Source organism: Bacillus sp. J14TS2 (assembly GCF_018333015.1).
GTDB lineage: Bacteria > Bacillota > Bacilli > Bacillales > Bacillaceae_C > Lederbergia.
Genome location: NZ_BORE01000006.1, coordinates 172,573 through 230,243 on the forward strand (window position 1 = coordinate 172,573; position 57,671 = coordinate 230,243).

The 57,671-nt window shown below is 39.0% G+C and carries 50 protein-coding genes (2 of these 50 only partly in view); 13 read left to right on the plus strand and 37 right to left on the minus strand.

All coding sequences use genetic code 11. From position 1 onward, the window contains the following. Positions 1 to 894, minus strand: the beginning of a protein-coding gene (locus tag KI375_RS10995; protein WP_212973544.1) for a catalase. It extends 1,155 nt beyond the left edge of the window; the window shows 894 of its 2,049 coding nt (coding positions 1–894); the start codon lies at positions 892 to 894; its stop codon lies beyond the left edge, outside the window. 200 nt (positions 895 to 1,094) lie between these two features. On the opposite strand from KI375_RS10995, the gene KI375_RS11000 reads away from it, so the two are divergent. After that, positions 1,095 to 1,202, plus strand: coding sequence for a YjcZ family sporulation protein (locus tag KI375_RS11000; RefSeq protein WP_082881265.1), 108 nt, complete (start codon positions 1,095 to 1,097; stop codon positions 1,200 to 1,202). A gap of 93 nt (positions 1,203 to 1,295) precedes the next feature. Here KI375_RS11000 and KI375_RS11005 read toward each other — a convergent pair whose 3' ends face one another. Then, the gene (locus KI375_RS11005) at positions 1,296 to 1,511 is read right to left on the minus strand and encodes a hypothetical protein (RefSeq protein WP_212973674.1); all 216 of its coding nucleotides are present in this window, start codon (positions 1,509 to 1,511) and stop codon (positions 1,296 to 1,298) included. 190 nt (positions 1,512 to 1,701) lie between these two features. Here KI375_RS11005 and KI375_RS11010 point away from each other — a divergent pair, with 190 nt between their 5' ends. From KI375_RS11010 to KI375_RS11020, 3 genes are all read left to right on the plus strand, one after another. After that, entirely contained in the window at positions 1,702 to 2,547 is an 846-nt protein-coding gene (locus KI375_RS11010) for an MBL fold metallo-hydrolase (protein WP_212973545.1), read from the plus strand. A 364-nt stretch (positions 2,548 to 2,911) separates the two neighbouring features. After that, positions 2,912 to 4,870, plus strand: coding sequence for an aconitate hydratase (locus KI375_RS11015; RefSeq protein ID WP_212973546.1), 1,959 nt, complete (start codon positions 2,912 to 2,914; stop codon positions 4,868 to 4,870). 17 nt (positions 4,871 to 4,887) lie between these two features. Next, positions 4,888 to 5,064, plus strand: coding sequence for a hypothetical protein (locus KI375_RS11020; protein ID WP_212973547.1), 177 nt, complete (start codon positions 4,888 to 4,890; stop codon positions 5,062 to 5,064). 191 nt (positions 5,065 to 5,255) lie between these two features. Here KI375_RS11020 and KI375_RS11025 read toward each other — a convergent pair whose 3' ends face one another. From KI375_RS11025 to KI375_RS11060, 8 genes are all read right to left on the minus strand, one after another. Next, complete coding sequence (locus KI375_RS11025; protein WP_212973548.1) at positions 5,256 to 6,776, minus strand: ATP-binding protein; 1,521 nt, start codon at positions 6,774 to 6,776, stop codon at positions 5,256 to 5,258. A 110-nt stretch (positions 6,777 to 6,886) separates the two neighbouring features. Next, positions 6,887 to 7,831, minus strand: coding sequence for an alpha/beta hydrolase (locus KI375_RS11030; protein ID WP_212973549.1), 945 nt, complete (start codon positions 7,829 to 7,831; stop codon positions 6,887 to 6,889). A gap of 45 nt (positions 7,832 to 7,876) precedes the next feature. Continuing rightward, entirely contained in the window at positions 7,877 to 8,695 is an 819-nt protein-coding gene (locus KI375_RS11035) for a histidinol-phosphatase (protein WP_212973550.1), read from the minus strand. Positions 8,696 to 8,810: 115 nt separating this feature from the next. After that, positions 8,811 to 9,581: a DeoR/GlpR family DNA-binding transcription regulator gene (locus tag KI375_RS11040; RefSeq protein WP_212973551.1), complete on the minus strand. Its 771-nt coding sequence runs from the start codon at positions 9,579 to 9,581 to the stop codon at positions 8,811 to 8,813. Positions 9,582 to 10,023: 442 nt separating this feature from the next. Next, a complete protein-coding gene (gene rhaA, locus KI375_RS11045; protein ID WP_212973552.1) occupies positions 10,024 to 11,277 on the minus strand; it encodes an L-rhamnose isomerase in 1,254 nt (417 codons plus the stop codon). Further along, a complete protein-coding gene (gene rhaB / locus KI375_RS11050) occupies positions 11,267 to 12,694 on the minus strand; it encodes a rhamnulokinase (RefSeq protein WP_212973553.1) in 1,428 nt (475 codons plus the stop codon). The genes rhaA and rhaB overlap by 11 nt, the downstream gene beginning before the upstream one ends. A gap of 157 nt (positions 12,695 to 12,851) precedes the next feature. After that, entirely contained in the window at positions 12,852 to 14,918 is a 2,067-nt protein-coding gene (locus KI375_RS11055; RefSeq protein WP_212973554.1) for a bifunctional aldolase/short-chain dehydrogenase, read from the minus strand. A gap of 483 nt (positions 14,919 to 15,401) precedes the next feature. Further along, entirely contained in the window at positions 15,402 to 16,829 is a 1,428-nt protein-coding gene (locus KI375_RS11060) for a phosphohexomutase domain-containing protein (protein WP_212973555.1), read from the minus strand. Positions 16,830 to 17,172: 343 nt separating this feature from the next. On the opposite strand from KI375_RS11060, the gene KI375_RS11065 reads away from it, so the two are divergent. From KI375_RS11065 to KI375_RS11075, 3 genes are all read left to right on the plus strand, one after another. Next, complete coding sequence (locus tag KI375_RS11065; protein WP_212973556.1) at positions 17,173 to 17,313, plus strand: hypothetical protein; 141 nt, start codon at positions 17,173 to 17,175, stop codon at positions 17,311 to 17,313. 259 nt (positions 17,314 to 17,572) lie between these two features. Next, positions 17,573 to 18,127 (plus strand): DUF420 domain-containing protein, encoded by a 555-nt coding sequence (locus tag KI375_RS11070; protein ID WP_212973557.1) that lies wholly within the window; start codon positions 17,573 to 17,575, stop codon positions 18,125 to 18,127. Positions 18,128 to 18,425: 298 nt separating this feature from the next. Continuing rightward, complete coding sequence (locus tag KI375_RS11075; RefSeq protein ID WP_244852539.1) at positions 18,426 to 18,920, plus strand: flavin reductase family protein; 495 nt, start codon at positions 18,426 to 18,428, stop codon at positions 18,918 to 18,920. 128 nt (positions 18,921 to 19,048) lie between these two features. Here the strand turns inward: KI375_RS11075 and KI375_RS11080 are convergent, their stop codons facing one another. Together KI375_RS11080 and KI375_RS11085 are read right to left on the minus strand one after the other, a co-directional pair. After that, complete coding sequence (locus tag KI375_RS11080; RefSeq protein WP_212973558.1) at positions 19,049 to 20,005, minus strand: NAD-dependent epimerase/dehydratase family protein; 957 nt, start codon at positions 20,003 to 20,005, stop codon at positions 19,049 to 19,051. 179 nt (positions 20,006 to 20,184) lie between these two features. Further along, positions 20,185 to 20,694 carry a TetR/AcrR family transcriptional regulator gene (locus tag KI375_RS11085; RefSeq protein ID WP_212973559.1) on the minus strand — a complete coding sequence of 170 codons (510 nt, stop codon included), beginning with the start codon at positions 20,692 to 20,694 and terminating at the stop codon, positions 20,185 to 20,187. Between the two features lie 228 nt (positions 20,695 to 20,922). Here KI375_RS11085 and KI375_RS11090 point away from each other — a divergent pair, with 228 nt between their 5' ends. Together KI375_RS11090 and KI375_RS11095 are read left to right on the plus strand one after the other, a co-directional pair. Continuing rightward, positions 20,923 to 22,626, plus strand: coding sequence for a molecular chaperone HscC (locus KI375_RS11090; protein ID WP_212973560.1), 1,704 nt, complete (start codon positions 20,923 to 20,925; stop codon positions 22,624 to 22,626). Further along, complete coding sequence (locus KI375_RS11095; protein ID WP_212973561.1) at positions 22,623 to 24,578, plus strand: DUF1266 domain-containing protein; 1,956 nt, start codon at positions 22,623 to 22,625, stop codon at positions 24,576 to 24,578. Before KI375_RS11090 ends, KI375_RS11095 begins: the two co-directional genes overlap by 4 nt. A 279-nt stretch (positions 24,579 to 24,857) precedes the next feature. Here the strand turns inward: KI375_RS11095 and KI375_RS11100 are convergent, their stop codons facing one another. Further along, the gene (locus KI375_RS11100) at positions 24,858 to 28,631 is read right to left on the minus strand and encodes a lamin tail domain-containing metallophosphoesterase family protein (protein WP_212973562.1); all 3,774 of its coding nucleotides are present in this window, start codon (positions 28,629 to 28,631) and stop codon (positions 24,858 to 24,860) included. A 283-nt stretch (positions 28,632 to 28,914) separates the two neighbouring features. Here KI375_RS11100 and KI375_RS11105 point away from each other — a divergent pair, with 283 nt between their 5' ends. Next, positions 28,915 to 29,949 (plus strand): hypothetical protein, encoded by a 1,035-nt coding sequence (locus tag KI375_RS11105; protein WP_212973563.1) that lies wholly within the window; start codon positions 28,915 to 28,917, stop codon positions 29,947 to 29,949. 305 nt (positions 29,950 to 30,254) lie between these two features. Here KI375_RS11105 and KI375_RS11110 read toward each other — a convergent pair whose 3' ends face one another. The 6 genes from KI375_RS11110 to KI375_RS11135 all read right to left on the minus strand — a co-directional run bounded on the left by KI375_RS11110 (position 30,255) and on the right by KI375_RS11135 (position 34,352). Continuing rightward, positions 30,255 to 31,436, minus strand: coding sequence for an LCP family glycopolymer transferase (locus tag KI375_RS11110; protein ID WP_212973564.1), 1,182 nt, complete (start codon positions 31,434 to 31,436; stop codon positions 30,255 to 30,257). A 147-nt stretch (positions 31,437 to 31,583) separates the two neighbouring features. Then, positions 31,584 to 31,784 carry a hypothetical protein gene (locus tag KI375_RS11115; protein WP_212973565.1) on the minus strand — a complete coding sequence of 67 codons (201 nt, stop codon included), beginning with the start codon at positions 31,782 to 31,784 and terminating at the stop codon, positions 31,584 to 31,586. Positions 31,785 to 31,806: 22 nt separating this feature from the next. After that, positions 31,807 to 32,052 carry a hypothetical protein gene (locus KI375_RS11120; RefSeq protein WP_212973566.1) on the minus strand — a complete coding sequence of 82 codons (246 nt, stop codon included), beginning with the start codon at positions 32,050 to 32,052 and terminating at the stop codon, positions 31,807 to 31,809. Continuing rightward, positions 32,042 to 32,617 (minus strand): sigma-70 family RNA polymerase sigma factor, encoded by a 576-nt coding sequence (locus KI375_RS11125; RefSeq protein ID WP_212973567.1) that lies wholly within the window; start codon positions 32,615 to 32,617, stop codon positions 32,042 to 32,044. Before KI375_RS11125 ends, KI375_RS11120 begins: the two co-directional genes overlap by 11 nt. Before the next feature lie 398 nt (positions 32,618 to 33,015). Continuing rightward, the gene (locus KI375_RS11130; RefSeq protein ID WP_212973568.1) at positions 33,016 to 33,759 is read right to left on the minus strand and encodes a FixH family protein; all 744 of its coding nucleotides are present in this window, start codon (positions 33,757 to 33,759) and stop codon (positions 33,016 to 33,018) included. 20 nt (positions 33,760 to 33,779) lie between these two features. Further along, positions 33,780 to 34,352, minus strand: a complete 573-nt coding sequence (locus tag KI375_RS11135) for a DeoR family transcriptional regulator (protein WP_212973569.1) — start codon at positions 34,350 to 34,352, stop codon at positions 33,780 to 33,782. A 652-nt stretch (positions 34,353 to 35,004) separates the two neighbouring features. Here KI375_RS11135 and KI375_RS11140 point away from each other — a divergent pair. Continuing rightward, a complete protein-coding gene (locus tag KI375_RS11140; RefSeq protein WP_212973570.1) occupies positions 35,005 to 36,132 on the plus strand; it encodes a 5-methyltetrahydropteroyltriglutamate--homocysteine S-methyltransferase in 1,128 nt (375 codons plus the stop codon). A 233-nt stretch (positions 36,133 to 36,365) separates the two neighbouring features. Here KI375_RS11140 and cysC read toward each other — a convergent pair whose 3' ends face one another. From cysC to KI375_RS11180, 8 genes are all read right to left on the minus strand, one after another. After that, positions 36,366 to 36,965, minus strand: coding sequence for an adenylyl-sulfate kinase (cysC, locus tag KI375_RS11145; protein ID WP_212973571.1), 600 nt, complete (start codon positions 36,963 to 36,965; stop codon positions 36,366 to 36,368). Between the two features lie 15 nt (positions 36,966 to 36,980). Next, entirely contained in the window at positions 36,981 to 38,162 is a 1,182-nt protein-coding gene (gene sat, locus KI375_RS11150) for a sulfate adenylyltransferase (protein ID WP_212973572.1), read from the minus strand. Between the two features lie 37 nt (positions 38,163 to 38,199). Continuing rightward, positions 38,200 to 39,126: an AraC family transcriptional regulator gene (locus KI375_RS11155; RefSeq protein ID WP_212973573.1), complete on the minus strand. Its 927-nt coding sequence runs from the start codon at positions 39,124 to 39,126 to the stop codon at positions 38,200 to 38,202. Positions 39,127 to 39,282: 156 nt separating this feature from the next. After that, positions 39,283 to 40,296, minus strand: a complete 1,014-nt coding sequence (locus tag KI375_RS11160) for a Gfo/Idh/MocA family protein (RefSeq protein WP_212973574.1) — start codon at positions 40,294 to 40,296, stop codon at positions 39,283 to 39,285. Positions 40,297 to 40,598: 302 nt separating this feature from the next. After that, positions 40,599 to 42,014 (minus strand): sulfatase family protein, encoded by a 1,416-nt coding sequence (locus tag KI375_RS11165; RefSeq protein ID WP_212973575.1) that lies wholly within the window; start codon positions 42,012 to 42,014, stop codon positions 40,599 to 40,601. A gap of 254 nt (positions 42,015 to 42,268) precedes the next feature. Next, on the minus strand, positions 42,269 to 43,087 hold the full coding sequence (locus KI375_RS11170) for a sugar phosphate isomerase/epimerase family protein (protein ID WP_244852541.1): 819 nt from the start codon (positions 43,085 to 43,087) through the stop codon (positions 42,269 to 42,271). Then, positions 43,087 to 44,109, minus strand: a complete 1,023-nt coding sequence (locus KI375_RS11175; RefSeq protein WP_212973576.1) for a Gfo/Idh/MocA family protein — start codon at positions 44,107 to 44,109, stop codon at positions 43,087 to 43,089. Before KI375_RS11175 ends, KI375_RS11170 begins: the two co-directional genes overlap by 1 nt. A 202-nt stretch (positions 44,110 to 44,311) precedes the next feature. Next, positions 44,312 to 45,193, minus strand: coding sequence for a helix-turn-helix domain-containing protein (locus KI375_RS11180; protein ID WP_212973577.1), 882 nt, complete (start codon positions 45,191 to 45,193; stop codon positions 44,312 to 44,314). A 145-nt stretch (positions 45,194 to 45,338) separates the two neighbouring features. Between KI375_RS11180 and KI375_RS11185 the strand changes: the two genes are divergently transcribed. Next, positions 45,339 to 46,172, plus strand: a complete 834-nt coding sequence (locus KI375_RS11185; RefSeq protein WP_212973578.1) for a phytanoyl-CoA dioxygenase family protein — start codon at positions 45,339 to 45,341, stop codon at positions 46,170 to 46,172. A gap of 267 nt (positions 46,173 to 46,439) precedes the next feature. Here KI375_RS11185 and KI375_RS11190 read toward each other — a convergent pair whose 3' ends face one another. From KI375_RS11190 to KI375_RS11235, 10 genes are all read right to left on the minus strand, one after another. Beyond that, the gene (locus tag KI375_RS11190) at positions 46,440 to 47,273 is read right to left on the minus strand and encodes a sugar phosphate isomerase/epimerase family protein (protein ID WP_212973579.1); all 834 of its coding nucleotides are present in this window, start codon (positions 47,271 to 47,273) and stop codon (positions 46,440 to 46,442) included. Positions 47,274 to 47,286: 13 nt separating this feature from the next. Then, positions 47,287 to 47,751, minus strand: a complete 465-nt coding sequence (locus KI375_RS11195; RefSeq protein ID WP_212973580.1) for a hypothetical protein — start codon at positions 47,749 to 47,751, stop codon at positions 47,287 to 47,289. Then, complete coding sequence (locus tag KI375_RS11200) at positions 47,741 to 48,055, minus strand: hypothetical protein (RefSeq protein WP_212973581.1); 315 nt, start codon at positions 48,053 to 48,055, stop codon at positions 47,741 to 47,743. Before KI375_RS11200 ends, KI375_RS11195 begins: the two co-directional genes overlap by 11 nt. Before the next feature lie 65 nt (positions 48,056 to 48,120). Then, positions 48,121 to 49,134: an ABC transporter ATP-binding protein gene (locus KI375_RS11205; protein ID WP_212973582.1), complete on the minus strand. Its 1,014-nt coding sequence runs from the start codon at positions 49,132 to 49,134 to the stop codon at positions 48,121 to 48,123. Further along, positions 49,124 to 50,215: an ABC transporter ATP-binding protein gene (locus KI375_RS11210; protein WP_244852543.1), complete on the minus strand. Its 1,092-nt coding sequence runs from the start codon at positions 50,213 to 50,215 to the stop codon at positions 49,124 to 49,126. Before KI375_RS11210 ends, KI375_RS11205 begins: the two co-directional genes overlap by 11 nt. Positions 50,216 to 50,230: 15 nt before the next feature. Then, the gene (locus KI375_RS11215) at positions 50,231 to 51,379 is read right to left on the minus strand and encodes an ABC transporter permease (protein ID WP_244852545.1); all 1,149 of its coding nucleotides are present in this window, start codon (positions 51,377 to 51,379) and stop codon (positions 50,231 to 50,233) included. Continuing rightward, complete coding sequence (locus tag KI375_RS11220) at positions 51,376 to 52,374, minus strand: ABC transporter permease (protein WP_207451043.1); 999 nt, start codon at positions 52,372 to 52,374, stop codon at positions 51,376 to 51,378. The genes KI375_RS11215 and KI375_RS11220 overlap by 4 nt, the downstream gene beginning before the upstream one ends. 72 nt (positions 52,375 to 52,446) lie before the next feature. Beyond that, the gene (locus KI375_RS11225) at positions 52,447 to 54,390 is read right to left on the minus strand and encodes an ABC transporter substrate-binding protein (RefSeq protein WP_212973583.1); all 1,944 of its coding nucleotides are present in this window, start codon (positions 54,388 to 54,390) and stop codon (positions 52,447 to 52,449) included. Positions 54,391 to 54,550: 160 nt separating this feature from the next. Beyond that, on the minus strand, positions 54,551 to 55,930 hold the full coding sequence (locus KI375_RS11230) for a sulfatase family protein (protein WP_212973584.1): 1,380 nt from the start codon (positions 55,928 to 55,930) through the stop codon (positions 54,551 to 54,553). 570 nt (positions 55,931 to 56,500) lie between these two features. Beyond that, the gene (locus KI375_RS11235; protein ID WP_212973585.1) at positions 56,501 to 57,280 is read right to left on the minus strand and encodes a phytanoyl-CoA dioxygenase family protein; all 780 of its coding nucleotides are present in this window, start codon (positions 57,278 to 57,280) and stop codon (positions 56,501 to 56,503) included. 181 nt (positions 57,281 to 57,461) lie between these two features. On the opposite strand from KI375_RS11235, the gene KI375_RS11240 reads away from it, so the two are divergent. Continuing rightward, a protein-coding gene (locus KI375_RS11240) for an AraC family transcriptional regulator (protein ID WP_212973586.1) crosses the window boundary here: on the plus strand, positions 57,462 to 57,671 show its start. It continues 696 nt past the right edge of the window; the window shows 210 of its 906 coding nt (coding positions 1–210); the start codon lies at positions 57,462 to 57,464; its stop codon lies off the right edge, out of view.

The window sequence follows — 57,671 nt, forward strand, 5'->3', positions numbered from 1 at the left end:
TTCATCTTCCATCGAAATCAACTGAACACCTAATTCATATTCAGGATAAGCACCGTGATCAATCGCCTCTCTGAGATCACGCCGATGAAAGTCAGGATCAAGTCCACCAATTTTCAGTGCCTCATCCTGAAGCAGGGAATGGACACCTAGAATTGGCTTCCAAACATACCTCATAAATGTGGCTACACCTTGCTCATTCACAAATAAATACGTATTAATGGACCATGATTCCATCATTCGGTAACTTCTTAGAATGCCTCGATCAGACATGATCCACAGGACCATATGAAGTGCTTCATCGTTATTGGCTACATAATCCCAAAACCTGTCGTGGGCTCCGCTTGCCGTTGGGATATCATCAGCTTGCTTAGCTTGATATGCATGCATCGCGTCCGGAAATTTCATCGCGTCTTGGTTAATTAATACAGGCATGGCTATCGTTGTCAGATCGACATTTCCTTCTTCTGTATAAAGCTTAACACCCTGGCATCGTAAATCTCTTGCCGTATCATAAGACCCTTTAGCACCTTGTACAGTAGAAAAACGGATCGTTAATGGTGTCTTTTTCCCCGCTTCCTGTAAGAAGCCCGCTTTTGTCACATGTCTCATGGACTGATAACATTCAAACTCTCCATGTGCGCTGTAACCTCTTGCATGAACCACTCTTTCTGGTATTTCTTCATGAACAAAATGGGACATCTTTTCAAAGAACTCATAATCCTGACGTAAACTAGGACCACGTATACCGGCCTTTAATTGATCCTGATCCTGTGATCTTTTTTTCCCTTCCTGGGTCGTCATTGGCTTTCCCGCGTCATGTATACGATATTGATCTAATTGCTTCTGTTTAGCATCCGTTTTGGGCTTTTGGTTTCTAGATGGCTTATCATCCATGTTGTTATCACCCCTTAGTATTAAGGTTTTGCCAACTACATAATACATATGAAAATCTTTTAAATCTAGAACAAATGGCTTAAATTATTAACACCAGAGATATTTTTTATTAGAAAAAACAATTATCTAGGCATTTATCCTTCCAGCTTCATTTTATTTACATATGGTAATACTGAAAGATTTTTAGGAGGTGGAGTTGTATGTCTGAGGGATTTGGATTCGGAGGCGGATTTGCGTTAATTGTTGTCCTGTTTATCCTCTTGATTATTGTAGGGGCCGGTGGTTTTGTCGGTGGTTATGGATATTAATAAGCCAAAAATATAATAAAGAAAACTCGGATTGGAGAGAACTCCTGAATCCGAGTTTTTGTTTTAAGCCGCATTTCATGTAGTATTTTAACCTTATTGCATTTGAGAAGATGTGTTTTCAGAGCTTTGCTGACTGCCACTTTGTTGACTCATTCCAGATTGCTGCTGACTGCCACCTTGTTGACTCATTCCTGATAACTGGGGAATCATGTTTTGCAGTTGCCCTGCTTTTCCAGTCATCATACTATAAGCTACAGCTCCAACTCCAATTGAAGCAATAATCGGTAAAACCTGAACATTGCTTTTCATCACAAACAACATCCTTTCTATAGTGGATCATGCATAAGACTTAGAATCAACTACATCTTTATATTGACCCTTTTACGTAAAGTTTTACATAGAAGAATTAGCCAATCTTTTGTCAGTAACAGATTGAATGATTTTCAGTTAAAAGCTACACACTAAACAAGATTCACTTTATTTAAAGGAGGTTCTTTTATTGGACAAGGAACTGTCCTATGGAGCTGATTATAAATATATTCCTGCTACTTCTATTGGAAGTGGTGTCGGTCAAGAAGTATTATCGGATCTATATTGTTATACGGTACAAATCGTGAATATCGTCCTGGCAGGGCAACCGAATGATTCATCTTTTGTCTTAGTCGATGCTGGTATGCCTTATTCTGCTCCAGCCATCATCAAAGAGACGGAAAAACGATTTGGGGAGAATTGCCGTCCTGAAGCCATCCTATTGACACATGGGCATTTCGACCATATTGGCGCTGTGATTGAGTTAATCGAGCACTGGGACATTCCAGTATATGCTCATCAGCTGGAACTCCCTTTTTTAACAGGAGAAAGGGATTATCCAGAGCCTGATGCGACTGTTGAAGGAGGGATGGTGGCGAAACTATCGCCATATTTCCCAAATGATGCAATTCAATTAGGGAATCATGTTCAAGCATTGCCTGAAGATGGAAGTGTTCCGTATATGCCAGGGTTTCGTTGGCTGCACACACCGGGGCATTCACCAGGACATGTCTCCTTTTTTAGGGATGAAGATCGAGCACTAATCGCAGGTGATGCCTTTATTACCGTTAAGCAGGATGCTCTTTATAAAGTATTTACCCAGGAGCAAGAAATTAATGGCCCACCAAGATATCTAACAACGGATTGGAACGCCGCCCGTGAATCTGTTCAAAAACTCGCAGCTTTAAAACCAGATACAGCCATTGTAGGGCATGGTTTACCTTTACAAGGTGAAGCACTGACTAAAAGTCTAGAAAAACTAGTCAATGATTTTAATCAAATTGCCATTCCCGATTATGGAAAGTATGTAAATTAATACTCATTTAGGAGCTGTCAAAAAGAGTATTCGGCAACGAAAAAAGGGGCTGGGCCAAAAGGTATTTTCACCAAGAATGAGCCGAACTACCAAGGTGCATATACCCTCGCCCAGGAAATATACTTCGCTAAGGTATCGTCTTTGGAGCTTAATTCTTTTGTTATGTCCCAGTCCCATCTTTTTCAAATTCTAAGAAAATCGGCAAAAATGGCTACATGCCTGCGGGAATAGCACCAGCGGCAAGGGAGCCTCTTTGACGATTTTCAATTTTTGGGACGCCCCCTTCTTTATGTATATTAATTTTAAATATCCTCAAAATATAAACAATATAAGAACAAGAACGGATCAGGAGGAAAGACAAATCATGGCACTTACTATCACGCAAAAATTAATTCAATCACATTTGGTTTCAGGTGAAATGACGACCGGAAGCGAGATCGGTTTAAAAATCGATCAAACATTAACCCAGGATGCCACGGGAACGATGGTCATGTTGGAATTAGAGGCAATGGGCATTGAACGAGCAAAGACAGAAGCCTCTGCCCAATATGTCGATCACAATTTAATTCAGGTAGATAATAAAAATGCAGACGATCATTTATTTTTACAAAGTGCCACAAAACGCTTTGGCATTTACTATAGTAGACCTGGCAATGGTGTGAGCCATCCAGTCCATATGCAAAGACTAGCTAAACCTGGAAAAACACTTTTGGGTTCTGATAGTCATACTTGTGCAAATGGCTGTATGGGCATGCTAGCGATGGGAGCTGGAGGAATGGATGTGGCTTTAGCCATCGCTGGAGAACCCTTTTATGTCAAAATGCCACAAGTGTGGGGCATAAAACTAACCGGGAAACTTCCTGATTGGGTCAGCGCCAAGGATGTGATCCTTGAATTGCTTCGTCGTTATGATGTAAAAGGCGGAGTGGGAAAGGTCATAGAATATTACGGTCCTGGCGTTCAAACGTTATCTGCTATGGATCGTCATGTAATTGCAAATATGGGGGCAGAATTAGGAGCAACGGGGTCAGTCTTCCCTTCTGACTCTGAAATAAGACGTTTCTTGCAGGAACAAGGAAGGGAAGCTGACTGGATAGAATTACAAGCAGATGAAGAGGCAACATATGATTTACAAGAAGAAATCAATTTGTCTGACCTTGAACCGTTAATCGCAAAACCGTCAAGTCCTGGAAACGTGGTATCTGTTACAGATGTGGCTGGAACACCTATCTATCAATCCTATATTGGCTCTTCCGCAAACCCGGGTTACCGTGATTTCGCGATAGCTGCTGAAATCGTAAAAGATAAGCCAGTAGCCAAAGGTATTTCATTTGATATTAATCCAACCTCAAGACAAATGCTGACAGACCTAGTAAAAGAAAGTCATATCGCTAGTCTATTACAGTCAGGTGCGAGATTACATCAGGCAGGATGTAATGGTTGTATCGGGATGGGACAAGCACCTGCAACAGGAAGGAATAGCCTGCGGACAACACCGCGAAATTTCCCAGGCCGCTCCGGAACGAGAGAGGATAGTGTTTTTTTATGTAGTCCTGAAACAGCTGCTGCCTCAGCCTTAACAGGGGTCATTACTGACCCACGAACATTGGATTTCCCTTTTCCTAAAGTGAAAGAACCTAAAAAGCCTGCCATTGATGTCTCGCTATTGGATCCCCCCTTGCCACCCGATGACGCCAAACAAGTGGAATTACACAAAGGCCCCAATATCGCGTCGATCCCTGCTATGGATACACTTCCAGACCAAATGGAACTTCCTGTTCTTTTAAAAATGGGGGATAATATTTCAACAGATGAAATTCTTGCTGGTGGAGCCAGAGTACTGCCTTATCGAAGCAATCTGCCAGAGATCAGTAAATTCGCTTTTGAAATTATTGATCAAAGTTATTACACACGTGCAAAAGAATTAGTAGACCAAAGCGGGCATGCCATTATAGGTGGGTTTAATTATGGACAAGGTTCTAGTCGTGAACACGCAGCTCTAGCCCCTCGCTATCTAGGCATGCGCGTCGCTTTAGTTAAAGACTTTGCCCGTATCCATTGGCAAAACTTAGTAAACTTTGGCATATTGCCGTTAACTTTTTCACAACCAAATGACTATGATCTGCTCCAACAGGGAGATATCCTTGAGCTGAATGGATTACATGAAAAACTGCAAAATGGCAATGAGTTTACAATCGGAATTAAGGACAGACAAGAAAAAATCCTTGTACAACACTCCCTTTCTGTTCGGCAAATGGAAATCATGCTCCATGGAGGGATTATTAACTGGATCAAGAAAAAGCAGAACCAAACACTCATTTAATAGAGGAGGGGATCTTCATGACAGATCGAGAATTAACCTGTAAAGCCTGTGAAGGAAGAGGCATGTTAGCAGATGATGAAGGCTGGCAGTATAATTGCAGTGTTTGTCGTGGCAAAGGGATCTTGCCCGCTAATGAAGCGCGCCAATCAGCTGAAATCATGACCGTCGATGATAACAACCGATTATTGGACTAAGAAGAGCAAACGGCAAAAGAGGTTGGGATTTAAGTCTTTTCACCAAAGAAAAAACGAACTATTAGGAGTATATACCACGCTCTGGAAATATACTTCGCCAAGGTAATACATTGTTCGTTTTTGGAGTCTAACGCTTAATTATGTCCCAGCCTCTTCCAACTTTATGTCCTTAAACAGCGCTTGCGCTTTTTTTAATGCTCAACTGGAAATTTGATATGCACACATGTCCCTTTTCCTTCTTCACTTGTAAAGTGAATTGTTCCATGATGGTCTTCAATAAGTTTATAACAGATCATTAGTCCTAAGCCTGTTCCTTTTTCTTTATCTGTGTAAAAAGGTTCCTTTAATTTCTCTAACCGCTCTTGAGAAATGCCTTTTCCCGTATCCAAAATATCCATCCGAATAAAGCCATCGGAATAATATGTTTTAATTCGAATACTTCCTCCATCTGGCATTGCCTCGATCGCATTTTTTATAATATTGATAAGAACTTGTTTAATTTGTTTCTCTTCACAAGAAACCGCAGGTATAGGGGCTAGATTCCTTTTTAAAACAACATCATGAATCGTGGCCTCCGGCTTCATAAAGGTAATAACCTCTTGAATAATTTGGTTTAAATTTTCCTTTTTAAAACTTATGTTTGTTTGCGGCTTCGCCAACAACAAAATTTCACTCATGATAAATTCAATTCGTTCTAGTTCAGACAAAATAATATCACTATACTCACCTTTTGTCTTTTCCGATAACAATTGTACAAATCCTTTAATCGTCGTGAGCGGATTTTTAATTTCATGGGCAATCCCAGCCGCCATTTGTCCAATCGCGCCTAACTGATCCAGGTGTTTAATTTGATTATTCTTTTCTTTTAACTCCGTAATATCTCGCAATATACTAATATGCCTTTTGACGGTACCATCCAATTCTAGTATTGGCGTAATCTCAAATAAAAACCAGCTAATTTTACTTGTTGTACGATCAGTTATTTTAAGTTCCATCGTTCTATGACCGCGATTAGTACATGTGAAAAAATGTGATAATTGTTCCAATTTATCAATTTCAAACCGCTCACGCAATAATGTAGGATGATGGCATAGGGTAATAAGATCCGTCCCAAATTTCCTCTCAAAAGCAGGACTTGTATAAATGACCTTATTCTTTTCTAAATCAAATAGAATGATTAATTCATCAATATGTTTTGTAATATCAAGAAGCATTGTTTCTTCTGTTTCCAATGTTTCATTTTGTAATTCTACTAATGTTTTATATTCGTCAATTTCCGTTTGATCCTTAATAATCACCAAAATTCCTTTTACTTCTTCATCAGAAGAATATACAGGAGAAATTGTTAATTTTGCCGGAAACATTTGATCCTCATTTTTCCTTTGACGCAAAAGTTGTTGATAGACAATTTTCTCCCCTTTTAACACGCATTGAACCAATTTATAAAACTCATGTTGTAAATTTCTAAATGGGAATATAAGCGGTTTCCCTAATAGTTCTTGTTGTGTACAATCAAACATCTTTTCAAACGCTTGGTTAAGCAAAAGGACACGACCACTAAAATCAAGAATGACCGAAGCTTCCTCATAATGATCAAAAAAGGTATGACGCCATGAAATAGTGGCACGTCTATCCCAAAAATCTAAGCTTTCCTCAGAAAAATTTACAGATTGTTTCAATCGTCCGGATTTTTGTAAAATTAAGTACTCCAAACTCCCATCCCCACTTTCGACACTCCCTTTGAAAGCCGTTTCATTTTAATATGTATAGTTTATCAAATTTGAACAAAAAACGTAATATATTCTTAATCTAAATTTAATTGTTATGGATTTTTTCTATACGTTTCCTGTTTTAACCAGTCGAATATTAATTGATAAACCTCTAATTGATTCGTCTCATTTAAAAGTTCATGTCTACCTTGCTTAAAGAAAATGGTCTTAATATTATCCAAACCATTCTTCTCCCATTGTTTGACTACCCGATGCACACCTTTTAAAGCTTTGCCACCAACGGGATCATCTTCCCCACTGATGATAAGGATGGGAAATTTGGAAGGGACTTTACGAACTTGCTGATCATCGTGAATCTTTTCTAAACCGGTAAATAAATCATAGAAAAAACTACTCGTACAAATAAATCCACAAAGTGGATCTTCTATATATTCCTTTACCTTATGAGCATCACGAGTTAACCAATCAAATTCAGTTTTTTGTTGAGGAAATTTCTTATTATAAGAACCAAATGTGAGGCGATTTAGAAGTGGACTTGGTGATTTCCCCCCTTTTTTGTGCATTTCTCTTTTTGCTATGCTTTTACCGATCTTCCCTGCGATCCCAGGATCACCTGCTGTGCCAGAAATTATCGCTCCTTTAACAGCCTGAGAATAAGTTTGCATAAACCGTCTAGCTAGAAAAGACCCCATGCTATGACCAAACATATAGATTGGCAGATTCGAGATGTCTTGGCTAATTTCCCGATTGATGACATATAGGTCCTCTACCGCCCTTTCAAAACCATCCTGGGCGGCAAAATATCCTAAATGCCCCATTCTTTCTCCTGTACGTCCATGACCGCGGTGATCACTTCCATACACAAAGATTCCTTTATTAACTAGGTAGTGCGCAAAATGGTTGTATCGCTCAATATGTTCTGCCATGCCATGAGAAATTTGGAGAACAGCTTTCGGAGTTATAGTGGGGGACGTCCACTTCTTCATAAAAACTTCCACACCATCATCCATTCTCACCCATTTTGTGGAAGTTTCCATTCTTTTCACCTCCCAATTTGGCTCGCTTCTTTGTCATTTCTAGTCCTATAATGCGGTTAAAATCATTTGTTGCTCTTTGAAATAAGCCCATTCACTGAAGCCAATTTCTTTCAACCGACGGCGAACAGCTTCCATATCATCTCCGACTCTTTCTGCATCATGAGCATCTGATCCAAATGTCACTTTCACTCCGTAATATAGAGCTTTTTCAAGAAGTTCGTCAGAAGGATACCACCCACCACAATCTTTCGTTTTCCCTGAAGTATTGATTTCAATCGCTAGAGGGTGTTCACCAATAACTTTTAACGCACGATCAGTTTCCTCTGTCTCGATTTGTGAAAACACCGGATAAAAACCTTTCATAGCGTCAATATGACCTAGAATTTGAAACAATCCACTTTTGGCAGATTGTGCGATTAAATCATAATAACGATCCTTGGTTTGTTTAATCTCCTCTTTCGTTAACCCGTCCCAGCGATCCCGTTTAAAAATATTGATGCCATCAACATAATGAACAGAGCCAATAATGTAATCAAACGGATATTGTGCATATTGTTCTCGATATAACTCAATATGTTCGGGAAAAAAATCAGATTCAATACCTAATAATACGTCAATTTCCTCTTTATATTCTTCTTTTAATGCTAAAACCTCTTCCACATAGCTAGCAAAACCACTTTTGGCCATCGCAATTCCAGGATGTGCCTGATCATTCTCACTTGCAAAATAAGGAGAGTGGTCCGAAATACCGATCATATTTAATCCACTTGCCTTTGCCGCCTCAATATAGTCTCTGATTTTCCCTCTTGCATGCCCACACCGATCATGGTGAGTATGAAAGTCAAACTTTAAATTAGAACTCATAACATCCATCCTTTTATTTTTGGCTATCACTATATAAATACGCCAAAAAAGCATGAAAACCTGCTCATTGCGAAAAGTTTCGACAGGACTTTTTTTGAATATCCTCTAAAAAACCTTATATAGGATTTCCAGAAATGACTTCTATTCCTTCCTCCCGGTATTCTTGAATATCATTTTTTTTCGTTTCCTCATCCGTAATAATCGTATGAATATCCTTCAGTTGAGCAATTTTTGAAAAGGCTTGAACATTGAACTTGCTGTAATCAGCTAGGACATATACCTTTTCTGCTACTTCGATCATTTTCTTTTTCACTTGAGCTTGCCATTCATTCGTATCACTAATACCACGCTTCTTATGAATTCCTTTACATGAGATAAAAGCCTTATCTACCCGGTAAGACTCAATGGCCTCCATCGCTAGAGGACCTACATAAGAAAGGGATTTAGACAGGAGTCGCCCTCCCGTTCCAATCACCGTGATTTTCTCTCTTCTGCCTAATTCCATTGCTACTTTTATCGAGTTCGTCAATACGGTTAACGGCATATCTGGTAACCTTTTCGCCATATACCAGGCTGTTGTGCTTGCATCCAGTATAATCCGATCATTTTCTTTAACATATTGAATCGCAATATCTGCGACCATATTTTTTTCCTCAGTGTTTTGAATCTCACGTTCAAAATAGGGAATTTCCACGCCCTTATCCTTCTTTATGCTTACGGCGCCTCCATGGCTTCGCCGAAGTTCCCCCTCTTTCTCAAGCTTTTCTAAATCTCTTCGAATCGTTTCCTCTGTCACTTTGAATATTTGACTTAATTCAGAAACACGAATACTTCCATTTCTATTAACCGTTTCTACGATTTTTTCATGTCTTTCTGCTACAAGCATGTACTCACCTCGAATTAATACAATCCGTCTTATTCTACTAAATAATGATAAATCTATAAAGTGAGACTGCCATCAGTGGTTTTTTTCTTCATCCACCAAAGGTGGTTAGCGAGACTTATCGGGGAGAGCGCCCAATGATCCCCCCGATACTTCGCTTTCCATGGGCGAGTGGCAAGCCTCAGGCCAACACGATGTTGGTCACAAAGGGTGTTGCGACGTACAGGACGTACTAGTGCGGCGAAACGACAGGATGTCGTGCTTGAGCCTGCTGCCAGGACGGCGCGCATTTAGCCTTTGATCCTTTATTCCGAGTCCGAGATCTTGCCGAACTCTCACTTCCCACGGGAGTCTGCGTATATTTCCTCCGCTAAGGTAGTGCATCATTCGTTCTTGGAGCTTAATATTGTTTCACTTTATTAAAAGATACTGAATAGCATAAGAATTACCGTTTTAGCAACACTTGTGCTTCATATTCATCCACTTCAGTTAACCACTCTTCTTTGATTGGCACATTCATTTGATCACAATAATAATCCCAGATGGCACCAAATGGGTATGTCTTTAGTTCTTCCATGAGTGCTAATCTTTTCGTATAATCCCCCTTTTCTTGTAATTCACGTAAATGTTCATTCGGTGTCAACAGAGCATACAGAAGGGCCTTAAGCATGTTCCGTGTACCGATTGTCCAGGCAGCTACTCGATTAATACTCGCATCAAAGAAATCAAGTCCAATCATCACCTGATCTAGTGCATCATTACGAACAATTTCCAAGGCAATTTCTTTTAATTCATCATCAAATGTAACAACATGATCACTATCCCAACGTACCGGACGCGAAACGTGTAAAGCTAACCGATCACTATACAAAAGTAAGGCTGAAATTTTATTAGAAACCATCTCAGTAGGATGATAATGGCCTGAATCTAGTAAACAAAGTTTGTTATTTTTCAAAGCATAGCTTAAATAAAATTCATGAGACCCAACAACATAGGCTTCTGAGCCGATTCCAAATAATTTACTTTCTACTGCATCCAGATGGTAAGCTTCATCGATCTCTTCAGCAAAAATCTCATCCAATGACTCTTTTAAACGCCTTCTTGGCGTCAATCGGTCACTAGGTGTATCTTTATAGCCATCTGGTATCCAAATATTCGTTAAACAAGGAGTTCCTAATTCCTTTCCGAAATATTCGCCTATTTTCCTGCAGGCTATACAATGATCGATCCAAAATTGACGTATTTCGGCATCGGGATGTGATAATGTTAAGCCATCTTCCGCTTTTTCATGCGAAAAAAGGGTAGGGTTAAAGTCTAAACCTAGATTATGTTTTTTTGCCCATTGCACCCATTTTTCAAAATGCTTTGGCTCAAGCTGATTTCGGTCCACCACTTCTCCATCTGTCTCGGCATAAATCGCATGAAGGTTCACCCGATGTTTTCCCGGAATAAACGAAAGGGCCATTTCTAAATCTGCCCGCAGTTCTTCCGGGTTTCTGGCTTTGCCTGGGTAATTTCCAGTTACTTCTATTCCACCAGATAATTCGCTCTTATTAATTTCAAACCCATTTATATCATCCCCTTGCCAACAATGGACTGATATCGGGACATCTTTTAGTTTTTCGATTGCTTTTTCTACATCGACCCCTAGACGTTCGTATTCTTTTTTAGCGTATGCAAATGTTTCGTTAACACTCATAAAATTCAACCTCCTCATTTAATTTAGGACTATATTGATCTACTTTGAAGGAATGCCTGATCATTGTTCTTGCTTGTTCAATATCTTTTATCCCACCTAAAGCAATATACTGGGCAATCAGATTTCCAATTGTTGTTGCCTCTACAGGTCCCACATGCACTTCCTTTTTGGTCCCATCCGCTACAAGCTGATTCAGATAGGCATTTTGAGCCCCGCCACCAATAATATTAATTTTCCGATACGTGTTTCCAAATAACTCTTCCAGCTCCAAGACAACCTGCTTATAGCGTTTTGCTAGACTAATCAAGATGCATTTGGCAATTTCACCTGGCGTTTCTGGGATTGTTTGCTTTGTTTCCAGACAATAGGCTTGTATTTCCTCAATCATATGATCAGGTTTTAAAAAACGGTCATCCTCCACATCGACGATAGCAGCTATTTTGGCAGATTTGGCTAAATCTGCCAATTCCGCAAAGGTATACTGGTCTGCAAAATTCCTTTTCACTTCCTGCAACATCCACAATCCCATAATGTTTTTTAATACACGGAAGCGGTCATCGATTCCCCCTTCATTTGTGAAATTATATGATAGCGCTTTCGGATCGCAGATTGGAAAGCGATTTTCAACACCCATTAAAGACCAAGTTCCAGAGCTTAAATAGATCGTCGGTTCTGTTTCAGGAACAGCAATAACGGCTGAACCTGTGTCATGAGTCGCTGGTAAGATCACATCCATATCAAAACCAAATTCCTCAACAAGCTCTTTTCTCAAACCACCTAAGTTCGTTTTCGGTTTTTGTATTTCCCGAAACATGTCCATAGGAAAACCTAACTTGTTAATAATGTCTTGATCCCACTCTTTTGTAGCTGCATTGACCAATTGGGTCGTCGTAGCATTGGTATATTCATTTGTTTTTTTTCCTGTTAGCAAAAAATGGAGATAGTCTGGAATCAATAGAAAGGTCTTTGCCTTTTGTAAAACTTCAGGATGGCTCTTCTTCAAGCTATATAATTGATAAATCGTATTAAATGACAAAAATTGAATACCCGTCTTTGTATATAGCTTTTCTTTTGAAATGATTTTGTCTACTTCTTCCATAATTCCATCGGTTCGTGGGTCTCGATAAGCAATCGCTTCTGTTAATAATTGATCGTGTTCATCTAAGAGCACAAAGTCAACAGCCCATGTGTCAATCCCAATACTGACGGGTTGCGTTGCCAGATCTCGGCATTTTTTTATGCCGATTTTTATTTCCTCAAATAGGCGGGTTAGTTCCCAGCAAAATTGCCCGGCTTTTTCGACCATACCATTCTCAAAACGATGAATCTCTTCTAAGGTTATTTGACTATCCCGCAAACTCCCCAACATGACTCTACCGCCAGAAGCCCCTATATCAACGGATAAACAATCGATCATCCTCAGCTCCTTTATATTTTTTAAAATCTTTGCGTTCAGCTCGTTCGTGTTAGATCTACCTAATGGTATGTTTTATATACGATAAGCGTTTTCATTAAATTCATAGAGGCGAATCTTCATCCGCTCCCCATTCTCTATTATTACATTCCTCATCTCATTATCTCGTAAAAGCAGCTGGAACTCCACCATCTACTGTAAGCATACAACCTGTTGTCTTTTCCGCCTTTGAGGAAGCAAAAAAGGCGACAGCTTCTGCAATATCTGCAGGGAATATATTCACATCAAGGGTTGTTCGCTTTCTGTAATGTTCTTCTAATTGATCTGGTGCTATTCCGTAGGACGATGCCCTTTCCTCACGCCATTTTGAATCCCAAATGGCTGATCCTTGAAGAACAGCATCTGGAAGTACAGTATTTACCCGAATGCCAAATTCTCCTCCTTCTGTAGCAATACATCTCGCAAGATGGGCTTCAAGCGCTTTAGCAGAACTATAGGCAGTAACATTTTTCCCTGCATAGACGGAGTTCTTAGAACCGATGAAGACCATGCTCCCCCCCATATCTTGAACCTTCATTTGTTTAAATGCTTCCCTGGCAACAAGGAAATAACCTGTTGCTAATACATCCATATTTAAATTCCATTCCTTCAAACTGGTTTCATCTAATGGGCTTGAGGTTGCCAATCCGGCATTATTGACGATTATGTCGACTCCTCCATATTGAAGAGCAACTTGTTCAAAGGCTGCCTGTACTTGTTCTTCACTTGTCACATCCATCTTAATAGCGATGGCTCTTCCTTCCCCATACTGTTCACTTAGTTCTTTTGCTAGTGCTTTCGCTCCTTCTACATTCAGGTCCGCGATCACCACATGAGCTCCTTCTTCCATAAAACGTCGACATACAGCGCCGCCAATCCCGCCAGCTCCTCCAGTCACAAAAGCTACTTTTCTAGAAAACTCAGCTTCTGGCGGTGCTAAGGATAACTTATATAATTCTAGTGGCCAATACTCAATATTATACGACTCATTCTCATTTAGAGAAACGAACTCTCCAAGTGCTGTGCTCCCTTTCATCACCGCAATCGCTCGTTGGTAAAGCTCTCCACTTACCCTTGCCATCGCTAAGCTTTTGCCTGTATTGATCATACCAATTCCCGGAATGAGAATAACGCGCGGCACTGGTTCAAACATTTGGTCGCCTTCATTTTGGTTTCGATTAAAATAAGCTCTATACTCTTCTTCAAAGCTCTGTATTCCAGCTTTTATTTTTATTTCTAACGTCTCTAGGTCTTCAGAATTGGAGTCCCACTCAATAAACAATGGGGTTCTTTTCGTATGCACTAAATGATCTGGACAAGCCGCACCTACTTGAGAGAGATCAGGAGCTTCATAACTGTTAACAAATTCCATTACTTCGTCAGAGTCATTATGAGTCACAAGCATTTTTTTATCTTGGCTGACAGCGCCGCGAATAGCGGGTAATACTTTTGCAAGCGCAGCTTTTTTCTTTTCTTCAGAAAGCGTTTGATATTTTGCGCCACCAAATGATTGCGCCTTCCTTTGAGATTGAATATATGATTCCGCCTCTTGAATCACCCTGATCGTTTTATCATAGCTTTCTTCCGCTGTTTTCCCCCACACAACAAGACCATGTTTCTCCATCAGCACAAGGTCAGCTTGCGGATTATTTTGCACTCCTTCTGCAATCATTTTCGATAAAGTAAAGCCGGGCCGTATATACGGGACCCATACAAATCGATCACCAAAGATCTCTTCCGCTTTTTCTCGTCCATTATCAGCACAACAAATACTAATGATCGCATCAGGATGTGTATGATCGACATGTTGAAATGGCAAAAAGGCATGCAGCAAGGTTTCAATAGAAGCACGAGGGTGCTTGGAATTAATCATACAATGGGATAGGTATTCAACCATTTCTTCATCCGACATTTCCTCTCTTTCCATTAATGGACGAATATCCTCCAAACGTAAACCGGTGAAATTTTCCTTTCTCATTGTAGCAAGATCAGAGCCACTCCCCTTCACCCACAGAACGTCTATTTCTCGACCTGCAAAGTCTTTTTCGGTGGTTTTCATGGAGGTGTTTCCGCCCCCCCAATTGCAGACAGACCGATCCTTCCCTAACAAATTTGAACGATAGACTAATTTTTCCACATCACTATTGAGTGAATTAGCCTTTGCTTCATTCCAAAGACTCTCAACCATTTAATCCCTCCTAAAATATCTATTTTTCAAATTATTTTATATACTTCTGTTACCATTATAATTATTTTTGTTTTATTTGTATATACCTTTATTTGTTTTTGTTTAATGAAATAAAACCAACGCAATTAAACTAATTGTATACAAAAATTCTAATAAAATAGGAGGTTTTTCGTAGAGGAATGGGGTTGTTAAATATGATTATGGGTATATTACTTTAATTATGGGTTTCATCAATGAGAAATGAGGTTATCTAACTTAGTTATGGGGAGCCTTAAACTCAAAATAAGATAAGCTAAACGACAAAGATTCACCAACTCTTTAAAATAGTTGCAAAATAACTTCTAAACTAACATTTTTTGAAGAATGATCTATTGTATCGACATATTTCCCGAGAAATATTTAACGAAAAAGAGAGACTGCTTATTGTCGAGAAATATCGACTTTGGGCAGTCTCTCTTTTGTAGTCTTATTCACTTTACCTATTTAAATCTTTAACTGCTGGGTAATAACCTCTTTCATCTGTTCTATCAACTGTTTCGCAACATGTTCTTCTGCTGATTCTGCCATAAACCGAATCAATGGCTCTGTTCCCGAAAAACGAATCCCCAGCCAATCTCCATTTTCAAGGTTTAACTTTACTCCATCCATTTGATTTATTTCTTTTATTGATTGTCCTGCCATCTCTTGAGGCTGAAATTCATTCGCTAAAAAGTCTAGAATCCTTTGTTTCTTTCCTTCCATATAGGTCATATTGTCTTCCACATAGTGAAATTCACCAAACTTATTAACTAATTCTTGACGAATTTCTTTTAAGGTTTTCCCTGTACTAGCCATCATTTCTAAAATTAATCCTGCAGATAAAATCCCATCCTTCTCTAAAAGATGATCCCGAATAGTAATTCCTCCTGAACTCTCTCCCCCGATAACAGCATCTGATTCAAGCAGCCCTTCAGCAATATATTTAAATCCTACTGGTTTTTCGATACATTTTTGACCATAATGAGCTGCGATCGCATCTAAGAGATGAGTGGTTGAAACATTTCGTACGACTGCGCCAGACTTCTTCTTATATTCAAGAAAATAATAGTATAAAATGGAGAGAATCTCGTTCGGATGCATATATTTCCCTTCATTATCAATCACAGCAATTCGATCCGCATCCCCGTCTGTTGCTAATCCAATATCAAAGTCGCCTTCCCGCATCATAGAGGAGATTCTCCATAATGTTTCTTTACTTGGAGCAGGTACTCTTCCTCCAAATAACGGATCAATCCGGTCATGAATCATTTTGAAATTGCTGCGGATATCCACTAGCAGAGTCAAAACAGAAGTGACACCAGTTCCATACATCGGATCATAAATCACATTTAAGCCTGCCTTTTTAAGAATATCCATGTCCAATTTTTCCTCAATAAACTCAACGAATTCATGATGATAATCAACACGTTCAATCCATTGTTCATGAATGGCTAGCTCATAATCTACTCTTTGGACAGTTTCTATTTGTATTTGATTGATAAGCTGTTCTAATTCTGTTGTTACAGCAACAGTAGCAGGGCTCCCGTTCTCGCCGACAAATTTTATTCCATTGTACATATAAGAATTATGACTAGCCGTAAATGTCATACCAGCTGCTGTTTTCTGCATTTTTGTCACATATGTTACAAGTGGTGTTGGTACAGACTTTGCCAACAACAAAACATGAATCTGATTGGCGGCGAATACTTCAGCCGCTGCCTTCGCATATTCCTCTGACATAAAACGATTATCAAAGCCAATGACAATACCTTGCGATTGTTTCCGTTCATTGAGGATCTTTCTTGCAACCCCTTGCGAAAAGATCCTTACATTATCAAAAGTAAAGTTTTCCCCAATAATATCACGCCAACCGCCGGTTCCGAATTGAATCATTTTAGCCTCTTCCTTTCATAATAGATGATCACCCATTTTTTGAATTCCATAAGCCCTTAAACCGCTTACATAAATATGTAACTATTTTAAGAGAATTTCCATTCTATCAACACAATTTTATGTTGTCAATTAAGACATGGAGCTGTTCCCTCCCTTTGTCCCAAGCTAGGATAAGACAAAGAAAATAATATCTTAGTATAAAACCTAAAGTCCTAGTCCATAAGATAGACTATTCTCATGTTCAAATAGATGGGATTTTATATGAAAATTACAGTTATTAATTGAATTCTATGGCTTTAATCAGTATACTCATAATTAAACAAATAAAAATGAGGTAGTGCAAATGCCAGATAGAGAGGAATACCTAATTTTCATCAGAGAACTAGGACGTTTGCTGGAGGAATATTATCAATCTCCTGAATCTATAAAGCCATTCATTTTGAATGACATTAAACTTCTTGGCGAAGTGCTTAGCCTTCATTAACCCGTGATCTTCGCCCTAACCCCATATGCGTTTTTCATCCATTGTTCATTATTGTTGATACTGTTTATTTTTCTTTGTCCTTTATTTATGAAAAGAGTGTGAAACTTCCATCTGTATGTATGTTTACTAATGCATGATGTGGTACACTATTTGTTGGAACTAAAGCATAAACGGCTATTTGAAGTGGACAAGATTGCCCTCGTTTTCTAATTGTTTGTGCTGAGGGTATTTACAATATCATAATGGAGTGTACAATCGAATGACACAAAACACGACTAGATCTCAATTTAGCCCTAAAAAACGAAATTATAAGCCTGCTATTATTATTATTTCCACCGTTTTAATTGGAATTATTGGAGTTCTTTCTGGATTACCGGGTGTAGAGGATTTTGACGCTTTTGACGTGACTTTACTTCCGCTATTTAATGCGATATTTAACAGTTTCACTTTTATCTTTTTAATATGTGCTTTCATTGCTATCCGCAAGCGCAATATTACCGTTCATCGTCGCTTTATTTATTCAGCCTTTGTGACAACAACTTTATTTTTAATCACATATGTGGCTTTTCATTATTTATCACCTTCCACTTCCTATGGTGGAACAGGCTTTATGGCAGGCTTGTATTACTTCCTACTTATTACCCATATTGTATTGGCGGCTGCTATTGTACCACTTGCCTTAACAACAGTAGCTCGTGCGTGGAATTTGGAAAATGCCCGCCACCGAAAAATTGCCCGCTGGACCATGCCGATTTGGCTCTATGTTAGTCTGACTGGTGTGCTCGTATATGTAATGATTTCCCCGTATTATTAAATCGGAAAGAGAGTTCTCACCTATACAAAATGAGGACTCTCCTTTTTGTATGCCATTTAATATAAGTTTTCCAATCATGTTTATTATATTTAGAGCATAAACATTACTAGCATTTGGAAGTAAGCCTAAAATCTAGTATTATGGACATAAATCCTTTAAGATTTTACATATGTTGGAAAGCGAATTCCAACTAAAACAATCAGCTTTTTGAAATTTAAGCAACACAAGCAACCATTCATAAGTAGAACATAAAATATAGGTATATCATTCATATTCAATCTGGAAGGTGCGTTAAATCATGGACAAAAGCTTAAACACTGCTCGCTACTTAGATGTTATGGGTAATTATCCAACGGGTGTCACCGTTGTTACGACAACGCATGAAAACACTCCTCTTGGTTTAACTGTCAATTCATTCGCCTCTGTTTCATTAGATCCATTGCTGGTTCTCTGGTCAATCGATAAACAGGTTTCGTCCTATCCTGTTTTTACAAAAACAGATCATTTTGCCATAAATGTGTTAGCAAATGATCAGGCTGATATTTGTTCTTTATTTGCACGTAAGGATATAGATCGCTTTAATCAATGTGAATGGGAATTTTCTAAAATGAAGCTGCCCATCCTTTCAGGGACTGCAGGAGTTTTAGAATGTAAAACCCTTAAAACAATAGAAGCTGGAGATCATACGATTCTTATTGGGGAAGTCCTAGACATTTTAAGCACAAATAAAAAACCACTTTTATATCATCAACGAAAAATGGGCGAAATCCCAGAGGAGTTTTATAAAGTGTAGTTCGGACTTACAGCTAACTAGTTCTGAGTGCAAGCACTCGCCAAATAACCTGAGCCAAAGAATCCGTTCTTTTTCCTTTCTTTGGCTCAAGTTTAAGTAGACATCGGTGAAGAGCCATCATTGAACCTCTAATTTTTCAACTTGTCCATTAAAAGTCGTAATGTTTCTTCAAGCCCTTTTTTGAAGGGGGTTGCTGGTATGGGACCGATACGTTGTTCATATTTTTCCCCACTCAAAACAAATCCTTCTTTGGTAAGGTACATAATCTCAACCACTTCTCTCATAAACGGATCAAACAACCCAATTAAACGAATAGCACTTTTATTTAAAGGGATGACCGGCTTTTGATTACCAGTTATCTTGCGAGCTATCTGAATAATGTCCTTACCTGCTATCAATCCTGCGCTAGGTATATTCCAATTTTCTCCATAAGAATCGTCATTTTCAGCTATGTTTATAATCATCTTAGCTGCATCTGGCAAATATACATATTCTCTAGGTGTATTTGTATTCCCAATAAAAATAGAAACCTTATGGGCAGCCATCCCATCCAACGTTGGCTGTAAATATGAATTCTGGGAAGTAGCACCATAATAATCCGGCAATCTTACAATTAATGCTTTTGCGTTCTCCCATTTGTTACTAAATATTAATTTCTCAAATTCAACTCGTAATTTACCTTTTTTCGTGTGTGGCTGTTGTGGATGATTTTCATCTCCCTTTGCAACTTGATGCCCATATACATAGATACCATCTATAATTACAATCTTCTTTTTCAGAGTATCTGCTGCTTTCATTACACTCTCTCCAAGTAAATGAAGCTTTCCCTCCATCTCTTGATATTTAACGTTGGCACATTGGAATATAACATCCGCGTCTTTTGCCGCGGCAATAATAGTTTGGTAATCAAATATATCGCCCAGTTTGTATGACAATCGTTGGTCAAAATTGTGATCCTCCATTAATGTTTTCAATTTACTTTCGGAACGCCCGAAAGCAATGACCTCTATCTGTCTCTTCAGTAATTCCGAGACAATAACCTGGCCTGTTCCACCAGTTGCTCCTAAGACAATTGCAGTTTTCATAAATCTCACTCCTTTTATTTAGTGATTAATCAATAAATAACTGTGGATGAAAATGGGCTGGGACAAAAGTGTAAACGAACTAATAGGGAGCATATCCTCCGCTCCGGAAATACACTTCGCTAAGGTCATGCATTGTTCGTCTCGAGAACTTAACATTTTAGCTTTGTCCTAGCCTCTTATTAACCGTCAATAAGTTCAGGTAGATCTATGAAAAAGGAAATATTACAGAGTATCCCTCTTGCCAAAAAGGTCGTGACTTCTCTATTAGCATTTGGAATTCCTGCAGCTTGAAACCTTTCCAGTGTGTAATTTCTAATACGTGATAAGCCTTTCCTTATAGATTGTTGTACTGCCTCTTCCGTTACTGAAAAACCGATAACCTGCAATGAAACTTCATTAGGATTTGATTCAGATAACTCTTCATATGCAGCAATCATTTTGGTGACCAAATATTCTTGGCTTGCCTCTACATTTTCAAAGGTTTGCAGAATTCGGTCAAATGCTCTATCTAAGGCTGCGATAAACAACTCTTCCTTTGTTTTAAAGAATTTAAAGACATAAGGTTGAGATATGCCCGCTTTTTCTGCAATGAGCGCAGTGGTTGTGTTATAATAACCTCTTTTCGCAAAAACTTCCAATCCCGCCTCAAGAATATCTTCTTTACGATTTTCTTTTTTTGGTCTAACCATACGTAAACACCTGCTTACAATTAATTATTGATTGATCAATTACATAATAACCGACTTTATTCTGGAATGCAAGGACATCGCTTCAAACAATCTGCTTATCTCAGAATTGTTGTATTCTGGCCTTTTCATTGTTGAATACCTATTAGATAGCTCCATTTCAACTATTTTCATTTCCCCTCTTTTTCCAATTATAGTAAAATACCCTTGAAGGAGAAGGGGGGATTTTCCATGACGACAATTGGAATTGATTTAGGTACGACCAATAGTTTAGTTGCATATTGGGATCAAGATAAGCCTCGTCTCATTCCTAACGTGTTAGATCAATATCTGACTCCCTCAGTTGTGAGTGTGGATGATAATGGAGAAATACTAATTGGGCAGGTTGCAAAGGAAAGACTTGTTACACATCCTGAGCAGACAGCAGCCATCTTTAAACGATTTATGGGAACAGATAAAGTTTACTCATTAGCTTCCCACCATTTTTCTTCAGAGGAGCTTTCATCCTTTGTGATCAAATCACTAAAGTCTGATGCAGAGGCCTATTTACAAGAAACCATCACAAATGCTGTGATCAGTGTTCCTGCTTATTTCAATGATACGCAACGAAAGGCAACCAAAAGGGCAGCTGAATTAGCTGGTCTAGAAGTGGATAGATTAATTAGCGAGCCTACTGGAGCTGCTCTTGCCTATGGGTTAAACCAAAAAGAACCTGAGACGAAATTTTTAGTTTTTGATTTAGGCGGAGGGACGTTCGATATCTCTATCCTCGAATTATTTGAGGGGATTATTGAGGTACAATCAATCGCAGGCGATAATTATTTGGGTGGGGAAGACTTTACAAAGCTGTTAATCTCCTATTTTATTGAACAGCACCAATTAAGACAAGATCAGTTAGATCCAAAGACAAAATCACTACTCTATACGCAAGCGGAACGCTGCAAACTTTCGCTTTGTGAATCTTTAACAGGGACAATGAGCGTCACGATTGATGGAGAAATTTTTGAAACAAAGATCAAAAAAGCAGAGTTTGAAAAACTTTCGCAACAGCTACTTCTACGACTTCGTTATCCCATTGAACGTGCTTTACGTGATGCTGAATTATCAGCCGATGATATGGACGCTGTCATTTTAATAGGTGGTGCGACCCGGATGCCCTTGATTAAATCCGTCATTGTAAAAATGTTTGGTCGAATCCCTTATGCTCATATTCATCCTGATGAAGCAGTTGCTTTAGGAACAGCCATTCAAATCGCTTTAAAAGAACGTGACAAAAGCTTAGAAGAAGTTATTTTAACCGATGTTTGTCCCTACACATTAGGTACCCATGTTGTCGAAGAACTAGGTCAAGGAAAAAAGGAAACAGGCTACTATTTCCCTATTATTGAGCGGAATACTCCGATCCCTGTTAGTCGTGTAGAGAAACTATATACAGTGAATGACAACCAAACGCGCCTGAATGTTGAAGTCTATCAAGGGGAGAGTCGAAAGATTGTCAATAATATTAAGCTCGGGGAACTAACGATCAAGGTCCCTCCGGCTCCAGCAGGTACTCAATCAATCGATGTTCGTTATACATACAATATCAACGGGATCCTTGAAGTAGAAGTCATAAGTCAAGCAACCGGCGAGAAGAAAAGGACCGTGATTGAGCAAAATTCAGGCGATCTTACACAGCAAGAGATTGACGCAAGACTTAAAGAACTTGCAAATATAAAAGTGCATCCGCGTGATCGTACTGAAAATCGCTTACTTTTAGCTAAAGGGGAGCGACTTTATGAGGAGATGTTGGGAGAAGACCGAGAAAAAATGACCTTTCTTTTGCAGAAATTTGAACAAGCCCTAATCACACAAAATGAAAAGGAAATTAAAAAGGCTGCAAAGACATTTAGTGAGCAGTTAGAAACGATCGAAAGGGGGATTTATTCTCGATGACTATTTGGGAAACCTTAGAGATTGAAGCAACCGATGATCAGAAAATCATCAAGAGAGCCTATGCAAAGAAATTAAAAAAACACCATCCTGAAGAGGATCCTGAGGGTTATCAACGCCTTAGAGAAGCATATGACTCTGCTGTTAAACTAGCGAAGGAAGGTTTTTCTACAGGAACTCCAGTCCAAGACTATGAAGCTTCACTGGATTTGGAAATAGATCACGCCATCGCTGAGAGTGATATTCCCTCTATAGAGCATCCAGTAGACCAATTTATCGAGAAAGTTCAAGAGCTTTATGCGGATTTCTTTGCACGTATAGAGATTGAAAATTGGGAGTCCTTACTGCAAGAGGATATTATATGGAATGTGCAATATTCTGAGCTTCTTCAAGATCGTCTCATTGACTTTTTAGAGGAGCATCCATATTTACCTGTGGCGATTTGGCAGTTATTGGATCAAGCCTTCCATTGGCAAGAGAACAAAGAAGGATTAGAAGACCGTTACGGTAAGGGGACCACACAATTTTTAGCCGAAAATATTATAGGTACTAAGCAAATGGGATATGATTGTTTTAAAAAGGAACTAGATCTTCATTATGAAGAATATTTACAACTACGAGCAGATGCGCAATTTTTTCTGATGGAAGACGATTTAGAATCTGCCGGGGAAGTCTTAGAGCAGGCCTATCAACGCTTTCAAGCTGATCCAGATTTATTACACTTACAAGGCATTTATTATTTGCGCATTGAAGAAGCTGAAAAAGCGATACAGATATTTGAAAGGAAATTAGCCATTTTCCCCACTGATTCTGACGCCCTGCTATACCTAGCCAAGTTACATTTTCGAGCTGGGAAATTTTCAGAAGCCATTCAGGATTGCGAACAACTTCTTGAGCATCAGCCGAAACATGCAGATGGGCTATTTTTAATCATTAAGAGCTATATCGGATTACATGATGAGAAAACTGCGTATGATTGGATTTCAAAAGCGATCGAATTCCATCCAGAACGCCCAGAGTTTCGTCTCTATCAGTCCAAGGTTTTAAATAAAAAGACAAGGCAAGTACCTATGCCTAAGCTAGATTTCAAAGTCAAAGGGAAAATGGCCGTTCATACGATATTAGCCTATATTTTTATCACTTTACGAAGAGCTTGGGTCTATCTTTTAGTGTTTCTTATTTTACTCTGTACACCGTTAGACTTTAAATATACAGCTTTCCTCCTCATTCCTCTTCTTTGGGAAGTTGGAAAAGTGATAATAAGCGAAACCTTACCGATTCCAATTTTCAATAAAAACCACCGACAGGAACTCTATTTCCGCTGCCTTTCAACTGGCTGTATCGATAGTAGTTTTCTAGAGCGTTATCTGACAATCTATCCGTTCACCTTGATTCGGGATCGTTTGATTGGGAAAAGGTTTTTAACAAAGGTATTAAAAAAGTGGGAGATCACCAGCCCGCAAGCATTGAAACAGAAGGTAAATGAGTTACTTGATGTGGGGCTGCGCCAAGAGTTTAATCACTTTCTTTATCAACTTATGCCCTTGTCCGAAGAAGCGAGAAACTTATATATTCAATCTTTATCAAAGGATGAATCCGATTATCCAAAACTTTTTCTAGCTAATCGAGGAGTACATACCTTAACAGAAAAAGGAATTGCGGCAGTTGATTGGGCCTGGGCCGTCTATTTATGTCGAGTTGGAAGAAGACTCGGGTATTTAACGAAAGATGAGGCAAAAACACTGATGATCAAAGCTGCCCAACTCTCGCAAGAGTCTTATTCAACTTGGAATGAATATTTTACTGCCTTTCATTTAGGCAATTATTTTAAAGCTGAGGACAGCAATCATAATCATTATGCTAAATATGGATTATCTGCGATTTTTGGATTATTAGGTGGTACTAGATCACCGTTATTAAAAATAAAATGGAAGAACGATTTAGTGGACAACTGAAAAAAAGCTGGGACATAAGTAAAACGTTAAGCTCCAAGAATGAACGATGCATTATCTTAGCAGAGGAAATATCCATGGACTCCTATGTACGCCCACGGAAAGCAAAGTATGGCTCCGGGGCGAGGATATATGCATCCTAATCATTGTTTTTTCTTTGGTGAAAACACTTATGTCCCAGCCCCGGTGCAACCGTCCGCAAGACCCCCACTTCAAGACTAGGAAATTTCAAAGAAGTATAAGTGGGGGGTAACGGACGCTAAAACCCCAATAAGTCTCGTTTTATCCCTTTTCCCACTCATTTACTAGCTCTTGTATCTGCTGTTGAAGGGTATCTTTCGCTTCAGGCGCGATATGCTTTTGCATTTGTTGTTTGTCTACTGTATCTAAGAACTTCTGCAAAAATTTAATGGCTTGTTTTTTATGTTCTTTTTGCTTATGATGCTCTGCCTGTTTTAATGTGTTGGCTAATTGATTACTTAGTGGCTTTCTGACTTTATCATCCGCAATGAATTCATCAAGAAGTATACGGACGTCACCAATACTCACTATTTCCTCTTGCTTCCCGGTAGAGAAGCTCCACATTGTAGATCTTGCTTTTTCTCCTTCTTCATTCTCAATCATTGTGTACCAATAATAAGTCTTATTTTCGTCCAAATGATTCCATGGAACGGTAAGCAACTCATCATCTGTAAACCTTTTACTGACTGTATCGATCTTTTGATCTACATAGGCATTAATCGCTAAATAGTTTGTTGATACACGCTTGGTCATTGGCTCTAAATCAAGTTCCAAGGTGTATGGTGGAAATAAGTCATAGTCATCGAGTGTCGGTGAATACGTATTGACATAGATTTTATCCCTTTCCATGTCTATATTCATCACATTCATATATCCATCACCGCCGCGGTTCGCATCTTGAAAATTCCCCAATAATTGATGAACAACCCGATTAGGCGTCCCATCCTCATTATCATCCACTTCAGTCGATAATACTCGAATAGGTTGAGAAGCGTTTTTCAAGAGCACTTCACTCCCATGATAATGACCACCAAGGACGAGCTTTACATTTTCATTTGGTAACACTACATCTTGGTAAATACGTTCTCCAATATTTGAACGTTCTCCATTTCCATTCAAATATTCATGAAGATTTAAAACCGCAAAACGATCAGGATATTGTGCTAACACCTCATTCATCCACTTAATCCCATTCTCATCTGGCTGCCATCCCATATAGACCATTATAAAATCCATACCATGTGAAGAAATTAAATCATAATGCCCGCGGTTATTTTGATAAGAACCGCCATAGTATGGTTGATGAAGGAAACGATCTTCACCAAAATAAGCATAGTAATTTGTATAATCAATTTCTGGGCGTAATTGAATATCGTGATTTCCCGCTAAAACACCATACGGGACATCTGCGTCCTCTAATATCTTCATATATTGATCAGCAAATTCCCATTGATACATTTGATTATAGGTATTAACAATATCTCCCGTATGGAAGACATATTCAATATTCAGCTCATCTTTTTTGTCTACAATCCAATTCACCTGTGATTCATACAGTTCTGGGAATACTTCTGTGTAAAATTGTGTATCAGATAACCAAACAAAACTGTAGTCATATTCCTCTCTTGGCGGAATTTCATCCTGTACAAGCACATTGATGACTCCATCACGCACATAATTCTCTATATGCACTTCCCCTTTTAAAGAAAAAATTTCTTCGGAATCCGCAACGAGGAAATCGACAATCTCCCATTTACTTGAATCGAAATTCCAAGCATACATCGTTACTTTTCTTCCCTCAAGGGAGGAACCTTGCCACACAATCTCCACTTCGTTTTGTTGTAACGAAACCTCATCTAAAGGGATCTCGAAACGATGGTATGGAAATTCCCCTTCAGCATCTGTTGTAATTTTCCCATCCTTCGAATCTCGTAATATTTCATATTCTTCCTCTGTGAATTCCGTTTCTCCGGCAGGTACTCTTTCTGCTGGTGGTTCCGTATCTACCGCGTTTTTGTATATTTTCATTTGCTGATCCTGGGCAGTGTTTATGGATAAGCCTTCATAAAAATGTACATCTAACATCTCTTCTTCTTCATTAGGGATCGTGACACTTAAGTCTATGTCAGTCTCTAAATCTGTTGCATGATTTTCTGGTGATTGAAGATTAGCAGGTTCTACTATCTTCTCTTTTTCTAACGTGAAGGTCTCTGTTTTCGTTTGATTGAAACCATTTGATGCGACAAAGTAATATTGAAGATCATCATTTCCAAATTCAATTGTAGATTGAAATAACCCAGTCTCTTCACCACTAGTTAATGAAACAGATTGAAAATCTGCTTCCTCGGCACCTTTATAGAACAACTTCACATCTGCAACTAAAAAATCATCCTCTACTGTTGCTCTGATATCCACCTTTTCCCCTGATTGAGCACTTTCTATCTCGGTTTGATTTTGGATAACAGGCTCAGTGTTAGAATCAATAGATTGTAAGTCTGTTGGAATTAAATCTGCTTCCACTGTTCCTGGTGTAGCAGGCTCATTATCGCGAACTTTAATTAGTTCATTTGAACCGATTGGGAAATGATAGAAGATCCCCATATTCTCGTACACATCATTTGTTGCTTTATTATAGCCTGCTACTGCGATCTCATCATTAGTATTAGTTGAAATGACTAGATCACGTTCAGCCCCGTTTGCCATCCCTCCACCAGCAGATGCTTTGACAATATCGACATTTTCCTCTAAATCTGTTCCATAATTTTCATTAAAATCTGCTACCGTTACTTCATCATTTTTCCCATTTTCCACCCAAAGAACAAGAGGACTTCCTGGTTCAATCATAATATCTGTCAATCCTTCAAACCAAACAGCCTCTGAGCCTGTTGGATAGCGGTAAATAATATGAAAGTCTCCAAAATTTAATGGCTGATTCGTATTATTAAAGACTTCGATAAATTCATACGCATCCGCTCCATTTAAGTTTGAAGAATCTGGAACTACCTCAGTAATGAATAATGGTGGTACCTGATTATTCTCTGCTTCCGTAATGGTGATAGAATTCTTATCCGTTGACGTTTGCTTAAACCCATTGGAAGCCTCTAAATAATATTCTATCTCCTCCTTATCAATTAAATGTTGGATAGGAATCTGATGATGATAGGTCCCTTGTTCATCCTTTTCTAATTGAAGAGAATGATATTCCTCGTCTTCTTTCCCTTTATAAAATAAGGTCATCGTTGTGATAAGAAAATCATCCTCAGCTTCTGCAGCTACTTGAACATGATCAATCGGTTGTTGAAACTTTGTCTGATCTTCCACTCGAGGAGCTTGTTCAGGGGCAATTATCACAGGATTCTCAGGTACTAACTCACTCTCAACAATTCCAGGAGTACCCATTTTTTCAGCCGCACTCACCTTTACCATCTGATTAGAACCATCTTGCGGATACTGATAGAAAATCCCTAAATTTTCCTCTACATCTAAAGTGGCCTTATTATATTGAGCAGCGACTATTTCCTCACCAGTATTCGTACGAATAATAATATCTCGCATTCTTTGGTTGGCCATTCCACCTGGCATTTTTACAATATTTTCGTTTTCAATTAAATCACTGCCATAAACTTCATTAAAATCCGCGACTGGCGTATCCTTATTCCCACTATTTTCAATCCATAACACGAGAGCCTTTCCAGGCTCAATCTGAATATCTCTCTTATTTGGCGTCCAGATTGCATCATCTTCGGGCCCTACAGGATATCGATAAATAATTTGATAATCCGCAAAATCTATTACTTGATTTGTATTGTTGTAAACCTCAATAAACTCAAAGCCGTCGACAGAATTAACACGGCTAGATTGAGGAACAACTTCTGTAATTAATAACGGCGGGACAGCATCCTCATTAACTTTTTTTTCAGAATCTTCCGCGTGAGCTGTTCTATGTATGGCAAACGTAGAGAACAGCATAACAGTAACTAGCAAAATAGATAGAACGCGACTTATATTCCTTCTAGTCGGAAAATAACTCTTCATCTAACCTCTCCCTCATATAATAAATTCAATTACTCACACAAGCCTCCTCCCATATAAATAAATCGAATAACGCCTATTTTAGATAGCGTTTTCATATCTGAATTTTCACTTTATCCAATTTCTGGTAATTAGTCAATGGACTTGATTTAATTTTAATGCGCATTTCTATTCTTATGAATAAGATAATTTATCCATGTTTTTCCTTAAACTCTTGGCAAAAGTGTTATAATTTAACTGTACACATAATCTCATTTTTAAGCGGTTTGCTAAGGAGGACGATGATTTGAAAGCAAAGTTTGCGCGATCCATCGCTGCTGATTGGGTTGATACACAGGCTAAGCATGAACAGGGATATGGAGGGGCTTATTTTAGTGGTTCCATCATTGGATTAGCTGATCAAACAGATTTAGATCTCTCTTCTGATGTAGATATTGTGGTTGTGACTGAAAAAGAAGAACCTCCTCTTAAACTAGGGAAATTCATCTACAAAGACGTTTTATTAGAGATCACTTATTTAACTTGGAGGCAATTGGCCACAACCGAGGAAGTCCTCAGCTCTTATCACCTAGCAGGTAGCTTTCGTGTCGATACAATTATCGATGATCCAACAGGGCGTTTACGGACTCTACAAAAGGCGGTTTCCCAACGCTTTTATCAGCTGGAATGGGTGAAGAGCAGATGTCTAAATGTCCGGCAAAAGGTAGAAAATGGCCTAACCTCTATAGATAGAAAAGCCCCTTTTCATGAACAAGTGACCTCTTGGCTATTTCCAACAGGCGTCATGACCCATATTATTCTTGTTGCTGCATTAAAAAACCCGACTGTTAGAAAGCGCTATCTTGCAACTAAAGAAGTATTAATCCAATATGGACATGAAACTCTCTATAATGATTTATTGTCCTTATTAGGCTGTGCCCATTTGCAGCCGCAACAAGTACAAAAGCAGCTGACTGCGCTTAGTCAAACATTCGATAAAACAGTGGAAGTGGCCAAAACGCCCTTTTTCTTTAGCTCGGATATTACCAATATATCTCGTCCGATTGCGATTAATGGAAGCCAAGCCCTTATTGATAAAGGACACCATAAAGAAGCTGTATTTTGGATCATCGCCACCTTTGCACGCTGTCATACGATCCTTGCTGTCGATGCCCCTTCCTTACACCATAAATATTTCCCATCTTTTCAAGCAGCTGTTGGTGATTTAGGTATATTCTCCATAGATGACATGTTGCAAAGGGCTGAGAAGGCACTGCAATTTCTACCTAGTCTATGGGAAGTGACTGAGGATATATTAGATAAAAATCAACATATTCAATAATAAGAACCAAAAGCGCAAGCGCCTTGATGTAAGAAGAAAAGCTAAATTCGCGCCGTCCTGGCGCAACGCCTTTCTGACCAACATCCTGTTGGCCTCCGACAAGCAAATGTTCCTGAACCTATAAAGGGTGCATTTTCCCTTTATAGGTTCATGGTTATTTAACCTCGGGCCGATGGCGCCTGGAGCTGGACAACAACTGCAAGGTAAGCTACTCTCCACAATCTACAATTTTATAAATTCCTAGACCTAAATAACTCATGGATGGTGTTTCTCCCATCCATGAGTTATTTTAAGTTAGTGCAGCTTTACTCTCCTTGATCCATATCATTGTCGGATTCAGTTTGGAGATCTACTTCATCTGAATCGTCCTCTGTTTGCTGTCCATTTGGTCCTTCTACCGTTAAGGTCTGTCCTACTTGGATATTATTAGGATCACTAAGATTGTTCCATTCTACAAGATCATCCTCTGTTACGCCAAATTGTGCAGCAATGCTTGTCAGTGTGTCATTTTCTTCAACTGTGTAGGTTTCTCCCTCTGAGTTTGCTACCGAATCATCCGACAGTTCTAAATGCTCCTTTAATAACGTTTGGTATTTCTGCACCTCTTCTTCATCCGGGAAATAATACCAGTACTTCCCGATTTTGCCTCCATCGCCATTTTCAAATTGATACTGTTCGATATTCTTTTCGATCCCTCTATATTGTTTTTGTAGATTGACCATTTCCTTAAAGGAAAAATTTGTTTTCACTTGGTCTCCTAATTCATCTAGCACATCATCATACTTTAATAAAGAAGATAAACTTCTTGCTTTATTTAAGATCGCTTGAATGATTTGCTTTTGCCTGATCTGGCGACCAAAGTCTCCTCGGGGATCTTCATAACGAATCCGTGAAAAAATAAGGGCTTCCTTTCCAGTCATCGTGATTTCTCCCTCTGGAAAATGATGTTTTTTATAGGTTAAATCCATATCATTCTCAACAGTCACTCCATCAAACGCATCGATAATCCCTGTAAATCCCTCCATATTCACTTCCACATAATAATCAATTGGAATATCTAGAAATTGTTCGACCGTGTCAATGGACATTTTCGCTCCACCTCGGGCATACGCATGATTAATTTTTTCCGTTGTGCCATTTCCAACAAGCTCTGTCCGTGTGTCCCTGGGAATACTTAACATTTTAATTGAATTTAACTTTGGATTTACAGTTGCCACAATCATCGTATCAGATCTTCCTACATCACCATCTTCATCATCGATTCCTAAAAGCAGAACAGAAAACGGGTCTTTATCTTGAAGCGACACTTCCTCTTCTCGTTTTTCAGACCTATCTACCTTCTCATGCATATTATCTAATGCTGAAGTAAAGGAAAAATAGAGATTGGCAAAATAAATACCAACTCCAATGACGAGAATCAAAAACACACTCAAGATTCCCCATATTATTTTCTTTCTTTTCTTTTGCTTTGGTTTGTTTGATCTCATTTTTCTCTCCCCATACATTAACTTTTATTTTTCTTCTTCTTGTTTTCAATCTCTTCTTTATAAAGCGTGCTCGCAAAAATCACAATTTGCTAGGCTGAATTTCCAACTTTAGCAGGAACAATCATTTTCATACCTGACACATCACTATCATAATACTTTTAATCGTATCAAAGTTGACCTTAAAAGGACTCGATCCCCTTCTATTATTTCAGAATGTTCGATACTAATGCTGGCTTCTCCATTTATATTATACCGTGTACTATTTTGCTCTTCTTCACTTATATTCATCATAGCCTCTAACGTAGACAAACCATCTTGCTTCTTCGCTTCGTATATCTCTGATGTCATATGCCAATTTTTTCTGGTCTTCTTATGGTGTACCAATTATTGTTTTAATAAGCTCAGGGATTATTGTTTTATCAGCAAAAACCCCCACCAGAATAAGAATACCTGCAGCAAGCACACTTACAATTAACCTTTTAATCCAATTTATTTTTCGAGGAATGATTCTATCCTTTTGAATAGCTGAATAAACATGGGCTTTTAGATGTTCGGGGGAGTTTATCAATTCCCCTTCTCTTTTCAATTCTTTTTTTAACTGACTCTCAAAATCCATGATATTCACCTGCCTCAAGTCTTACACAAGCTTCCATTTTCCCTTTTAGTCTCTTCAAAGCTGTATGTAATCTTGATTTCACCGTCCCCAAGGGGATTTGCAGAAGAACGGAAATCTCCTCAAGTGGATATTCATGATAAAACCTCATAATAATCACTTCACGGTGTTTCGCAGAAAGAGTAGCTAATGCTTGAATCAATTCAGTCTCTGTCTCCTTATGCAAAATGGTTTCCGAATCATGAAGGTGTTCCTCCTGTTGATAGATCTTCTTTCGTTCCAATATGCGGATTCGTCTCCATGCCTGTCGTCTCCAGTCTTGTGACTTTCTCACAATGAGGCCATGCAACCAGAAGCGGAAGGAGCGCGTTGAATCATATTGCTTTATTGATCTCCATAATGCCAGATAGACTTCACTCACAACATCCTCGACATCTTGCTGGTCAATAAGCAAGAAACGAACCGTTCGATATACATCATTACAGGTTTCATCATATAAATAGAGAAAATAGTCCTCATTTCCAGAAAGGATAAGGGTAATCCACTGTTTGATTTTCTTCTCATCCATGGCAGCGAATCCTCCCTTCTTTCTCTGGTAAAATGTTCCCTTACATATATTCGTCCTTTTTGTCGAAAAGGTTCATTTTTTATCTGTAAAAAATATATATAATATAGAATGAAGGAAATCCTTGCAAAGAACAAGAGATATTGCAAAATTTCATTTAAATGACAATTTGGAATTGCTCTTCACAAGCTGCAAAAAATCCGAAATGTTTCATCACATTTCGGATTTTTTGCAGCTGCTTATTCTTTTATCCCGCATTAACGAATAGTAATACCTACCCCTCAATGATTTAGAGAATAGGTCAAGCTATCCGTAAGTCCGGGTCGACAGGATATCGCGAACTTAGCCTTTGATCTTTTCAAATCAGTGGGAACGGAAGAAAACCTCCACTAAATAAAGCTTCACTTTGCCTCTATTTGATATTCTTCATGTTCGTGTAAATCCTCGTCATCCTGAACATGGATTCTTATATGATAAGCACCCGTTTCCTCAAAAACAAATGGCGAAGAGTATTCTCCTGGTGTTCCTTCTTCAGCATCAAGCCAATCATGTTCTTCGGAGTCATCTTTCCAAACTTCGTAACGAACTCTGGCATCTTTCAATGGTTCGTTTTCAAGTTGTAGATGGACAATAAAGTCTACTTCATCATCTTTCTTTACATCTTCCGGCTCCATAAAATGCATACTGAAGCCTTCCGCATGTGCTTCATGGTTATGATCTCCATGCTCATGGCCCTCTTCTTCTGCTGCTCCTTCTCCTACCGTCACAGTTTGCTTGGGCATATTGTGCATACCTCTTGCTGTCACATGCACCTGAACAGTGAATGCACCATCATGATCAAAAGTTGTTTCAGCCTCATACGACCCATCCTGATTATTCACAGCATCAATCATGGTGCTTTCCTCTTTTCCTCCTTCTTCCCAAATTTCAAATTGGACCTCATCCGCATCAGCGACATCTTCATCCCCTTGTGTTACCACAGCTTTTAGATCAACCTTTTCATCCACTTCAACATGTTCAGCTACTTCTAGCTGCACTTCCAATATCGCTGGTACCTCATCATCTTGACTTTTGGCATCATTTCCACAAGCTACTAAGGTTATAAGCGAAATTCCTAGCAAGATACTTCCAATTGTTTTTTTCATATAGATTCTCCTCATTATCTTTATTTCGAATGCGGACATTTAGACCCATTCATTTTTTCATCAATCGCCGCAACAGCCTCATCAAATGGGTAAAGTTCTCCGCCAAAACCTGTTTGGAATTGGGTCGCCTGTTGGAACGATTCAAATACAAGCACTTGTGGTTCACAACAATTTAAGTTTAAATTAGTTCCCATCATAAATGTTGCCATTTTTGCACTGATAGTCGTATCCTTTAAAAAATCACGACAAATGATTTGGGATACATCATTTTCAATATCTTTATAGCGCAGTAATCCACAATGAGCACAGCAGGTTGTTTCAATTTTTTGGTCTACTCTGATTAATTGAACCGAAATTCTTGATTTTGCTGGCTTGAAACAATATGTACAGACATCTGGAGGTATAGATTGTTCAGGTGAAATAGAGATTCCTTTAGAAGTCTTTAACACTTTTTTCTGATCCAATAACGGTTTAATATCACGATATATCGTCATCTCTGAAACATTAAATCGTTTACTAATGTCCGATATACGCAAGCTTCCTTCTTCCTCTAGCCATATTAAAATTTGTTGCTGTCTTTCAATTGGTAGCAAGCTATCTCCCCCTCCTTCTCCATTATGCCTAATCTAAATTCGTCCTGGCAAGTATACCCACGATAAAATATGTGAATATTTGTTGAAGTTTAACAAAAATAACACATCTAGGAAATTCATTCTGTTTGAATAGTATGTTTGTGGATTTCGTTTAAATAAGTAACGTTAAAATTGATTAAAGAAAAAAATGTGTTGAACCGAAATTTGGTATGCTTTGTTCATTTCTATTTGCCTTATGAATAGAGTAAACAATTGAAATTTCTCTTGACACAATTGCATTCTCGCTATAGGATTAATGACAAATACATAGACTATTCTTATCAATAAAGATGGAGGGATTTTTAACAAAATAGTTTCTCTAATTTTCTAAAACAATCATCTCCAAGGTAAGAAGAGTAGTAAAATGATGTGTTCAAACAGGAGGATAAAAAGGACCAAGAAGTTCGAGGCGGCGTAGCGGGTAAGCAAGCCAACGAACTTGGGCGTGTGTGGTGACTTCGACGTTTGGCACAGGACGTGTCAGTACTTAGTCAAAGATCATTTATCCCACAGTGTCATTTTTACCGGACTTTTTGAACATCCTCTAAAAGGGATTTTTCAACCTCTTCCGATATTTTGAAGAGGTTATACTTAGTTTAAAGGAGCGGGGAAAATGACAAGAACACTGGCAAAAACACCATTTCGTGCAGATATTGTAGGAAGTTTCTTACGACCACAGGTATTGAAGGATGCGCGAAAGCAATTCCAAGAAGGAGAAATAACGAAGGAAGATTTGCGTTCAATTGAAGATTCAGAGATCGCGAAGCTTGTAGAAAAGCAAAAAGAGGCTGGTTTACAAGTTGTAACAGATGGAGAGTTCCGAAGAAAATATTGGCACGCTGACTTCATTTGTGCTATTGAAGGAATTCGTACTGTAGAAGTAGAAGTTGCCGGCTTTTTCCAAGGGGAAATGAAAAAGCTTACATCATACACAGTTGCTTCTCCTTTAAAATTTCCTAAAGGCCATCCATTTTTAGCTGATTTTCGCTATTTAAATGAAGTAGCAGGTGATCATACGGCTAAAATTACCATTCCAGGTCCAAATATGATTTTTCATTCTGGTGTGCTGAATAGTGACATCTATGCAGACAACCCTCCATACCCATCCTTGGATGCTGTCGCAAAGGATATTGCAAAGGTTTATCAAGATGCAATTCAAGCCTTTTATGATGCAGGTTGTCGCTACTTGCAACTGGATGATACAAGTTGGGGTGCCTTTTTCAGTCAAGCATCACGTGAGAAGATGGAAGCTAAGGGCTGGGATGTAAATGAAGTCATGGAAAGATTTGCCGATATCACCATAGAATCGATTGCTCATAAACCAGATGATATGATGATTTCACTCCATGTTTGCCGGGGCAATTTTAAATCGGCCTGGTTATATGAGGGAGATTACGAAGCTGTTGCTAAGCCATTATTTTCTAAAGTTAACGTAGATGCTTTCTTCTTGGAATTTGATAATGAACGTTCAGGAGATTTTGATCCACTTCGCTTCATTCAGAAACAAAACGTAGTATTAGGATTAATTACGACTAAAACAGCAGAATTGGAGAATTCAGAGGAAATCAAACAACGAGTAGCAGAAGCTGCTGAGTATGTTGACCTTGATCATCTATGTCTAAGCCCGCAATGTGGATTCGCTTCTACTGAAGAAGGAAACCTCATTACAGAAGAAGAACAATGGGCGAAAGTACGCCATGTTGTTCAAATTGCTCATGAAATTTGGGAAGAAGAGAGATAAAAACCAAGAGGCTGGGATATAACTAAAATGTTAAGCTCTAAAAACGAACAATGTATTATCTTAGCGACGGAACTCCTGCAGGAAGTGAGAGTACGGCAAGCCTCCCTGATGGGGTTGCCACTCCCCGCGTAAATCGTAGGATAGGAGCGAGTCTATCCACCATACTAGTTCGTTTTTTTCTTTGGTGAAAACATTTTTGTCCCAGCTTTTTTTATTGTCTTTGTTTTTTTCTCTCATTCTATTAGTCCGCGTCTTTGTAAAAAATCAATCACTTGATTCACAGATGTTTCGAAATCTTGTTGATCGTTTTCTATCACCATTTCGGGATTGGCAGGTTCTTCATAAGGAGCATCAATTCCGGTAAATTCCTTGATTTCTCCAGCTCTTGCTTTTTTATACAATCCCTTAGGATCCCTTCGTTCACATTCTTCTAGACTGCATTTTACAAACACCTCGATGAATTCATCAGGCCCAACCATTTCTCTCACAAGCTTTCGATCTTGCTGATAAGGGGAAATAAAAGCTGTGAAGGTGAGGATGCCTGCGTCGATAAATAATTTACCGACTTCACCGATCCTGCGGATATTTTCGGAACGATCTTCTGGGCTAAAACCAAGATTTTTATTTAGACCATGGCGAATATTATCCCCATCTAATACATATGTGCTTAATCCTTGTTCATGTAATTTTTTCGCTATCGCAGCACATAATGTTGATTTCCCAGAAGCTGAGAGCCCTGTGAACCAAACAATCGCACTTTTATGACCATGCAATTGTTGTCTTTCCTGTTTTGTCACTTGTTGAGCTTGCCAAGTGATATGTTGTGATTTCACCCAGTTTTTCTCCTTTCAATCTATATGTGACTGTAATCCATTAATTAATACTTGCGCTACTTCGGGACGAGAAAATTCGCTCGGTGGTTTTTCCCCCTTTCTTAGCAGTTCTCTAACTTTTGTTCCACTTAAATGAATGTGGTGCTCCTGCTGATGGGGACAGGTTTTAGAGGTGGCCATATTTTCACAACGCTTACAATAAAAGGCATGTTCAAATTTTAAAATGGTCATCCCAATCTCTTCTTCATACTTTCCTACAAGCTCCTGTGCTTCATACGTTCCATAAAAATCCCCAACCCCTGCATGATCACGCCCAATAATAAAATGAGTACATCCATAATTTTTTCGGACAAGTGCATGCATAATCGCTTCCTTAGGACCCGCATACCGCATCGCTGCTGGATAGATAACAAGTTCCACACGATTTTTCGGATAATAGTTCTCTAATAAAATTTGATAGCTCTTCATTCGCACATCGGCTGGAACATCATCTGCCTTTGTTTCTCCTACTAAAGGGTTTAACAACAACCCATCGACGTTTTCCATAGCAATTTTTTGAATATACTCATGAGCACGATGAACGGGATTTCTTGTTTGAAAACCGACAACGGTTTCCCAGCCTAATTGTTGAAACATTTCTCTTGTTTCCTTCGGTGTCTTATGAAAAGCTGCGAAAGGATGATGGCTTGGTTTTTGAATCATATAAACCGGACCCGCAAAGTAAATTTCCGCTTTTTCAAGAGTCTTTTCAACCCCAGGATGTGTACGATCAACCGTTCCATAGACTTTTTCGGCCTCAGCTAACTTATCATAGCTATACTTTTCTTCTAAAAGCAGTGTGCCATATATCTTGCCATCTTCACCTTTTAAAGCGATTTCCTCTCCAAGCGAAAAATGGATGGCTTCTTCACGAGGGACGGGCAATGTGATTGGGATACTCCACAGCAGACCATTAGATAAATGCATATGTTCCAGGACATTTTGATAATCTTGCTGATTCATAAATCCCTTTAATGGGCTAAATCCCCCATTAGCAAGTAACTCTAAATCTGATAAACTCCAATCGGAAATCGTTAAACTCGGTAAAGTTTCCGCTTTTTGAAGCGCTTGTTTTTTTTCGAGTTCGGGAACTTCTCGATTCATCAAAGTCCCACCATGTGGACAAATGGTTGATGACTGGGATTCTTTCGTTTTCATACACTCATCCTTTCACGATTCCATCGTTGTTTCCTGCTTAATATGACTCTCGACTTGTTATATATATGTTCTGATGCTGCTCCCTGAATTTCCCCGGAGAACACTTCACTTCTCTGCGGAATAATCGACTGAAAAAAGCTGGATCATCATATCCTACCTTAATGGCAATATCAATGATCTTATCATTACTCTCAATTAGAAACTTCTTTGCTTTTTCAATTCGAATAAACTGCAACATTTCCACAATCGTCTGATCAGTTTCTTGCTTAAAAAGTCGATTTAAATGGCGGGGGCTGATCGTAAATAGCTTACATAATGAAGGAATGGAAATTTTTTGATCATAATTTCTAGAAAGATACCCACATACTCGCTGGACTAATAGGCTACTAGATTCAATAGTAGGGGAATCCGGTTGTTTAATTTGCTGCTCATTATATATTCGCGATAATAGAATTAATAATTCCACTAACTGTAGGCGAATTAAGGTAGAGTAGCAGGACCCTTCTCCTGTATATTCATTCATCATTCCTTCTAATAAAGAATGTAGTCGCTCGGCATAAACGCCTTTCAGATTTAATAAATGATGAAATCGTTCCTTATTATCTAAAAATGGATGAATATAGAAATAATCCATTGATTGCGAGACACCTAGTTCCTTCAACAAAGAATCCTGAATCAAATTAGGCAGAAATAGACAATTGATAATATCAATTTTTTTCCCTACTTCCACCTCAAATGTGTGAACCTCTCCAGGATTAATAATAAAAATATCATTCGTTTGAATACGGTACGTTTGCTCTTCAAAAACGTGCTTCGCCTCACCCTTGACTACGTATACTAATTCAATAAAATCATGTGAATGAGCTGGTGGAACATTCATAGAATCATGCCGATATTGCTGAATCCAAAATGGAAATGCATTATTTTTCATATATTCTTGACTTCGATATCTCATTACACTCATCTTCAATCCTCCTTCTAGATTAAGATGAAAAGATAGAACGATTAGATTTGTTTGAAATTATCTAATTTTACAAAACAACCTTTCGTTAGTCAATTTTATACTGGCATCATCAATAACTCTATCCACATAAGGCGATTGAAGGAATGCGATTCCCGTTTAGTTTTTTTGTTTAAGTGTATTCACCTCAATGACTGCACCATTTTCTTGCTGGGAACGGATGGCGGCCTCGATTACTTCCTGTGCCGCTAGCGCCTCCGAACCTGAACCCGTTATGTCATCTGGAGAAACGTTCAATGTGATTTCTTGAATAAATGTTTGCAGCCTATTTTTAAATGTGGCATTAAATCCTTCCATTCCTGTCAAAACAGAATTACGCATCACCGTTAGTTCTGAGCGACCATGGGGATAATAAGTGACCTCATTATATACATCATCGATCACAAATCTTCCTTTTGTTCCCGCTACCTCACATTGCTCAATGGGATGACGACTATCCATATCATAGCTACCCGTTAAATGCCCTACAGCTCCTGAAGCAAATTCCATATTAATAGAAGCAGTGGACCAAACTGTTCTACCTGGAGCTTTTGCCATAAATGCCTGTACTCGCTGAATCTCTCCACCAAAAAAGCGCATAACATCTATGGAGTGAGGGTGCAAAGCACGTAAATGAATCCATGGCGTTGATTCATTGGGATTACCAATTGTTAGTTTCATATTGACATATAATAGAGCACCTAATTCCCCTTGTGTCACCCATTCTTTGGCCTTATGAGCGGTTGGAGCAAAACGGTGGTTTAAGTTACAAGCGAGTCTTACTCCTTTCTCTTTTGCAAATGTAATCATTTCTCGTGCTTCGGACAATTGGTTGGATAAAGGTTTCTCCACTAGTACATCTTTTCCCTTTTCAATTGCGAGCATGGCAGGCTCAAAGTGATGAGATCCGTTTTCGATTCCGCCTGTTGCAATGCTGACCACATCAATTTCTTCATTTTCTAATAACATGTTTAAATCAGTATACGATTTCACGCCGAATTCTAGAGCGGCTGCTTCGGCCAACTTTCCATCCAGATCACAGACTGCTACCAATGTCACATTAGGGATCTCCTGATAATAACGACAATGCAATTTTCCGATATTGCGCAATCCAACGACAGCAGCTTTAAGCAAAAAGATCATCCCTTTCTGTGTTTAAGTGAGTCTGGGACATAACTATTTTTACCAAAGAAAAAAATGAACGACCAAGGTGCATAAACCCCGCTCCGGAAATATACTTCGCTTTCCGCGGGCGAGTGGCAAGCCTCCTCAGGCTTCGCCTTCCAGGGTCTTGCCGAACTCTCACTTCCCGCAGGAGTCTTCGTATATTCCCTACGCTAAGGTAATGTATTGTTCGTCCTTAGAGCTTAACGCTTTAATTATGTCCCAGCCCCATGCCTTTTTATAAGTTATTCCCGATCCAAAGAATGGTTTCCCTATACCTTTGACTCGTTCGTCTTTTTCTCTTTCTTTTCTTTTGCTTGTAGATCCTGTGCTGTTTCTATTGAACCTATATACATAGAATCATAGGCTTCTTGAGATGTTTTAAAAGGACCCTGATCTAGACCATGCCATTGTAAATTTGTATACATGGGATTCGCTCTGCCTGTTGCATGCTCCCTTTTCGCAATATACGCTTCCATTCTTTCTGTTAATGCTTTGACAATCTCTGGCTCTCGCTCTGCTACATTATTTAGTTCAAGCGGATCTGTAAAAATATTGTATAATTCCACTTCTGGTTTAAAATGAAGATCAGGCTCCAACGCACGAATTAATTTCCATTCAGGTGTTCTCCAACCGTGCTTGCGCATCCATGTACATTCTGTAATATAAAATTCAGAGGTTTGTTGAAAACGCTGATGATCATTATGGACGAGCGAGAGTAAACTTTGCCCATCAAATGAAATATCTGTTTTTATACCAAGTAATTCCAGAATTGTTGGGGTTAAGTCTTTAATTAAGGTAAATTCCTCCACCCTTTTTCCAGCTGGTAATTTTCCCGGAAATTTAAGAATTAAAGGGACGACTAGGTTATGTTCATAAAGTCCATGATGATCATACCAACAATCATGTTCATTTAATGTTTCTCCGTGATCGGAAGTGATAATCACCAGCGTTTCTTCTTCAATTCCTAATGTTTGAATACTTGTTAACATCTTTTGAATACAAGCATCCATATAGGCAACTGCTCCGTCATATTGAGCATCGACATAATCAGAATCTGTGCATCCTTCTGGCAACCATGAAGTAATATAGTCAGCAAATGGCTTAAATTCCTTTAGTTTATCCAAGGATGTATTTGCTGGGTCGCATTCATCCCCATCATAAAATATCCGGTCAAAAGGGGCAGGGGGTAAATAAGGAGAATGGGGATCCATATGACGCATAAATAAGAAAAACGGCTCCTCCTCACTTGCTAATCTTTTCAGTTCTGGGATCGCAACCTTATTTAAATTCTCTGCTTTAGGGCTTTTTCCCGTTGCATCAGGTCCCCATCCTGAATAGTCGATATATTTTTGAAACCCTCGTGAGGATGGGTTACCAGTAAATCCGATACAAGTTGTTTGATATCCGTGGTCTCCAAGTATCTCCGGCAGGGTTTGCACATGATCCCCTAATGGCCCTTTATGGCGAAGCGCCACCACATCTGTTCCAAAACAATCCATTCCTGTTAGCATGGAAGCATAGCCTGGTGTTGTAGGAATACTTGGACTAAAATAGTTTTCAAACAACACACCATCTTTCGCAAATTGATCGATATGAGGGGTTGTCAAACGATCATATCCATAGGAACTCATGCGATCTCTGCGCAGACTATCAATTCCAAACATAATAATATTAGGCTTTTTCATGGTTTACCATCTCCTTTTAAGAAAAGCGCAAGCGCCTTGCTCAGCCCCGACAAGCAAATGTTCTGAGACAAGAAAAGTCCGGTTTTGACTTTTATTGGCTCAGGTTATTAAGCAGAACATCGGCTAAAGTCGCCACATCCTGTGGCAACGCCGATGAACTCACATCCTGTGAGCTTCTCGGGGCTAGGCGCTGGAGCTAGATCAAGCATTAGCCGAAATTTATACCTTTTAAAAAGGGAGTGTAAAGAACTCCCTTACTCTTTTACCATTTTTTGATCCCGTGCACCTAAAACCTGTAAGCAGGCATTTAAATATCCATAACTTTCAGCGGCAACAATCGAAACATCAGCTAGGGAATGTTGATTTGCCCCAATTACTTCAAGACATACAGGGCCATCATAATCGCCATCTACTAAAGCCTTGCAATAGGCGAGTAAATCGATGTCTCCCCGTCCACATGCTTGATTTTGAATATCTCCAGGACCAGCTGTTCGGCCTTTGCAATCCCGAATATGCACATGCTTCATTCTATTTAACACTTTTGGCAGTTCTTCCTCAGGATTTTCATTTCCTCGAAAAATATGACTCGGGTCCATATCGATTCCGAAAGCTGGAGAATCAATCTCATTCATAGCTTGTAATGTTGTTGGTGTATTATAGATTGCATTTCCTACATGAGCCTTCACACATAATGTGACACCATATTCCTCTGCCTTTTTTGTTAAAGCACGAAGCGTTTCAATCGAATGGTGCAAACTATCCTCATCACCCGATTTCCCGCCTGGCCCTACATTGATAACAGGAATCCCTAATTCAGCTCCAGCTTCAAAAGCTTTTATTAAGCGCTCTTCATCAAGGGAAGCCACTTCCATAGATAAAAGTTCCAAGCCATTTTCCTTTACAATCGCTTTTAGCTCTTCCGCCTGTTCACGCCAACGATCTAGCTCAAGATGTTCACACATTCCTTTAATGGCCGCTATCTCTACACCATCATAGCCACAGTTCGCAATTTGCTTTGCGGCAGTCGCAAAATCAAAGTCCTTGAATAAAACAGAATTGACACCAAGCTTCATTATTTTATCCCTCCTGGAATTCGTTCAAGATCTTTTACATCGACAATCGTCCCCGTTTCCCAAGAACGGATCGCTGCTTCAATAATCGTTTGCGCTTTCAGGGCATCCTCTCCGGAGCCGTTTACTCGATCGTATGTCACACCAGTCTTGAGCTGATCCACAAAGGAATTGATCCGGCTTTTAAAAGTTTCAGGAAATGCTCGCATCCCACCTAAATAGCTGTATTTTTCAGTTTCAATACTATGCCGCGGATAAAACGTTAAATCTTCACAAGCATCCTCTAACACGAATCTTCCTTTCGACCCAACTACTTCACAATGCTCAAGGCCGTAGCTAGCGCCTGCGTCATAGCTTCCTACTAAATTACCAATCGCGCCATTTTCGAACTCTAAAATGATTTGTGCATTCGACCAAATTGCGCGCCCCTCCCCTTTCATCATAAAGGCTCCTACTCGTTTGACATCTCCACAAAAATAGCGAATCACATCAAAGGAATGGGGATGCAGAGCACGGAGATGAAACCACGGTGAACTTTCAACAGGATTATTAATCCACATTCTCATATTAATCATATGGACTTTCCCTAAGCGTCCGGCTTCAATCCAAGACTTGGCCCGTTCAGCCGCAGGGGTAAAGCGATGATTGAGATTGACCGCATAAGGAATTTGATTATCCCGCGCAAAATCAACCATTTCCTGTGCTTCCGCTAATTTGTTTGAGATCGGCTTCTCCCCTAGTACAGGAATCCCTGCTCTAAGTAATTCCATTGTCGGTGCATAATGCTCACCACCATTTTCTTCCCCTTTAGTGCAAACACTCACTAAATCTAATGGAATCTCGCTATCGAGCATTTCTTTGACACTGTAAAAAGCTTTCGCACCATATTGTTGCGCGGCTTTGTCTGCCTTTTCCTTAATAATGTCGCAAACCGCTACAATCTCCGTATCCTCATTTTCCGCGTAAACAGGAGCGTGCGTATTCCCAATATTCCCCACACCAACAATTGCTACTTTTAACGTCATGAAACCATCCTCTCTAAATCTTTTTTATTAACGATGCCTTCTGTCTACCAATCTCCCATCCTACAATGCTTGAAATGATAGGAAGCGCTTGCAACATATCATAAAATTCTCTCTGCTGTTTAAGTAGATCTTAACAAGCTTTCGCCTAATCTTCATTGTGTATCCTGCCAAATTCATGGTCAATTCGGACATTTTGTGAACCTCACACTTCCAAACATTGTCTCTTATATTCCGTTGGAGTCAAGCCAGTCAATGATTTAAAATTTCGGCAGAAGTAATGGACACTTGAATATCCAAGCTGATCAGCCACCTCTTCAATCAGTTCCATATCAATGAGTAATTGCTTAGCTTTTTTAATGCGTTCTGTAATTAAGTAATGTTTAGGTGCACATCCCATAATATCTTTAAACAGATTGGAAAAATACGTAGGATGATACCCGCATAAATCAGATAGTTCCGTTAAAGGCCAATGATAGTCTGGTCTTTTTTGAATTGCTTCTAGGGCTGGAGCAATTTTTCTCTTTTCGCTCTTCCATAATCCATTTTGTAATTTTTGTCGAATAATTGTTGTAATCAATTGTAAAAACAAAGCTCTGGACATGCAGCCATACCCTGGTTCCTCTAAACGAAATTCTATTACAAGCTGATCAAATAAATCTTCAATGTTTGGGATTGTCATATGATTAGGAAACACCAGCTCTTTTTGCTCATTGACAATGATTGTATAGCTCGGAATTTGTTGCCTTAATTGCTCTTCTGAACAAAATTGAATCTGGTGAAGGGGATGTGTAGGCTCGACCTCCTCTGTACACCAATCAAAATGAATACTCATAAATGTAAAAGGATCATCTTCTGCTGCAATTAGCTGATGTGGACATTGCGGACCATAGAATACGAGATCTCCCGCTCGCAAATCAAATATTTGATTCCCCATTCTCAATGTTGCCTTACCAGAAAGGGTGTAGACAAATTGACAATCCCCTATAATCCGTGGTCCCCACGCTTGGCCAGGTGATGTCACCATTTTATTTGCAAAATGGATCATCGGTCGTAATTCGGAAAGTCTAATCACTTCTCTTTTCATTGCCTATCCCTCCGAAGAATCGTATATGATCTGTGAAATGTGCAATCTTCTATTAGAAAAGTCTAAAGACAGAGCAAAAACTAGACTGTTATCATGAATGTACAATCTTTTAAGATTGAAAAAACAAATGGAAAGGGATGTAAGCATGTTAAGTACAGAGCAATTACGGCAGTTCGAAGAAAATGGTTTTGTCAAAGGCGATGTCATTCTAGATGATAGTCAAGTGAATTTGTTACGTGAACAATTAGACCTTGTTTTGGATGGGAAATCAGTCAAAAAACCCGTGCTGAATCGCGATCTAACAAACTCTGATTCTGAATTCGGCATGAAAATGTCCAAAAAGGATACCGTTGTTCAAATTGTCAATATGTGGATGGTTAGTGATGCCTTTTTCCAACACGCGGCTAATGAACGCCTATGTGAAGAAGTTGCTCAGCTCTGTCAAACAGATACACTCCGAATCTGGCATGATCAGGTTCAATACAAACCACCTGTTATTGGTGGACCTGGAGACTGGCATCAAGATCATCCAGCATGGCCGATTATCCAACCAGCTGATCTAGTTAGTGCTTGGGTTGCCCTTGATGATGCCACTGTTGAAAACGGTTGTATGTGGATGGTTCCAAAAAGCCATAAATGGGGTGACCAACAAGCCTACTTAACCAATACAGCTGATTATAAGCCTAGTCATCAGCAACCGGAACGCCTGCCTGAAGGAGCTAATACTCAAGCAGTTCCATTTGAAATCAAAAAAGGGCAGGTAGGCTACCATCATTGTCTCACCTGGCACGGCAGTGGACCAAATCGTTCACAACGGAAACGGAGAGCCATCGCAGTCCATTATATGCCAGGTCATGTACGCTATGAACCGACTGGGGCACATCCAATGGAACCATTCGTAACTGTTCAACCAGGTGAAATTTTAACAGGGGATGATTTCCCTATTGTTTATCGAAAGGAAAGCGTTATCCCCCGATAATTTGCATAAGGGATGTCCTGTTTCACGACATCCCTACTTTCTTACTTATCCCGCATTAACGGGTAGTAATCCCTCCACCTCAAGGATTTAGAGAATACGGAGAAGCGCAGATGGGGATACACTGCCGTATAAGCCCCCGATTGGTTCAGGCCAACAGGATGCCGCGATTTTAGCCTTTGATCCTCTGTAATTAGTGGGTTTAAGTTCGCGACAACAAGCACTAGCACGTCCTGTGCGTCGAAAAACCCCCACTGATTAAAGTTTCGCTTATTTGGTCGTCACGGACGCTTTGTCAAATTGTAAGACACGATCTCGAATATCACAGCAATTATCTATGTTTACATATTCCATAATAAAAGGGATACCTTCCGTGTACTGATGATATTGCTGGAAAAAGAGTGGCCAATCAATATCGCCATCCCCAATCGCCCGTCCGTATGCATCATTGACTTTCCGATCCTTTCCATGAAAATAAGCAATATGAGTAGATAAATAGTGAAACATATCTTCTTCTGAATGATTGGCAATCAAATTAGCAGGATCTAAAAGGACTTTAAGATGACTAGATCCAATTTGTTCTATCAAATCTACTGTCCGCTTTGCGCTTGGGATAATATCTAAAACACAGGGTTCCAAAGCAATTGAAACATGATATTTCTCCGCCTTTTGCACAAGCTGACCTAGGCGATCTTTAAACAGATCAAAAGCAGATTCATAAGTGTCCGCATTGATTCCTCTCTTCCCTGGGATAAATCCACACTCTGTGGAGACATAGGGAATGTTATTCGTAGAGGCAATTTCCATTAATCTCTCAAAATAAGCTAGATTCTCTTCCGCCTCCTTCTCATCTTGCTCTAATAGATTCGTAAATACACCAATCGCCACTACCTCAATGCCATGGTCCTGATAAATATCGATAATTTCTTTACTTTTTTCATTTGTAAGTGTCTCTAAATTCGAACGGCCATTATACACCCAGTAATTAGAATCGGTTTGTGAAAAACATAGCTCTGTCCATTTAAAGCCCTCTTTTGCTAAAAATTGGGCTGTCTCCTTATTACTCAATTGCGGAAAGCTTCTTGATACAACGCCTACATCCATTCGTATCCCTCCATTATTTTGCCTCATCCCTACTTCCGAATCGCTTCTTTATTCTCCATATATAAGCTCCGATCAAACACGCTAAGCTTAACGTCAGTTCTCCTCCGCGAAGCAATATGCTGGACCACTCAGGCTGGTTGATTAATAATAATCTTGAGCCATTACAAATACATAACAATAGAATTTGGTAGCCGCAAATGATTAAAAAAGTGCTAAATACTCCGTTCTTTTTTAGACTTTTTGTTAAAATATGATGTATAACAAACACAAAGATGAGCCAACCAATCCCTAATAACACAAATGAAAAATTATCCACTGCCGGTATCTTCCAAGTATCGATCGAAAAGTACAAAAGATACGTCATCAATGTATCTCTCATTATGAACCAAAGAATCAATCCAATTCCTGCCGTTAGCGTCGTTAACCCCAATACGATTAGCTTTTGTAAAATTTCTTGACCTTTGGAGCTATTTTTCATTTGGAAGTTGATTCCTCCATTGTTGACGTGTTTTTTCAAGATCCGAAAGCAATGTAGAACGGGTCTCTTCACTATCCACTAAATTCGTCTTTTGGATATAGTGCACTAATCGCTGTAATTTTTTTGAATACGTTTTTTGCGCTGTCCTTTGTATATGAGAAATTCGCTCAGTATTCCCTTTCTCCTCTAATTTCTTTATTTTCGTTTGATAATGCCGGGACCATTGCTCCGGAATCTCACCATTTGCTACCTCCTCTAAAACGAGATGCTTTTGGCCAATATATTTCTTTGCAAAAGTATTCATAGACCAAATAGAGCCTAACATGATAAGAAAAAGCGAAAGCGCATAAATCAACACAAGCAAAAGAATCATATGGCAACAGAGCCTTTCAAATCTAATTCTTTTGCAAAATGGCAGGCTACATGATGTCCTTTGCTAATCTCCTGGAAGGCTGGGCTTTCTAGCTTACAAATCTCTTTAGCATAAGGACAACGCGGATGGAAATAGCAGCCTGTCGGTGGTTTTGCTGGGTTAGCCACTTCTCCTTTCAGAATAATCCTTTCCTTTTTCGCCCTAGGATTTGGAACAGGTTTAGCTGATAAAAGTGCCTCTGTATATGGATGCTTTGGCGTTGAAAATAAGGTTTCTGTATTGGCCATTTCGACCATCTTTCCGACATACATGACACCGACTCGATCAGAAATATGCTCAATGACCCCTAAGTCATGGGAGATAAATAAATAGCTTAAATGGAATTCTTTCTGCAAATTTTCTAAGAGATTAATAATTTGTGCCTGTATGGATACATCTAGCGCAGAAACAGCCTCATCACAGACAATGAATTTTGGGTTAGTGGCAAGCGCACGAGCAATTCCTATGCGTTGACGCTGCCCCCCACTAAAGGCATGAGGATATCTTTCTAGATGGCGACTATTTAAGCCAACAATTTCCATCAATTCTTTTACTCTCGTTTTCAATGCCTCTCCTTTAGCTATTCCATTACAAATTAACGGTTCCCCAATAATATTTAATACTGTCATTCTCGGGTTTAGGGAAGAATAAGGGTCTTGAAAAATCATTTGCATATCTCTTCTAATATCTCGTAATCCTTTATAATCCAATGTTGTTACATCAACTGTTTGACCATGGCGGTTTTTAAATTTCACATCTCCACTGGATGGTTCAATAGCCCGTAATAAACCTTTTCCTAATGTTGATTTTCCACAGCCAGACTCCCCTACAAGCCCAAAAGTCTCTCCCTCTTTTACATAAAAGGATATATCGTCTACGGCCTTTACTTCTCCGACACTTCTTTTAAAGAACCCCTTTTTGATCGGGAAATACTTTTTCAATGATTCTACTTCCAATATCTTATTCTCCATTTTTTTGCCCCCCTTCCCTTTCATTTGGATTTACTTTGACACATCTTACATAATGATCATCCTTAACTTCAACAAGTGGAATGTCTGCCACATTGCATAAACCATCTTCAGCAAGCTGACATCTAGAATAAAATCCGCAACCCTTTGGTAGATTAATCGGAATCGGAACAATCCCCTCGATAGATTCTAATGGTTGATTTGCTTTCCCCACTGTTGGGATCGACCGCAGTAATCCTTGTGTATATGGGTGTAAGGCTCCAAAAAACAATGTGTCGACATCTGTATATTCCACTACTTTGCCAAGATACATAACCGCAACTTCATCAGACATTTCAGCGATCACACCTAAATCATGGGTAATAAAGATGACAGCCGAATTAAAGTCTTCTTTTAGTTGATTAATTAGATTTAATACCTGCGCTTGTACCGTTACATCTAAGGCTGTTGTTGGTTCATCCGCAATCAAAATCGCGGGATTACAACAAAGCGACATCGCAATCATTGCCCTTTGCCTCATTCCACCTGACAATTCATGTGGATATTGGTCCATTCTTTGTTCGGGATTCGACATCCCTACTTTTTTCAATGTATCTATGGCAACTTTTTTAGCTTCCCTTTCATCCTTTGTAACATGCAAAAGGATGGCCTCAACCAATTGATTTCCAATAGTATAGATGGGGGAAAACGCCTTCATTGGCTCTTGAAAAATAACCGAAATTTCCCCACCACGTATATCTCTTATTTCTTTTCCTGTCGGATGGAGCTTTGCGATATTCACAATCTCTTCTTGCTTCTCATGTCTTCGAAAAAGAATATCTCCATCCGCAATTTTTCCTGGAGTATCAACGATTTGAAGAATTGCTTTTGTAGCAACACTTTTTCCACTTCCACTTTCTCCAACAATACCTAGCGTTTTTTTCTTCTTTAATTTAAAATCAACTCCACTTACCGCCTCTAAAATCCCTTCCTCTAATGGAAAATGAATATTTAAATTGGTAACCTCTAAAATAACCTCATCATCCTGATGAATCGTCGAATCCATTGTTGATGTCTTTTCCAGTACAACCTGCTTTTTCCTCATTCCTCGCTCACTCCTCTATTTATAAGGATCTGCCGCGTCGCGCAAACCATCACCAAGGAAATTAAACACTAACACCGCCACAATGATAAAAGCTGCTGGCCATAGTAACCAAGGGTGATGCGCTAAATTCTCTAGTTTCTGCGATTCTCCTAATAACACTCCCCAACTTACTACAGGCGCCTGTAAACCAAGACCTAAAAAACTCAAAGAAGTCTCTCCCAAAATGGTTGCAGGAATGGAAATCGTGACATTAATAATGATATAACTCGCAAAGGATGGGACGAGATGCTTCATAATAATCCGAAAATTACTTGCCCCGGCAAGTCTTGCTGCCATTGTAAAATCCTCTTCTCGCAGAGAAAGTATTTTCCCACGGACAACCCTTGCCAGCCCTGTCCAACCAATAATGGATAAGATCATGACCATCCCTAAATAAATTTGGCTTGGCGACCAGCTTGATGGTAAGGCAGCAGCTAACGCCATCCACAACGGGATTGTTGGAATACACATTAATAAATCGATTAAACGTTGAATGATTGTATCCGTGACTCCACCAAAATAGCCGGAAATTCCTCCAAGGATAACCCCAAGAATAATCACGAGGATAATCCCTAAAAAAGCAAAGGAAAGGGATATTCTTGAGCCATGTAAAATTCTGCTGAATAAATCACGTCCAAGCGAATCTGTCCCCATGAGAAAAAATGGAGCGTCCGCCTCTTCTAAGCCAATAATATGGCGATTAGTTTTAAATAACCCCCAAAATTTATATTCCGTTCCTTTTGTGAAAAAATGAAGATAATACGCTTTGGACTCATCTTCCGTAAAATTTTTTCGAAATGTTTCCTGATCCATTTCTTCTTTTAGATCAAAGACAAAGGGACGTAAGCTAAATCCATTTTCCGGATGGACAAAATGCAGAGTTTGTGGAGGTGCATATTTATAATCAGAAAATCGTTCTGCTGGAACATGCGGGCTTAAAAATTCAGCAAATGCTGCTAAAATTAATAAAACAAGCAAAATAGGTGCAGAGATAATCGCTAATTTATGCTTTTTAAATTTCAACCACATTAGTTTCCATTGTGAAGCGATTTCATAATGTTCATCTGCATTTTTATTAGGCTGAACAGGTATTTGTTGATTATTCGTAGAGATTTCAGGATTCACTCTTCCACCCCTCCAAACCTTATTCTAGGATCTAACCAGGCTAGTAGAATATCAGATATTAATGTGCCAATGATCGTTAGAATACTTAATAGTAGAATAAAGCTTCCAGCTAAATACATATCCTGGTTCATTAGGGCCTCCAATAACATTGGTCCTGTTGTTGGTAAATTTAAAACAATTGATACGATTGCTTCTCCTGATATAATTGCTGGAAGCGTCCATCCAATTGTACTAATAATCGGGTTGATGGCCATACGGACAGGATATTTAAACAATAGCTTTTTCTCCTTTACTCCCTTTGCTCTTGCGGTAATCACGTACTGCTTTTGTAATTCGTCCAGAAGCATGCCCCGCATCACACGGATTAAACCGGCCGTTCCTGAAACAGCGATGATAAGAACGGGCACCCAAATTCTTTGTAACATATCTAGAATCTTGTCAATGCTCCACGGCGCTGACACATATTCAGGAGAAAATAAGCCCGTAATGGCCACTCCCGTATTAACAAACACGGTGTAAATGACAAATAAAGCAATTAAGAAATTCGGGATAGCCAGTCCAATAAAACCAATGAATGTAAAAATATAATCAAAGATTGAATATTGGCGAATCGCTGAGTAAATTCCGATAGGTATTGCGATAATCCACGTTAAAATTAACGTTAGAATCGAAATCACGATTGTTAATCCTAACCTCTCGCCAATCACATCTTTTACAGGTTCATTCCAAGTAAAGGATCGGCCAAAATCACCATGGAAAATAATATTCTTAATCCATATAAAATATTGGGTATATATCGGCTTATCAAGCCCATATTGTCTTTGTAAACTCATAATCGTTCCTTCAGATACTTCCGTTCCTGACAACTCCAGCTGATTAATATAGGTTGTCAAATAATCACCGGGAGGTAGTTGAATTAACGCAAAAGATATAATACTAATGGCGATGATTAGCGGGATCAACTGTAATACACGATGCCCAATATAATTTAACATCCTATCCTCTCCTCTTTTAGGAAGGAACTTAGGTAGCTTTATTGTAAATAGAGCTACCTAAGTTCTATAGCATTATTCTTTAAAAAACATTTGTTCACCGGCAAAGTTAATTGCAATTGCTAAACCATCCTCTGTTACATTTCCTAAATTCGCATTGACAATTAACGGTTGCTTTGCATGCTCAATATGGACAAAATAGTATATATTATCGTGCATTTCTTGCCGTAATTCATCCATTATTTCTACTGCTCTTTCTGGTCCACTGACATTCATCTCATCCATCAAGTCATAAAATTTCTTCACATTCTCAGGCGGTTCTTCACCTTTTTTTCCACCTGATTTCCACCAGTCATGCCACATCCTTCCCCAAAATCCTGTTCCCAAATCCTGCATATAATAGAGCGGGGTGTGCGTCCACATAATCGATGCTTGCAGCTCATTCGCCTCACTTTTGTTCCCATGCAGGTTCGAATCAATCGTTTTGACCGTAACGTGGATGCCGATCTCCTTCCACATTTCTGTCAGCAATTCCGCTAGTGGGACAATATCAGGTGCCGCCGCTTGTACTTCAAAAGGAATCGTAAATCGCTTGCCATCTGGACCTTTTCGATATCCGTCCTTATCTTTTTCCATCCCCATCTCATCTAACAACTCATTTGCCTTTGCAATATCAAGCGTGCTATCAATCATCGTAGATGGCTCAGCAAATCCGTAATAGAGGGTTTCAATAATCTCATCACGATCAATCGCATAATTAAGCGCTTGTCTAAAGCGTAAATCTTGAACAACTTCGCGCCAGACAGGATCATCATAGGTCATATTTAAGAACACATCTGTCGGGGTTAGATGCATATCTGCTAAAATCGCTTTATATCCACCCTTCTCAGCATTTTCACGGTAAACAGGCATTTTCGTTAAAGCCGTTGCTTCACGATTGAAATCTACTTCCCCGGCAATAACCTTTAATGCCGTTACTTCTGTATCTTGCACAATCGCACTTTTCAGACTATCAATATAGGGAAGCTGATTTCCTTCAGGATCCACCTTAAAATAATAAGGATTTCGTTCATAGGTCACATGCGTTTTTGTCTTTTCTTTTGGTAACCACGGATACAAAACAGGGAAATCTGCCGCATTGGAATGATTTAGTTCCCTTTCTGTAATATCCAGATAGTTAAAATTATTAACCCAATCTGTGTCTTCGCCTTCATCAAAGTTATTTTCTTTAATGCTTTCTTCTAATTCTTTAGGGTCTGCATAATCTTTATGGAATTTCTTTAAATAATGAGCTGGCTTTAATAAATCAGCATAGCCGCGCCAGTTTTGGATCGCCAAGCTAATCGGGAAGCCGCCATTTGCTTCATCAAAAGAAATTTTAAAGGTGTAATCGTCGATAACATCTAATTTCATAGGCGAACCATCTACATTTCCGCCCGAATGAAGCCAGCCTGGTAAAATCGATGTAATCTCCTCATTAAACTGAACATCTTCAATAGCAAATCTCACATCTTCCGTTGTAACCGCTTCACCATCAGACCAACGCAATCCCTCTCTCATATAAAATGTAAATTCTTTTTCATCATCGGAAACTTCATAATCTTTCAGTACATTCCCCGTTATCTCTTCGCCTAGAATTCCCGGCGTATTTAAGAGCGGTTCATTATTCATAACAAATAAATCAGGATCCCAATCTATACTTTGAGCAACTGTATTTAACGTGCCCCCATATTTCCCTATTTCAACAGTAAGCTGATCAGTTGGTAATTCATTGGGAATCTTGGGTTCCTTCGGTAGTCGCTCTTCAACCGGCGGGAGGTCCATTTCATCAAGCATCGGTGCCTGTTTAAACTCCGTAATCTCTGTTACATCTACCACTTTTTCTTCCAGTTTCTCCGTATCCCCCTCTTTCTTAGCATCTTTTTCAGAGGTGGTTGGATTGCTTTTTGAAGAACAGCCGCTAATGACCATTGATAATACGAGTAAAAAGATGAAAAGTAATCTAAACGAGACTTTCATTTCCTTCCTCCTTTACAACATTTTTTTGGGATAATGTTTTAACGCAATATTCCGACATTTTTCTGTCAAATTCCTCCTTTCTCATTTAAATGTATATAATAGAAATTTCCCAACAAAACTTGTTAGGAAATTGTTCCATCTATTTCAATTTTTTCAAAGTCTAACTTTTCACACCTCTATCAATGCGCTCTCTCCTAGGATTTTCCTTCCACTCATCCCAATCCAATCCATATTCCTCTAAGACCTTTTTGATCCTTCCTTTAAATGGAAGTCCTTCCGTTCTTAAAATATATTGCATTGGATCCTCCTGCCCCCCAATCTTCCCCTTTACCCAGGTATGCAAGCGAGTATGCAAGCTCTTTGCTTGGTCTGGGAGAGAATCGACAAGATTCGTCGTTTCATCAGGATCAATTAGGAGATCATATAGTTCTGCAGGCGGGCGGGTAAAAGGACCAGCATCATAGGTTTCAATATATTTAAATTGTTCGGTTCGAATGCCTCTTGCTGCTTGCCAAGCACATTCACTTAGAAATATTTCTTGATGATGTTTGTCACTCGTTCCCTCTATTAATGGGATAAGACTCTTACCGTCCAGATCATTTGGAATATCCTGCTGCAGCCATTCCAATATAGTTGGCATGATATCCACATGCTGAACGAGGGATTGAACCTTCTTATTGGTTGGGAGCTGGCCTGGCCAACGCATAATCAGAGGTATATGAACCGTTTGTTCATACAGGCCACAATGATCCCAATAAATATCATGTTCTGTCAGACTCTCCCCATGATCGCCGAATAAAACGAGCAGTGTATCCTCTATTATGCCTTCTTCCTCCAAAAACCTATCTAAATCTTTTAATAAATCATCTAAATAACGGACTTCCGCATCATATAATGCATTTACATAGTCTGTATCGGTAATGCCGCCAAGTAAATCATAATGATGATATTTAAAAAATGGATAGGCAGCATGATTAAACGCTGGTTCCATACTTTTATTCGCAGGGTTATATGGCTCCTTCGTTTGGTCATAAAAAGTTGGGATATAGCTCTTAGGTGGTAAATAGGGAGTATGTGGATCCCAATAATGAAGAAAAAGGAAAAAATCCTCATCTTTATGCTCTTTGATCCACGGTTTCGCCAATGAGTTGATATTTTTACCATCAATCCATCTGGTAGGTTGCTTCGCATTAATATAATAACGATACCCTCTTGCGAACCATTCTTTTAAATTGTACATATTATCAACGGCGCCAGTGGTAAAACCTTTTTGCTGTAATAGACTAGGGAGCCATTGCTGATTCTTAGGTAAATAGGTTGATGCAGATCCATGTGAAACAACCCCAGTTGTTAATCCAACCTTCCCAGTAAAAATACTTGTATGGGCAACCTCTGTCGGTATGTCCGAAGAGAAAGCGTTTTCAAAAAGTACACCTTCATGCGCAATTTTATCCAAATAAGGGCTAGTCGGGAGGGGATAACCATAACAACCTAAACGATCCGCCCGTAAAGTATCTAGAGAAATAAATATTACTTTCATTTTGCTCCTCCTTGTTGTAAACATACTTAAAAGTGTGTGTTCAAAAGAACCAGTCGGGAGCTGACAACAATCACTAGCTTCCGACACTCGTACATCCTGCTTTCGCACAAGGAAAGGCGGTTTCTTTTCCAAGAAGCGGACTTGGCCGTGTTGAGGTAACCTCGATGTTCGACAAAACGTGTCGATTCTTATCCAAAGAGTATTTATTCCGCTGTGTCATTTTCACCGGATTTTTTGAACATCCTCTTAAACTTATTTTTCATTTTACTAAGGGGATCCCCATAAGTCATGGTCGATTAGGACAATTCATATGGTTTATCCAGCCAATTTCTTGGATATCATTTTGATTATCTGTTTTTCTCTTTATTTTTCATGGAATATATTTAGCAAACCGAAGGATTCCCAACTAAAGAGAACCCTCTTATGAGAGGATTCTCTAAAAAATTTGCTCATGATTGTTTTTAGATATTCTAGGAGATTTTGTAAGTGAACAAAAACAAAAAGGCTTCTATGCATTTGCTTCACACTTAGAAGTTATACCTAATAAACGAAGAGCTCTTCGTTTGTTTATTAAGCCAACCTTGGGAACATCCCACCATTTAGCAAATCACCTTTTTGCAAATCAAGATGATCAATTGTGACATGTGGTTTTCCGTTGAAAACGGTACCATCCGGCATAAAAATAATTGCTAATACCCTTCTTGGTTTATTTGTTTGATTTGAATAAGCGCTATGGAGGGTTAAGCCGTGATGAAAAGTACAACTTCCTGCCTTCAATGGAACCGTCTTCGCTTTATCTTTATCTAATCCCTTTACATCTTTAAAAATATCATGGCCATCAACAAGGTCGACCGCGTTCAATTCTTTTAACCTATGCGTTTTTGGTAAAAATTTCATACATCCATTCTGCTTATCTACATCATCTAATGTTAACCAAATAGAAAGTGCACCGTCTTCCTCCATGGGCCAATAAGGAAAGTCTTGATGCCATGGTGTTTCCTTAGAATCATTTGGCATTTTTAATAGAGCATGGTCATGAAATAATCGTATCCCCTTGTTCCCAATTAATTGGCTGGCCATGCCAGCCAAACGCTCTGATAAAACAAACCTAGCCATACCGCCATGATCTCTCCATGTGTTGACTCGCTGATTTAATACCTTATAATAAGCATCGTCTTGTTCGCTCGTTTGGATAGAGCTCCGACTCTTATTGTTCATTACCTCATCCATGAATGTACGTAACTCTGCTACTTCGTCTGTGCTTAAGACATTATCTACCTGTACAAAGCCATTTTCTTGATAATAGGCAATTTGCTCTTCAGAAAGTCCTTTTCTACTATCATGAAACATTCAAACCTCTCCTTTAGAATAAAATTAGATTGCTAGCCTTTTTAAGCTTAATATATTCCTCTTTTCGTTACTTGGTATATTTGCTATAAAAATGTGACTTTTTGCCAATAAACTCGTCTTATGGGAGTTATTTTTCATATGTTATAGTATATATACCTTTAATTTTTGAGGAGAGGGAATCATGAAACAACAAAATATGAATGAAGTTTTACGCGGAAAACAATTCTTTACAAAACGAATGTTTCCATTTCATATTGAACGTTATCGTATTTTGAAAGATAATTATATTCCTCCCCATACTCATGACTTTTTTGAATTGGTATATGTCGTGAGGGGGAATGCTCATCATCAAATTGAAGATAAAACATATGAATTATCTGCTGGAAATGTA

What these genes read in the sequence shown, in the direction of transcription:
- KI375_RS11000 (WP_082881265.1), top strand. Translation starts at nt 1,095, where the DNA reads ATGTCTGAGGGATTTGGATTCGGAGGCGGATTTGCGTTAATTGTTGTC.
- KI375_RS11005 (WP_212973674.1), bottom strand. Translation starts at nt 1,511, where the DNA reads ATGAAAAGCAATGTTCAGGTTTTACCGATTATTGCTTCAATTGGAGTT.
- KI375_RS11015 (WP_212973546.1), top strand. Translation starts at nt 2,912, where the DNA reads ATGGCACTTACTATCACGCAAAAATTAATTCAATCACATTTGGTTTCA.
- KI375_RS11020 (WP_212973547.1), top strand. Translation starts at nt 4,888, where the DNA reads ATGACAGATCGAGAATTAACCTGTAAAGCCTGTGAAGGAAGAGGCATG.
- KI375_RS11030 (WP_212973549.1), bottom strand. Translation starts at nt 7,831, where the DNA reads ATGGAAACTTCCACAAAATGGGTGAGAATGGATGATGGTGTGGAAGTT.
- KI375_RS11035 (WP_212973550.1), bottom strand. Translation starts at nt 8,695, where the DNA reads ATGAGTTCTAATTTAAAGTTTGACTTTCATACTCACCATGATCGGTGT.
- KI375_RS11040 (WP_212973551.1), bottom strand. Translation starts at nt 9,581, where the DNA reads ATGCTTGTAGCAGAAAGACATGAAAAAATCGTAGAAACGGTTAATAGA.
- rhaA (WP_212973552.1), bottom strand. Translation starts at nt 11,277, where the DNA reads ATGAGTGTTAACGAAACATTTGCATACGCTAAAAAAGAATACGAACGT.
- rhaB (WP_212973553.1), bottom strand. Translation starts at nt 12,694, where the DNA reads ATGATCGATTGTTTATCCGTTGATATAGGGGCTTCTGGCGGTAGAGTC.
- KI375_RS11055 (WP_212973554.1), bottom strand. Translation starts at nt 14,918, where the DNA reads ATGGTTGAGAGTCTTTGGAATGAAGCAAAGGCTAATTCACTCAATAGT.
- KI375_RS11060 (WP_212973555.1), bottom strand. Translation starts at nt 16,829, where the DNA reads ATGATTCAATTCGGAACCGGCGGTTGGCGTGATATTATTGGGGAAAAC.
- KI375_RS11065 (WP_212973556.1), top strand. Translation starts at nt 17,173, where the DNA reads ATGCCAGATAGAGAGGAATACCTAATTTTCATCAGAGAACTAGGACGT.
- KI375_RS11070 (WP_212973557.1), top strand. Translation starts at nt 17,573, where the DNA reads ATGACACAAAACACGACTAGATCTCAATTTAGCCCTAAAAAACGAAAT.
- KI375_RS11075 (WP_244852539.1), top strand. Translation starts at nt 18,426, where the DNA reads ATGGACAAAAGCTTAAACACTGCTCGCTACTTAGATGTTATGGGTAAT.
- KI375_RS11080 (WP_212973558.1), bottom strand. Translation starts at nt 20,005, where the DNA reads ATGAAAACTGCAATTGTCTTAGGAGCAACTGGTGGAACAGGCCAGGTT.
- KI375_RS11085 (WP_212973559.1), bottom strand. Translation starts at nt 20,694, where the DNA reads ATGGTTAGACCAAAAAAAGAAAATCGTAAAGAAGATATTCTTGAGGCG.
- KI375_RS11090 (WP_212973560.1), top strand. Translation starts at nt 20,923, where the DNA reads ATGACGACAATTGGAATTGATTTAGGTACGACCAATAGTTTAGTTGCA.
- KI375_RS11095 (WP_212973561.1), top strand. Translation starts at nt 22,623, where the DNA reads ATGACTATTTGGGAAACCTTAGAGATTGAAGCAACCGATGATCAGAAA.
- KI375_RS11100 (WP_212973562.1), bottom strand. Translation starts at nt 28,631, where the DNA reads ATGAAGAGTTATTTTCCGACTAGAAGGAATATAAGTCGCGTTCTATCT.
- KI375_RS11110 (WP_212973564.1), bottom strand. Translation starts at nt 31,436, where the DNA reads ATGAGATCAAACAAACCAAAGCAAAAGAAAAGAAAGAAAATAATATGG.
- KI375_RS11115 (WP_212973565.1), bottom strand. Translation starts at nt 31,784, where the DNA reads ATGACATCAGAGATATACGAAGCGAAGAAGCAAGATGGTTTGTCTACG.
- KI375_RS11120 (WP_212973566.1), bottom strand. Translation starts at nt 32,052, where the DNA reads ATGGATTTTGAGAGTCAGTTAAAAAAAGAATTGAAAAGAGAAGGGGAA.
- KI375_RS11125 (WP_212973567.1), bottom strand. Translation starts at nt 32,617, where the DNA reads ATGGATGAGAAGAAAATCAAACAGTGGATTACCCTTATCCTTTCTGGA.
- KI375_RS11130 (WP_212973568.1), bottom strand. Translation starts at nt 33,759, where the DNA reads ATGAAAAAAACAATTGGAAGTATCTTGCTAGGAATTTCGCTTATAACC.
- KI375_RS11140 (WP_212973570.1), top strand. Translation starts at nt 35,005, where the DNA reads ATGACAAGAACACTGGCAAAAACACCATTTCGTGCAGATATTGTAGGA.
- sat (WP_212973572.1), bottom strand. Translation starts at nt 38,162, where the DNA reads ATGAAAACGAAAGAATCCCAGTCATCAACCATTTGTCCACATGGTGGG.
- KI375_RS11155 (WP_212973573.1), bottom strand. Translation starts at nt 39,126, where the DNA reads ATGAGTGTAATGAGATATCGAAGTCAAGAATATATGAAAAATAATGCA.
- KI375_RS11165 (WP_212973575.1), bottom strand. Translation starts at nt 42,014, where the DNA reads ATGAAAAAGCCTAATATTATTATGTTTGGAATTGATAGTCTGCGCAGA.
- KI375_RS11170 (WP_244852541.1), bottom strand. Translation starts at nt 43,087, where the DNA reads ATGAAGCTTGGTGTCAATTCTGTTTTATTCAAGGACTTTGATTTTGCG.
- KI375_RS11175 (WP_212973576.1), bottom strand. Translation starts at nt 44,109, where the DNA reads ATGACGTTAAAAGTAGCAATTGTTGGTGTGGGGAATATTGGGAATACG.
- KI375_RS11180 (WP_212973577.1), bottom strand. Translation starts at nt 45,193, where the DNA reads ATGAAAAGAGAAGTGATTAGACTTTCCGAATTACGACCGATGATCCAT.
- KI375_RS11185 (WP_212973578.1), top strand. Translation starts at nt 45,339, where the DNA reads ATGTTAAGTACAGAGCAATTACGGCAGTTCGAAGAAAATGGTTTTGTC.
- KI375_RS11190 (WP_212973579.1), bottom strand. Translation starts at nt 47,273, where the DNA reads ATGGATGTAGGCGTTGTATCAAGAAGCTTTCCGCAATTGAGTAATAAG.
- KI375_RS11195 (WP_212973580.1), bottom strand. Translation starts at nt 47,751, where the DNA reads ATGAAAAATAGCTCCAAAGGTCAAGAAATTTTACAAAAGCTAATCGTA.
- KI375_RS11200 (WP_212973581.1), bottom strand. Translation starts at nt 48,055, where the DNA reads ATGAATACTTTTGCAAAGAAATATATTGGCCAAAAGCATCTCGTTTTA.
- KI375_RS11205 (WP_212973582.1), bottom strand. Translation starts at nt 49,134, where the DNA reads ATGGAGAATAAGATATTGGAAGTAGAATCATTGAAAAAGTATTTCCCG.
- KI375_RS11210 (WP_244852543.1), bottom strand. Translation starts at nt 50,215, where the DNA reads ATGAGGAAAAAGCAGGTTGTACTGGAAAAGACATCAACAATGGATTCG.
- KI375_RS11220 (WP_207451043.1), bottom strand. Translation starts at nt 52,374, where the DNA reads ATGTTAAATTATATTGGGCATCGTGTATTACAGTTGATCCCGCTAATC.
- KI375_RS11225 (WP_212973583.1), bottom strand. Translation starts at nt 54,390, where the DNA reads ATGAAAGTCTCGTTTAGATTACTTTTCATCTTTTTACTCGTATTATCA.
- KI375_RS11230 (WP_212973584.1), bottom strand. Translation starts at nt 55,930, where the DNA reads ATGAAAGTAATATTTATTTCTCTAGATACTTTACGGGCGGATCGTTTA.
- KI375_RS11235 (WP_212973585.1), bottom strand. Translation starts at nt 57,280, where the DNA reads ATGTTTCATGATAGTAGAAAAGGACTTTCTGAAGAGCAAATTGCCTAT.